Genomic DNA, 55,537 nt, shown 5'->3' with positions numbered 1-55,537 from the left:
CGTGCAGTGCTTCTCCGGCTGCCCGCCGAGGGGGTGGCCGTCCGGCTCAGTTCCGCGAGAGCCGCAGCAGCTCGCCCAAGCCGCGCAGCAGGTCGTCCGGCCGCGGCGAGCGGGCCGGGTCGATGAGCCACTGGAGGGCCAGGCCGTCGCAGGCGGCCAGGACGAAGCTGGCGACCGCCGTGCAGCGGGGGTCCTCCGGGCCGGGGTCGCCGCCGTAGGACGCCGAGACCAGATGGGCGATGCCGGTGCGCAGCTGGTGCTGGAGCTGGGCCAGCTGTTCGCGCAGGGCCGGGTCGCGGTCGGCCTGGGCCAGGGCTTCGACGAAGCTCAGGATCAGGGCGCGCTTGTCGTCCAGGTGGTGCAGGAGGGTGGCCCAGGTCAGGTGCGCGCGCTCGACCGGGGAGGCGTTCGGGTCGGCCATGGCGACCGAGCCGAGCTGGGTCATCCACTCGGCGAAGACCTCGCCGAGGGCGGCGTTCAGCAGCCCGGCCTTGGAGCCGAAGTGGTAGCCGATCGACGCCAGGTTCGTGCCCGACTCGGCGACCAGGTCGCGCGCGGTGATGTGCGCGTAGCCCTTGTCCTGGAGCAGGCGCGTCGCCGCGGTGAGGAGCTGGTCTCGGTGGCCCACCCGGCGGATGGTAGTTGACCCAGCGATCTATACGCTTGTATAAACAACGGGCATGAGCACGCTGCTGAGCGACCTCCCCGAGGGACCCAGGCTGCCGAGAGCGGTCCAGACGGCGCTGTTCATGCGGGCCAGGCACCGCTTCGCCCCGCGCTGGCGGGCCAAGTACGGCCCGGTCTTCACCATGCGGCTGGCGCTCGGGCGCACGGTCGTCGTGGTGACGCGGCCCGAGGACATCCGCGCCGTCTTCGCGGGCCCGCCGGAGGTGTTCCACGCGGGCGAGGGCAACAGCATCCTGGCCCCCGTCATGGGCCGGGATTCGGTGCTGATCCTGGACGAGGACGCCCACCTGCGCTCCCGCAAGCGGCTCATGCCCGCCTTCAACGGCGCCGCGCTGCGCGGCTACGCCGACATGATGCGCGAGCTCGCCGCCAAGGCCGCCGACAGCCTGCCGACCGGCACGCCCTTGCCCATCCACGCCCCGATGAACGCGGTCACCCTGGAGATCATCCTGCGCGTCGTCTTCGGCATGGCCGACGGCGAGCGCCTCACCGCGCTGCGCCCGCGCATCAACAAGGTGGTCGACGTCGGCCCCGTCCAGATCTTCGGCTGGACCTACCCCCAGCTCCAGCGCTTCCCGCCGTGGAAGACCATGCGCAGGCACCTCGCCGCCGCCGACGACCTGCTCAACGCCGAGATCGCCGAGCGCCGCGGCCAGGACCTCACCGGCCGCGACGACGTCCTCTCCCGCCTGCTCGCCGCCGACCCCGACACCCCGGCGAGCCAGCTGCGCGACGACATGATGACCCTGCTCCTGGCAGGCCACGAGACCACCGCGACCGCCCTGGCCTGGTCCTTCCACGAACTCGCCCGCGACCCCGACGCGCAGGCCAGGGCCCGCCAAGCCGCCGACAGCGGCGACGACGAGTACCTGCAGGCCGTCGCCAAGGAGGCCATGCGCCTGCGCCCGGTGATCTACAGCGTCGCCCGCAGGCTGACCGAGCCCACCGAGGTGGCGGGCCGCCTGCTGCCCGCGGGCACGATCGTCACCCCGAGCATCGGGCTGTCCCACGCCGACCCGGACAACTTCGCCGGACCCGCCGAGTTCCGCCCCGAGCGCTTCCTCGGCGCGAGCCCGGAAGCGGGCACCTGGATTCCCTTCGGCGGCGGTGTGCGGCGCTGCATCGGCGCGGGCTTCGCACTGCAGGAATCCGCCGCCGTGCTCCGCGAAGTCCTCACCCGGCACACCATCGCCCCCGGCGGCCCGCGCGAGGACGCCCGCTCCCGCAACATCACCCTCGTGCCCGAGCGCGGCGCGCGGGTCGTGCTGACCCCGCGCTAGGCCGTGTTTCCGATGTGGGGCGCGGCTATCGCGTGCCCCACATCGGAAACACGGCCTAGGTCCGGTCCTGGAGCCGCCGGTTCGCCAGCACCGGGATCGCCTTGCGGACGGCGTCCACCGCGGCCGGGTCGATGTCGGCGATGAGCAGCTGCGGGTCCGGGCCCGCCTGGGCCGTCAGCCGCCCCAGCGGGTCGGCGACCGTGCTGTAGCCGATGCCGGTGGGCGCCGGGCCCTCCAGGCCCGCGTACGCCTGACCGCAGGCCAGCACCCACGACGTGCTGTCCAGCGCCCTGGCCCTGGCCAGCAGCTCCCACTGCTCCCGCTTGCCCTCGCCCGCCCCCCACGACGCCGCCACCAGCACCGCGACCGCGCCCTTGTCGGCCAGCGCCCGGAAAAGCTCGGGGAAGCGGATGTCGTAGCAGGTGGCCACGCCGAAGACGACCCCGTCGACGGTGAAGGTCACCAGCTCATCGCCGGGGGCGACGGTCGAGGATTCGGTGAAGCCGAAGGCGTCGAAGAGGTGGATCTTGTCGTAGCCGACGTGCGTGCCGCCGCCGGTCACCAGCAGCGTGTTGCGCACCCGCCCCGACGGGTCCGGGGTGAACATGCCCGCCACCACCACGACGCCGCACTCCTCGGCGATGGCGCGCACCGCGCTCGCCCACGGTCCCCCGACCGGCTCGGCGACCGGGCCCAGCGGCAGCCCGAAGCGGCGCTGGGCGGCCTCGGGGAACACCACGACCCGCGCGCCCGCCGCCGCCGCGTCGGCCGTCCAGCGGCGCAGCAGCTCCAGGTTCTCGGCCGGGTTCTCGCCGCTGGTGATCTGGCACAGCGCAACGCGCACATCGGCTCCCTATAGTGTCGGTCCCGTGCTTCCCAGGTTGTCCAGGCTGTCAACCCCGCTCGCCGCCATTGTCCTCCTCTCGGCGTGCACGGGGGACCCGCCGCCGCCCGCCTCCGGCGACCCGGAGGGCCGCGCGCTGGTCATCGCCGTCGGCGCCGCGCCGAGGAGCCTGGACCCGCAGACCGGGTACGCCCCGTTCGGGGCCGCCCAGATCTATGACGGCCTCACCGAGCTGAGCCCCACCGGGCCGGTGCCGGTGCTGGCCGCCGCCGTGCCCGAGCCGTCGGCCGACGGGCTCACCTGGACCGTCGAGCTGCGCACCGACGTCTCCTTCCACGACGGGACCGGGTTCGACGCCACCGACGTCGTCGCCGGCTACAAGCCGCTGCTCGGCAAGGGCCGCTACGCCGCGATCGCGAGCGTTGTCCCGGTCGACGCCGCCACCGTCCACTTCGTTCTCTCCCGGCCGGTCCCCGACCTGCCCGAGCTGCTCACCCTCGGCATCGAGCCCAGCACCGCGGCGGGCCCCATCGGCACCGGCCCGTACCGGGTGGCCTCCTTCGAGCCCGGCAAGCGCCTGGTGCTCACCGCCAACACCGGCTACTTCCGCGAGCGGCCCGCCATCGCCGAGGTCACCGTCGAGTTCGTGCCCGACCCGGCCGAGCGCGCCACCCTGCTGCGCGCGGGCGACATCGACGGCGCGCCGCTGCCCGCCGAGCTGGCCGCCGAGTTCGACGGCGCCGACGGCATGACCACGCTCGTGCACCGCGCCGCCGACCTGCGCGCCATCACCCTGCCCGCCGACCACCCCGTCACCGGCGACCCGGCCGTGCGCCTGGCCCTCAACCTGGCCGTCGACCGGCAGGCCATCGTCGAGACCGCGCTCGGCGGCGTCGGCTCGCCGACCTCGCTGCCGGTGCCCGACGTGCAGGCCGAGTTCGTCGAGCCCGCCGCCGCCTTCGCCCACGAGCCGGAGACCGCCGCGTCCGGGCTCACCTCGGCGGGCTGGGTCGCCGGGGCCGACGGCGTGCGCAGCCGCGACGGCGTGCGCGCCGCCTTCACCGTCGGCTACCCGGCGGGCGACCCGGAAGCCGAGGCGCTGGTCACCGCGTTCACCAAGGCCGCTGCCGCCATCGGCGTGGAGGTCACGCCGTCGGCCGACGCCGAGGACGGCCCCCGCTACCGCGCCGTCGGCGACCCCACCGACCCCTCGGCCGCCCTGCGCGCCCTCTTCGGCGACCAGGGCGGGGCCACCGCCGCCGCCCTCAAGGAGGCCGCCGAGGCCACCGACCCGGTCGACCTCGCCGTCGCCCTGCACGCCGCCCAGCGCGCCAACCGCACCAGCCCGGCCGCGGTCGTCCTCGCCCAGGCCGACCACACCTACGTCCACCGCGACTCCTGGACCGGCCACCGCCCCGTCTTCGACGCCCCCGCCCCGGACCACACCTGGGGCGCCTGGTGGAACCTCTCCGCCTGGACGCCCCGATGATCTGGACCCCCGATGATCTGGGCCGCCCGGTGATCTGAGCCCGGGATGAGTGCTCAATCCGGCCGTGAGGTGCTTCAGTAGAGGCATGGGCTTCGATCTCGCTTCGGCGCGCGCCGACACCCCTGCTTGCCTCGACCAGATCTTCCTCGACAGCGCGGGCTCCTCCCTGCCGCCGCAGCCGGTGCTCGACACCGTCATCGCACACCTGCGCCGCGAAGCCGAGATCGGCGGCTACCGCGCGGCCAACGAAGCCGACGTCGACCAGGGCTACCCGCTCTTCGCCGAGCTGCTGGGCTGCGAGCCCGACGAGGTCGCCTTCTCCGACAGCGCCGCCCGCGCCTGGCTCAGTGCCTACGACGCGGTCCCGCTGGGCCCCGGCGACCGGGTCCTGGTCACCGAGGTCGAGTACGCGGGCCAGGCCGCCCCGATGCTGCACACCGCCGCCCGCGTCGGCGCGAGCGTCGAGCTGGTGCCCTCGACCCCGAGCGGCGAGGTCGACGTCGAGGCGCTGCGCGGCATGCTCGACGAGCGCGTCAAGCTGGTCTCACTGGTGCACGTGCCCACCAACGGCGGCCTGGTCAACCCGGTCCGCGAGGTCGCCGACGCCGCGCACGAGGTCGGCGCACTGCTGTTCCTCGACGCCTGCCAGTCCACCGGGCAGGTGCCGGTCTCGGCGCGGGAGACCGGGGCCGACGTCATCTCCGGCACCGGCCGCAAGTGGCTGCGCGGGCCGCGCGGCACCGGCTTCCTCGTCGTCAGGGCCGCGGCGCGGGCGAAGCTGGAGCCCCGGCTGATCGACCTGCACAGCGCCGAGTGGAGCGACCTCGATCAGGTGAAGCTGCGCGACGACGCCCGCGTCTTCGAGCTGTGGGAGTGCTCCGTCGCCGCCCGCCTCGGCCTCTTCGCCGCTGCGCGCTACCTGCTGGACATCGGCGTGGAGACCGTCGCCGCCGAGGTCGCCGCGCGCGCCGAGCGGCTGCGCGCCGGGCTCGCCGAGATCCCCGGCGTGACCGTGCGCGACCTGGGCGGCACCCGCTGCGGCATCGTCACCTTCACCAAGGAAGGCGTGTCCGCCCACCAGCTGCGCGACACGCTGCGCGCCGAGGGCGTCACGGTGACCGTCAGCGACCGCTCGTCCACCCGCTACGACATGACCCGGCGCGGCCTGCACGAGATGGTCCGCGCCTCGCCGCACTACTTCGTCAGCGACGAGCAGATCGACGGCGCGGTCGCGCGGGTCGCGGCCGGGTGACCAGCGACCACCGGCGGCTCGACCGGGGCAGCCGCGCACTACGCTGAACAGGCCAGGAGGAAGGAAGCCATGCTCACTCGGACCGATCTGCGCTCCGCCGTCCCCTCGCCCGTCGAGCTGCGCACCGCGCTGCCCAGGGCCCAGGTCGACGTGGACGCGGTGCTGCATCAGGTGCGGCCGATCGTGGACGCGGTGCGCGAGCGCGGCGCCGAGGCGGCGCTGGAGTTCGGCGAGCGGTTCGACCACGTCCGCCCGGCCACCGTCCGGGTGCCCGCCGACGAACTGCCCAAGGCCCTCGCCGGGCTCGACCCTGCCGTGCGGGCGGGGCTGGAGGAGTCCATCGAGCGGGCCCGCCGCGTGCACGCCGACCAGCGGCGCGTCGACACGACCACCAAGGTCGTGCCCGGCGGCACCGTGACCGAGCGGTGGGTGCCGGTGGGCCGCGTCGGGCTGTACGTGCCCGGCGGGCTGGCCGTGTACCCCTCCAGCGTGGTGATGAACGTCGTCCCGGCGCAGACCGCGGGCGTGGAGTCGCTGGTGGTGTGCTCCCCGGCGCAGGCCGAGTTCGGCGGGCTGCCGCACCCGGCCATCCTCGCCGCCGCCGAGCTGCTCGGCGTCGAGGAGGTGTGGGCCGTCGGCGGCGCGCACGGCGTGGCGCTCATGACCTACGGCGGCCTCGACACCGACGGCGGCGAGCTGGCCCCCGTCGACCTCGTGACCGGGCCGGGCAACATCTACGTCACCGCGGCCAAGCGGCTGCTGCGCGGACTCGTCGGCATCGACTCCGAGGCCGGGCCGACCGAGATCGCCGTGCTGGCCGACGCCACCGCCGACCCGGTGCACGTGGCCACCGACCTGATCAGCCAGGCCGAGCACGACCCGCTGGCCGCCAGCGTCCTGGTCACCGACTCCGTGGAGCTGGCCGACGCCGTCGACGCCGAGCTGGCCGTGCGGGTCAAGGCGACCAAGCACAGCGAGCGGGTCGCGACCGCGCTGTCGGGGACGCAGTCCGGCTGCGTTTTGGTGTCCTCTGTGGAGGATGGCCTGCGCGTGGTCGACGCCTACGCCGCCGAGCACCTGGAGATCCAGACCGCCGACGCCTCCGCCGTCGCGGCGCGCGTGCGCAACGCGGGCGCGGTGTTCGTCGGGGCGTGGTCGCCGGTCTCCCTCGGCGACTACTGCGCGGGCTCCAACCACGTGCTGCCCACCGGCGGCTGCGCGCGGCACTCCTCGGGGCTGTCGGTGCAGACGTTCCTGCGCGGCATCCACGTCGTGGAGTACACCGAGGACGCCCTGCGGGCCGTCGCCGGGCATGTGGTCGCGCTGGCCAACGCCGAGGACCTGCCCGCGCACGGGGAGGCCGTCGCGGCGCGTTTCGAGGGGCGGTCATGACCGTTCCCGGTGCGTCGGTCGGGCTGGGCGAGCTGCCGCTGCGCGAGGACCTGCGCGGGCGCTCCCCGTACGGGGCGCCGCAGCTGGACGTGCCGGTTCGGCTCAACACCAACGAGAACCCGGTGCCCCCGCCGCCCGGCCTGGTCGCCGACATCGTGGCGGCGGTCGCCGAGATCGCCGCGACGCTGAACCGCTACCCCGACCGCGACGCGGTCGCGCTGCGGACGGAGCTGGCCCGCTACCTCGCCTCGGCGACCGGGGTCGGGCTCGCGGTGGAGAACCTGTGGGCGGCCAACGGGTCCAACGAGGTCCTCCAGCAGATCCTCCAGGCGTTCGGCGGCCCGGGGCGCACGGCGCTCGGGTTCGAGCCGTCGTACTCGATGCACCCGATCATCGCCTCCGGCACGCGCACCGAGTGGCTGCCCGCGCCGCGGCGGGCGGACTTCTCCCTGGACGTCGAGGCCGCGGTGGACCTGCTGGGGTCGCGTCGGCCGGATGTGGTCTTCGTGACCAGCCCGAACAACCCGACGGGGCAGTCGATCCCGCTGTCGGACCTGCGGGCGCTGGTGTCGGCCGCGCCCGGGGTCGTCGTGGTGGACGAGGCGTACGCGGAGTTCTCCTCGCGGGAGAGCGCTGTGCACCTGATCGAGGAGTTCCCGACCCGGGTGATCGTCAGCCGGACGATGAGCAAGGCGTTCGCGTTCGCGGGCGGGCGGCTCGGATACCTGGCCGCTGCGCCCGCCGTCGTCGAAGCGCTGCTGCTGGTGCGCCTGCCCTACCACCTGTCGTCGCTGACCCAGGCCGCCGCGCTGGCGGCCCTGCGCCACGCGACGGGGACGCTGGCGTCGGTGCGCATGCTGGCCGAGGAGCGCGACCGCGTCGTGGCGTCGCTGACCGGCCTCGGCGCCGCCGTCGTCCCCAGCGACGCCAACTTCGTCCTGTTCGGACCGTTCGCGGACCGCGCCGCCGCCTGGCAGTCCTACTTGGACCACGGCGTGCTGGTCCGCGACGTCGGCATCGACGGCCACCTCCGCGTCACCATCGGCACCCCGGCCGAGAACGACGCGTTCCTGGCCGCCAGTAAGGAGATCGTCCCGTGACGAACCGCACCGCCCGCACCGAGCGGGTGACCAAGGAGTCCTCCGTCGTGGTCGAGCTCGACCTCGACGGCACCGGCAAGGTCGACGTCGACACGGGCGTGCCGTTCTACGACCACATGCTGCACGCCTTCGGCTCCCACGGCGCCCTTGACCTCAAGGTCGCCGCCACCGGCGACACCCACATCGACGCCCACCACACGGTGGAGGACGTCGCCATCGTCCTGGGTCAGACCCTGCGCGCCGCCCTCGGCGACAAGTCCGGCATCCGCCGCTTCGGCGACGCCTGGATCCCGATGGACGAAACCCTGGCCCACGCCGCCGTGGACGTCTCCGGCCGCCCGTACTGCGTCCACACGGGAGAGCCGGAGGTGATGGTGGGCTTCACCGTCGGCGGCAACTACCCGACGGTCCTGAACCGCCACGTCTTCGAGTCCATCGCCTTCCACGCCCAGATCGCCCTGCACCTGCGCGTCATCCACGGCCGCGACCCGCACCACATCACCGAGGCCGAGTACAAGGCCTTCGCCCGCGCCCTGCGCGCCGCCGCCGAACCCGACCCTCGGATCGGCGGGATTCCGTCGACCAAGGGCGTCCTCTAGGAGTTCCGTCTTGCAGGCTTTGGTCTCGATCGGTCTGGTGGCGCTCGCGGGAATCCTCGTGGGCGGCGCGCACACCACGTGGAAGACGAACCGGGTGGCGGCGGTGGTGCTGGGGGTGCTGGCCGCGCTGGCCCTCGGCGGCGGCGTGGCCTGGTATCTGTCGTAGCGCTGAGGATCAGCCGATCCCGCCCTCCGTCGACGCCTTCAGCCGCGGCGCCCCCGGGCCGAAGTTCGCCAGGTGGTCGTTCGTGTTGATCAGGGTGCAGGATTTCAGCGACAGGCACCCGCACCCGATGCAGCCCGTCAGGTTGTCGCGGAGCCTCTGCAGGGAATCGATCCGCGCCTCTATTTCGTCATGCCACGATTTGGACAAACGCGCCCAATCGGACTTCGTCGGCGTGCGCCCGTCCGGCAGGGTCGCCAACGCGTCGCGGATTTCCTCAAGGGACAGCCCGACCCGCTGGGCCGTTCTGATGAACGCCAGCCTGCGCAGGGTCGCGCGCGGGTAGCGGCGCTGGTTGCCCGCTGTGCGGTGGGCGGTGATCAGGCCGCGGTCCTCGTAGAAGCGCAGGGCGGTGTGGGGGATGCCGCTGCGGTCGGCGACCTCGCCGATGGTGAGGTGGTCCGGCAGTGTGGGTGACACCCCGCCCACGATAGGTGAGGCGTCGACCATGGTCGAAGTTTCCCCGCGCGTGTCGATTTCGCGTAATCGATGTGGGCCCGGGGGCGATTGTGTCACCATCGGCACGTTTCGGTCGGGGACGACACCGTGGTGGGACACTGAGGAGAAGGCGATGACGCAGCCGTACGGCCAGCAGCCCGGCGACCAGGGCCAGCAGGGGTACCCGCAGACCCCCTCCTCGGGCTACCCGCAGTCCCCGCCCTCCGGTTATCCGCAGCAGAACTACCCGCAGCAGGGCTACCCGCAGCAGGGATATCCCCAGCAGGGCTACGCCTACGGCGGCATGCCGCCCGCCCCGCCCGAGCACGCGCCGCTGACCCGGCCCGGCACCATCACCGCGGCGGCCGTCCTCGGCTACGTCCAGGCGGGCATCACCCTCATCCCGACCATCCTGCTCATCGCCGGCCTCGGCGCGGCCTCGGATGTGGGGGACACGGGCGAGGTCGTCCTCGGCTGGCTGATCGTGCTCGCGCAGCTCGCGGGCTCCGCGCTGCTGATCTTCGGCGGCGTGAAGCTGAGCGGCGGGGCGACCCGCACGCCGTACCTCGCCGGGGCGGCGCTGGAGCTGGCGATCTGCCTGTACTACCTGATCCGCATCATCGCCGCGGACGATGCCGGGCTGGAGTTCGCCGAGGACATGAAGGCGATGGCGACGATCTTCCCGCTGTTCTTCGCGATCATGCCCGCGATCGGCCTGGCGATGGCGCTGGGCGGCTCGGGCGCGCAGTGGCTGGCCGCCAAGGCCGCCGGGCATCGCTAGTCAGGCGCTCGGCTCGTCAGGTACTCGGCCGGGACCTGGTCGCAGAGCCAGACGCCGTTGGCGCTGAGGTAGAACTGGTGGCCGTCGCCGTGCATTCGGGTGGCGGCCACCGCCAGCACCACGGGGCGGCCGTGCCGGGAGCCGACCTTCGTCGCCGTCTCCACGTCCGCCGAGAGGTGCACGTGGTTGCGCAGCATCGGGCGCAGCCCCTCGGCGAGCACCACGTCGACGGTCGGCTCGGCGGTGCCGTGGTAGAGCACCTCGGGCGGCTCGACGGGCTCCAAGCCCAGGTCGACGGGCAGCGTGTGGCCCTGGCTGGCGCGGATCAGCGTCCCGGTGCCGTCGTAGGCGTAGCGCGACTTGTTGTTGCCCGCCACGACCTCGTCCAGCTGCGCGCGGGTGATGCCGAGCAGGGCCAGCAGCTCCTCGACCGGTACCCACCCCGCCGGGTCCATGGACAGCGCGCCGGGGTCGTGCCGGAGCAGTTTCGCGAGCCGCTTGGAGTGGCGGATCAGGGTCTTCTCTTCCATAACCCGATCAGTAGAGCACGGCGGGCAACCGGATTGATCAGACCTCGGCGTGCGCGCGGGCGGGAGCCCGCCGAACCGCGCGACGCGGTTCGGCGGACTTCGGGGCCTCGACCGACAGGAGACCTGCGGCCAGCCCCACCCACAGCAGTGCGAGCGCGAGCGGCCAGAGAACGGACTCGCTCGCCGCGAGGTACCCGTTCACCAACGCAGCGGAAATGAGCACCGCTGCCAAAGACCACCGCGTGATCCGATCGCGCATCGTCACCACCACCCGCGAGTTAGGTACCCGACCGAGGGTCACCTGAATCAGGGATCTTGGTAACAGATTTATAACGCGGGGTGGGGGACTATTCTGGGCCCGTGACTCGCGTCGTCGTGCTCGACTATGGCTCCGGCAACCTCCGCTCCGTCGAGCGCGCCCTGCACCGCGTCGGCGCCGATGTCGAGGTCACCGCCGACTTCCAGGCCGCGCTGGAGTGCGACGGGCTCGTCGTCCCCGGGGTCGGCGCGTACGCCGCGTGCATGGCCGGGCTCAAGGGCGTGCGCGGTGACCGGATCATCGGGCGCAGGCTGGCGGGCGGACGGCCGGTGCTGGGCATCTGCGTCGGCATGCAGATCCTCTTCGACCGCGGCATCGAGCACGGAGTCGAGACCGAGGGCTGCGCGCAGTGGCCCGGTGTGGTCGACCGCCTCGACGCCGACATCGTCCCCCACATGGGGTGGAACACCGTCCGCGCGCCGGACAAGTCGGTGCTGTTCGACGGCCTCGCCGGCGCCCGCTTCTACTTCGTGCACTCCTACGCCGCGCGCACCTGGGAGCTCAACCCCGAACCGCCCATGATCGCCCCGCTGGTCACCTGGGCCGAGCACGGCGGCCCGTTCGTCGCCGCCGCCGAGAACGGCCCGCTCTCGGCCACCCAGTTCCACCCGGAGAAGTCCGCCGACGCCGGAGCCCAGCTGCTGAGGAACTGGCTGATCACCGTAAGGTGAGCGGGTGAGCTTCCAGCTGCTGCCCGCCGTCGATGTCGTCGACGGCAAGGCCGTCCGCCTCACCCAGGGCGAGGCGGGCACCGAGACTGAGTACGGCACCCCCGGTGACGCCGCCGCCGCGTGGCAGGCCGACGGCGCGCAGTGGCTGCACCTGGTCGACCTCGACGCCGCCTTCGGCCGCGGCGACAACCGCGCGCTGATCGCCGAGGTCGTCGGCACGCTCGACATCAAGGTCGAGCTGTCCGGCGGCCTGCGCGACGACGCCAGCCTGGACGCCGCCCTGGCCACCGGCTGCACCCGCGTCAACCTCGGCACCGCCGCGATCGAGAACCCCGAGTGGTGCGCGGCGGCGATCGCCAAGCACGGCGACAAGATCGCCGTCGGCCTCGACGTGCGCATCGGCGCCGACGGCCAGATCCGCGTCGCGGGCCGCGGCTGGACCACCGACGGCGGCGACCTGTGGGAGATCCTCGCCCGCCTCGACGCCGACGGCTGCGCCCGCTACGTCGTCACCGACGTCAGCCGCGACGGCACCCTCACCGGCCCGAACATCGACCTGCTGCGCCAGGTCTGCGCCCGCACCGACGCCCCGGTGATCGCCTCCGGCGGCATCGCGACCCTGGACGACCTGCGCGCCCTGGCCGCCCTGGAGGGCGAGGGCGTCGAGGGCGCGATCATCGGCAAGGCCCTCTACAACGGCAACTTCACCCTGCCCGAGGCCCTGGCCGCGGTCTAGTCCACCCTCAGCGAGATCCCGACGGTGCCCTTCGCGCCGCGGCGCAGCTTGCTGCCCAGGACCGTCAGCTTGCCCATGACCCCGTACTTGCGGCTGATCAGCTTGCGCGCCCGCTCGGCTCCGGCGGCGTCGAGGATGCGGGCGGTCGCCGGGACCGACGGGCCGGACGGGTTTCCCCTGAAGTCGCACTCGGCCAGCTCGACGTCGGGGAAGTTGCGGATCCGCTTGACCTTGCCGGAGTCCTTGGGCGTCCAGATCAGCAGCTCCTCGCCGTCGCGGACGGCCCAGACCGGGGTCGGCACGGTGCGGCCGTCGCGGCGGCGGGTGGTCACGAGGACGTACTTGCCCGCCCCGAGGCGGTCGAGATCGCTCATGCGACCACGGTACGGAGTTCGGCGAAGGTTCACCCGGGCAGCCGGTGTGACAGACACCTTCGAGGTGTACCACTAAGAAGCGTGACCCCCACCACACCGAACCGCCGCACGTTCCTGCGCTCCTCCGCCGTCGCGGGCGGGGCGCTGCTCGTCCCCGCCGGCCTGGCCGCCACCGCGAGCGCCGCCGTCCCGCAGTTCGCCCACGGCGTGGCCTCCGGCGACCCGCTGCCCGACCGGGTCCTGCTGTGGACCCGGGTGACGCCCGCGCCCGAGGCCACCCCCGGCTCCGGGCTCGGCCCGACCGTCGAGGTGCGCTGGGAGGTGGCGCGCGACCCCGCCTTCGCCGACGTCGTCGCCGCGGGCTCGGTCACCACCGGTCCCCAGCGCGACCACACCGTCAAGGTCGACGCCGCGGGCCTGGCCCCGGGAACCGCCTACCACTACCGCTTCCTGCTCGACGGCGTCGCCTCGGCCTCCGGCCGCACCCGCACCGCGCCCGCCACCGGCGCCGACGTCGCCGGTCTCAAGCTCGGCCTGGTCTCCTGCTCCAACTGGCAGGCGGGCTACTTCTCCAGCTACCGCCACCTCGCCGCCCGCCCCGACCTCGACGGCGTCCTGCACGTCGGCGACTACCTCTACGAGTACCCCGTCGGCGGCTACGGCGCGCGCGGGGTCACCATCCGCCCGCACGTGCCCGCCCACGAGATGCTGACCCTCGCCGACTACCGCCAGCGCCACGCCCTCTACAAGACCGACCCCGACCTCAGCGCCCTGCACGCGGCCGTGCCCTGGTTCATCACCTGGGATGATCATGAATATGCCAATGACACCTGGTCGGACGGCGCGGAGAACCACCAGCCGAACGAAGGCCCTTGGGCGGCGAGGAAAGCGGCGGCCCGGCAGGCCTACTTCGAGTGGATGCCTGTGCGCCAGGGCCCGAACGGTGAGATCTACCGGCGCTTCCGCTGGGGCAGGCTGGCCGAGCTGTCGCTGCTGGACCTGCGCAGCTACCGCTCCAAGCAGACCACCCCGTCGCAGGGCGACCCCAACGACCCGGCCCGCACGATCACCGGCGACCCGCAGATGGCGTGGCTCAAGTCCGGCCTGTCCACCGACGCCCAGTGGAAGCTGGTCGGCAACTCGGTCATGGTCACGCCGATCTCGCTGAGCAACATCGAGTCGCGCTTCCTGGAGGCCCTCGGCGAACTGCTCGGCCTGCCGGTCGGCAGCGTGGCCGCCAACGCCGACGCGTGGGACGGCTACACCGCCGACCGCCAGGAGCTGCTCGGGCACCTCAAGGACAACCGGATCGCCAACACCGTGTTCCTCACCGGCGACATCCACACCTCGTGGGGCGCGGACGTGCCGCTCGAGCGGTCGAGCTACTGGTGGAACGGCAACAGCGCCGCCGTCGAGTTCGTCACGCCGTCGGTCACCAGCGACAACATCGACGACATCCTCGGCGTGGCCCCGCGCACGGTGTCGCCGGTCGCCGAGGCGGCGCTGGCCGCGCGCAACTGGCACCTCAAGTACGTGGAGCTGGACTCGCACGGCTACGCCGTCGTGGACGTCAACCCCTCCCGGGTGCAGGTCGACTGGTTCTTCCTGGCCGACCGCCTCAGCCCCACCTCGGGCGTGCGGCACGCCAAGTCCCTGGCGACGCTGAGCGGGACCCAGAAGATCCGCTAGCCAGATCCGCTAGCCGGTGTGCAGCGTCACTCCCCACGCGGCGAGCGCCGGGACGACCGGGGCGAAGAAGGTCGTCCCGCCGCTCGTGCACGACCCCGACCCGCCGACGACGACCCCCTGCGCCTGGTCGCGCCACATGACGGGCGTGCCTGCCTCGCGCGGCGACGGGCAGATCGACGTGCGGGTCAGCCCGGTGATCGTGCCGCCGGGGAAGTTCACGGTGACGTTCTTGGCCTGCACGGTGCCGCACCGGTAGCCCGACGTCGGGCCCGCGATGCACACCTGCGCCCCGATCGGCGCCGACGACGCCCCCCGCACGGTGATCGGCGTCGAGCCGGGCACGCGCACGTACGGCGTGGACGAGGTGCCCGCGGGCGGCGTCGCCGCGGCGATCGTCTGCGTCGAGCCGACGCACGCGCCGAGTACCAGCACGCGGTGCGCGCCGGAGGCCGTCGTGGCGTTGAAGCCGACCACGCAGGGGTTTCCGTTGATGGTGACCGTGTCGCCGCCCATGATGGGCGTGGCGAGCAGGGCGGCGGTGAGCAGTGCGCTGATCATGGGACCTCCTGGGACGGGAGGTCTCCGACCGTAGGCAGACGGGCGGGCCGGGCTGAAGCCGCCGATCGGCTGTCCCTGTTGCCATCTAGGCGGTCACGGCACCGGCGGCTCAGCGCACCCGCCGCCGGGACAGCAGCGTGACCGGGGAATCCCGGCCCGGCAGCGGGCGGGCGGACGCCGCGCGGGTGCCGAACTCGGGGGTGACGACCTCGGCGAGGACCGCCGCGCCGGGCGTCGACCAGTCCGTCCAGCGGTCCAGGTGCGCGCGGTCGAGCCCGACTGCGCGGGCGGCGGCGGCGACGGCGTCCGGGGCGTCGCGGTGGGCGGCTTCGACCGCACGGGTGAGCCAGATGGCCCGTTCGGTCCCGACGGACACCGGCTCGCCCTTGTTCCAGCCGCGCGCCGAGATCTGCTTGAAGAGGCTGCGCGCGTGCTCGGCGTCGATCACGCCCATGGACCGGAACCGGGTCACCAGCGCCTTGATCGAGACGCCCCACTGCTCCTTGATCCGGGCGAGGGTCCGCAGCGTCACCCGCCCGCCGAGCCGGTCCAGTTCATCGAGCATCGCGTCGCCGGGGGCGAGGAACGCGCCCGCGAAAGCGTTGGCCTGCTTCTCGTACCGGCCCGCTTCCTCCGCGGTGGTCGGCGTCCCCAGGGCGGAGTGCAGGGCGAGGTGCCCGATCTCGTGGGCGACGGTCCAGCGCTGCCGGTCGCCGGGGACCGGCGTCCCCTCGGCTGTCCACCGGCCGATGCTGATCATGCCTGTCTGGTTGGCGCGCAACGAGAGCCCGAGGTGGCGGCCGAGTTCGTCGGCCATCGGCAGGACGACGCAGCCGAGCCGCTCGGCCGCCCGGACCGAGTTGCCGACGACGTCGCCCTCGGCGAACCCGGCCGCCACTCGGACATCCACCGCGAACTCCTCGATGGCGGCGGTGTCGTCGAGGTCGCCGGTGTAGAGCGGCAGCGTGTCCGGCAGGAGCTTCAGCCCCAGCCCGACGATCGCCTCCATCGCGGTGGTGCACTCGTCCACGACCTGGTCCACCGCCCGCTTGGGCGCGTCGGCGTAGGCCCGCAGCCAGGGGCGGGTGGTGGGGGCGAGGTCCGCGGTCGATTCCAGGAACCGGGGAGTGCACCCCAGCACGTCCGCGATCGCCGCGACGAGGTCCTCGGTCGGGTGCATCCGGCCGTTCTCCAGCTTGGAGACCGATCCGGCGGCGATGCCGACCTTCGTGGCGAAGTCCTCCTGGCCCAGGCCGAGGACGCGCCGCAGCCTGCGGACGCGCTGCCCCACGAGTGCCTGCGACACCACGGTGAACTCCACCCTCCAAGAACGGTCGTGCGTCGGCAGTCTGTCAGGCGCCGATGTCGTCCGCCGTGCCGACCTCGGGCTCGTCGTCGAAGTCCAAGCCCTCGTCGGTGGGGGTGAACCCGCCGCTGATCGGGTCGCGGGTGCCGAGCGCGATGGCTGATCCGAGGACGAGGCGTCCCGGCCTGCCTTCCTCGATGCCGAGCACCGCAGCGGTGAAGACCTCGGCGACCGAGCCCAGGTCGTCGGGCACCCAGCCCAGCACCCACTTCTCCATGGGGAAGAGGCTCGGCTCCTCCTCCGAGACAAGACCGGACTCGTTCGACGCCGTGATCACGAAGCCGGTGGCGTCGTGCCTCGCCTTGCGCAGCCGGTAGGTGTGCTGCCGGCCCAGGAGTTCGTGACCGCCGCCCAGCACTTGGCGGAAGGGCAGCCCGTTGCGGCTCGCCGAGAGGGTCACGGCGTCGATCGCCAGATCGCGCATCAGCGCGCTGCGGGAGTTGCCGCTCGTGAACGCGTCGTCAGCCGCCATGGCGAGCGCGACGCGGTGGCCGCGCTCCTCGAACGTCTCTTTGAGGTCGACGGCGATCGCGTCGAGCTGCTGAAGCTCGGCGTCACTCGGACGTGACATGCTTCGTGAGACTATTCTTGCGAATGTCACATGTCAACGCGCTCAGCTCGCGGCGCGGACGGCCAGGTCGGTGTCCTCGGTGATCAGGTCCATGTTGAGCATGTGGGCGGCCAAGGAGCCCTCCGCGGCGGCGGCGATGACGTTGGCCATCGGGTTGGCGAGGTTGCCCGCCGCCCAGATGCCCGGCACCGCCGTACGGCCCATCGCGTCGACCGGCACGTGGGTGCCCATGCCGCTCATGTGGTCCACCGGGGCCAGCCCGTCGATGCGGGGGAGAACGGGGTGGAAGCGGGCGCCGACGGTCACCGCGTCGAAGGGCAGGGTCGCGCCGTTGTGCAGGTGCAGCCCGGTCAGGCGGTCGCCGCGGACGTCCAGGCCCGCCACCTGGGCGTGGACCACCGAGATGCCGCGGGCGGCCAGCTGGGCGGACTGCTCGGCGTCGGGCGTGGCCGAGTGGGCGATGAAGGTCAGGTTCGGGGTCCACTGCCGCCACAGCAGGGCGTGGTGGGCGGCCATGTGGCTGGTGCCGATGACGGCGATGCGCTCATCGCGCACCTCCCAGCCGTGGCAGTACGGGCAGTGCAGCGCGTCCTTGCCCCAGCGCTCGGCCAGGCCGGGGATGTCCGGCAGATCGTCGCGCAGGCCGGTGGCCAGCAGGACGCGCCGGGCGCGCACCGGGGGCCGCTCGGCCAGCTCGACGGTGAAACCGGTGCATCCGGGGGAGCCGGGGGAGACCGACAGGGCGTGCCCGCGGTGGACTTCCACCCCGTAGCCCTCGGCCTCCAGCCTGCCCACGCGCAGCAGCTCCGCCGGGTTCATGCCGTCGCGGGAGAGGAAGCCGTGCATGTGCGAGGCCGGGGCGTTGCGGGGCTCGCCCGCGTCCACGACCAGGACCGAGCGCCGGGCCCGGCCCAGGGCGACCGCGGCGCTCAGGCCCGCCGCGCCGCCACCGATGATCACTGCGTTGTACTGCTGTCGCGTCATGCCGACACTGTGCGCGCAGTCGTGCCGCCTTGACAAACTTCGTTGCCGAAACTGCAATAGACGGCATGGACGACCTTGACACGGTCCTTGACGCCGTCGGCCCCCGCCTGCGCGACCTGCGGCGCAGCACCGGCATGAGCCTGGCCGCGCTCGCCGAGACCACCGGCATCTCCGTCAGCACGCTGTCCAGGTTGGAGTCCGGCCTGCGCAAACCCAGCCTGGAGCTGCTGCTCCCGCTCGCCAAGGCCTACCAGGTCCCCCTCGACGAGCTGGTCGACGCCCCGCAGACCGGCGACCCGCGGATCTTCCTGCGGCCGCAGCGGCGCTGGGGCGGCACCGTCGTCCCGCTGACCCGGCGCCCCGGCGGCCTGCAGGCGTTCAAGTTCGTCCTCGACGGCCAGCGCGGCACCGAGCCCGACCCGAAGTCCCACGAGGGCTACCACTGGCTCTACGTCCTCAATGGCCGGCTGCGCCTGGTGCTCGGCGACCAGGACTTCGTCATGGGCGCGGGCGAGGTCGCCGAGTTCGACACCCACCTGCCGCACTGGTTCGGCAACGCCGACGAGCACCCGGTGGAGTTCATCAGCCTGCTCGGGCCGCAGGGCGAGCGGTTCCACGTCCGCGCCAAGGGCGGACGGCCAGGATAGTTCGTCCGAGAAGAGGTATGCGGGCAACCGGTTGATCGCTAGTTTGGGCCGCGCCTGACCGAGAGAGGGTCTGATGTCGGCTTCTTCCGCGCTGTCCGCCCTGCTGGACGACTTCGAGGACTCCCGCAGGATCTTCCGGGGCGACCCCGCCATCGCCGGGTTCATCGCCGCGGTCGACGCGGGAATCGCGGAATGGGAGAACACTGTTGCCGCGATCGACGCCGGTGGTGACGCCGCCGTCCGCCTCGACGCGGTGAGCGCGCTGTTCGCCCTTGACGACGCCGTGGTGGCCGAGCTGCGCACCGCCGAGGACATGGTGCGGCTGCGCGTCGGCACGGCGAGCCACCGGCTGCTCGTCGGGCTGGTCGGGGTGCGCAAGGAGCTGGCCAAGGAGAACGCGCCCGTGGTCGCGATGCTGCGCAGGGCCGTCGTGCTCGGCAGGCGCTCGGAGAGCAGGTGGCGCGGCAGCTTCGGCCGCCAGTCCGCCCAGGTCGACCGCGACCTGACGCTGGAGGAGCTGCGCGTCGCCGTCCGCGCCTTCGTCCGCGACCTGCGCGGCCTGCTCGACCTCCTCCGCGAACAGACCCGCCTCGCCTGACTCGTAGGCTGTGGCCATGGCTGTCGCTGTGCGGGTGATCCCCTGTCTTGACGTCGACGCGGGACGAGTGGTGAAGGGGGTCAACTTCACCGACCTCGTGGACGCGGGCGACCCCGTCGAACTGGCCGCCGCCTACGACGCCGAGGGCGCCGACGAGCTGACCTTCCTCGACGTCACCGCCTCCTCCGGCGAGCGCGAGACGACCTACGACGTCGTGCGGCGCACCGCCGAGCAGGTGTTCATCCCGCTGACCGTCGGCGGCGGCGTCCGCGCGGTCGAGGACGTCGACAAGCTGCTGCGCGCGGGTGCGGACAAGGTCAGCATCAACACCGCCGCCGTCGCCCGCCCGGAGTTCCTGCGCGAGGCCTCGCACCGCTACGGCGCCCAGTGCATCGTGCTGTCGGTCGACGCGCGCCGCACCGAGGGCACTCCGTCGGGCTTCGAGGTCACCACCCACGGCGGCCGCAAGGGCACCGGCATCGACGCCGTCGAGTGGGCCGCCCGCGGCCAGGCGCTCGGCGTCGGCGAGATCCTGCTGAACTCGATGGACGCCGACGGCACCAAGGCGGGCTTCGACCTGGAGCTGATCCGCCTGGTGCGGGCCGAGGTCGACGTGCCGCTGATCGCCAGCGGCGGCGCGGGCGCGCTGGAGCACTTCCCGCCCGCGGTCGCCGAGGGCGCCGACGCGGTGCTGGCGGCGAGCGTCTTCCACTTCGGCGAGCTGCGCATCGGCGAGGTCAAGGACACCCTGCGCGGCGCCGGGGTGGAGGTCCGGTGAGGCCGCTGGAGATCCGTGTCGCGCTGGGGATCTACCTCGTCGGCGCGGTCGTGTTCATCGCCGTGGGCGCCGCGCGCGGCGACGGCGCGCTCGCCTTCCCGATCATCGCCGGGGTGTTCGGCGTGCTCGCCGCGGCCGGGCTGTGGGTGCGCTGGCACTGGGCAGGCCAGGCGGCGTTCCTGGTCTCCGCCGTGGTCGCCCTCGGCCACCTGCTGATCGTCCTGGACCCCGCCCCCTGGGGCCTGCGCGTGCTGTCCGGGGTCTTGGCCGCCGCGCACCTCTACGCGGGCGTCCTCGTCATGACCAAACCCGCCCGCGAGTACCTGGGGACCGCCACATGACCGAACTGGACCAGACCATCGCCGCCCGCCTCAAGCGCAACGCCGAGGGCCTGGTCTGCGCCGTCGCCCAGCAGCGCGGCACCGGCGAGGTGCTGATGGTCGCGTGGATGAACGACGAGGCCCTGCGCCTGACCCTCACCACCGGCCGCGCGACCTACTTCTCCCGCAGCCGCGGCGAGCTGTGGGTCAAGGGCGAGACCTCCGGCCACACCCAGCGCGTCCACGAGGTCCGCCTGGACTGCGACGGCGACGCGCTCCTGGTCGTGGTCGACCAGGAGGGGCCGGCCTGCCACACCGGCACCCGCACCTGCTTCGACACCGACGTCCTGCTGGGGCCAGGGGCTGCAGGACCAGGCCTGAACGCGCCCTAGTCGATCGGGCCGGTCAGGTAGCGCTGGACGGTGGGGCCGACGGCGGCGACCAGGGTCTCCACCTCGGACTTGTGGATCGGCTCGAAGTGGGCGACGTAGCGGACCAGGCCGAGGCCGATGATCTGGCTCGCCACCAGGTTGGCGCGCAGCATGGCCGTGTCGTCGGCGACCAGGACCGAGGTGATCTGGCCGAAGACGTGGTGGATGAAGAACTGGCGCATCGCCGCGGCCACCTGGTCGTGGGAGGCGACGCTGCGGATCAGGGCGGTGAAGACGCCGCCCTCCTGGGCGTCCCAGTTGGTCAGGAACGTGCGGATGATCCGCTCGCCGAGCGTGTCGCGGTCGCCTGCGAGGATGCCCGCGATCAGCTCCCGGGGGTTGAACGGGACCTTGAGCACGACCTCGGCGAACAGGCCCTCCTTGCCGCCGAACCAGTGGTTGACCATCGCCGGGTCGACCCCCGCGCGCCGGGCGATCGCGCGCACCGTGGCCCCGTCGTAGCCGTTCACGCTGAACTCGGCGCGGGCGGCGGCCATCAGCGCGGCCTTGGTGTCGCCGCCGCCCGGCCTGCGGCCCCTGCGGCGTTCTGGTTCGGACGTCACCGCACCATGATGACCCATACCCCTCGTCGTCCGTTGAATTCGGCCCAGAGCCGCCGCCGCTGCCTGGCACGGCAGAATGGCGCGCATGGTCAGTGCAATCGGTGTGCAGCCGCGCTACCCGGCGTCGACGGGCATGGGCGAGGTGAGCCCGTCCCGGGAGGAGTTCCACGCCCTGGCCGCGGATCGTCGGGTGATCCCGGTGGTGCGGCGGGTGCTGGCGGACGCGGAGACCCCGGTCGGGGTGTACCGCAAGCTGGCGGGCGATCGCCCGGGGACGTTCCTGTTCGAGTCCGCCGAGAACGGCCGCTCGTGGTCGCGGTGGTCCTTCGTCGGCGTGCGCAGCCCCGCCGCCCTGACCGCCACCGGGGGCGAGGCGCACTGGACGGGCACGCCGCCGGTCGGCCTGCCCCAGGGCGGCGACCCCCTTGACGCGCTGCGCGAGACCGTCCGCCTGCTGCACACCGACCCGCTGCCGGGCCTGCCGCCGCTGACCGGCGGCATGGTGGGCTTCATCGGCTACGACGCCGTGCGCCGCCTGGAGCGCCTGCCCGAGCGCACCGAGGACGACCTCAAGCTGCCCGAGCTGGTCATGCTCCTGGCCACCGACCTCGCCGCCCTGGACCACCACGAGGGCACCATCAGCCTGATCGCCAACGCGGTGAACTGGGACAACAGCCCCGCCAACGTCGACGCCGCCTACGACGACGCCGTCGCGCGCCTCGACGCCATGACCGTCGCCCTGCAGACCCCGTCCCCGCCGTCGGCAACGGTGTTCACTCGACCCAAACCCGACTACGAGCGCAAGCGCACCCCCGAGGACTTCCAGTCCGCCGTGCGCACCGCCAAGGAGGCCATCCGCGCGGGCGAGGTGTTCCAGGTGGTGCTCTCGCAGCGCTTCCAGGTCGAGACCGACGCCGACCCGCTGGACGTCTACCGAGTCCTGCGCACCACCAACCCCAGCCCCTACATGTACCTGCTGCGCCTGGACGGCTTCGACATCGTCGGCTCCAGCCCCGAGGCCCTGGTCACCGTGCGCGACGGCCGCGCCACCACCCACCCCATCGCGGGCACCCGCTGGCGCGGGGTGGACCCGGAGGAGGACCAGGTCCTGGAGAAGGACCTGCTCGCCGACGAGAAGGAGCGCGCCGAGCACGTCATGCTGGTCGACCTCGGCCGCAACGACCTCGGCCGCGTCTGCGCGCCGGGCACGGTGCAGGTCGTGGACTTCTTCCGCGTCGAGCGCTACAGCCACGTCATGCACATCGTCTCCACCGTGACCGGCGAGCTGGCCCCCGGCAAGACCGCCTTCGACGCCGTCGCGGCCTGCTTCCCCGCGGGCACCCTCTCCGGCGCCCCGAAACCGCGCGCGATGGAGCTGATCGAGGAGCTGGAGCCCACCCGCCGCGGCCTCTACGGCGGCGTCGTCGGCTACCTGGACTTCGCGGGCGACGGCGACACCGCCATCGCCATCCGCACCGCCCTCATCCGCGACGGTGTCGCCTACGTGCAGGCCGGGGCGGGCATCGTCGCCGACTCCGACCCCGCGGCCGAGGACACCGAGTGCGTCAACAAGGCGGGCGCGGTCCTGGCCGCGATCGCCACCGCCGACACCATGCGCCCCGCCGTGCCGACGCATGGCTGAGCAGCCGCCCGCCAAGCGTCCACTGTGGATCACGGTGGCGCTGCTCCCGCTCGCCGCCTGCGCGCTCTGGGGTTCCTCGGCCCTGGCCTGGGGCGGGCGGGAGAAAGCCAGGCCCGGCACCGACGTGCCCATCGCCGTCGACGTGCCCGGCTCCGAGGTCGCGCCCGCGCTGGTGCCCGTCGCGCTGCTGGCGCTGGCGGCCGTGGCCGGGGTGCTGGCCGTCTCGGGGACGCCGCGCCGGGCGCTCGGCGTGGTTCTGGCCGCTGCGGCCGTGTACCCGGTGTGGGCCGGGGTCGGGGCGGACGCGCTGACCTGGGGATCGGCCACCGCCGTCGCCGGTGGCGCGCTGCTGGCGCTGGCGGGCGTGGTCGTCGCGCTGACCGGACACCGGATGCCGCGCATGGGATCGCGCTACTCCGCGCCCGCGAACAGCAGGACAGCCGGGGAATCCGGGAAACCCGGCAAGGCGCGGCCGGACTTGTGGCAGTCTCTCAGCGACGGAGATGATCCCACCGACGCGCGGAGCTGAAAGCGCCTACCCGGTTCGGGGGGCCCGGACGGGCCGGAGTTAGCATCGGACCGGCGGGAAGGGGCAGTGCTTGTGAGGGATTACACGAGCGGGTCAACGGTCGAGGGTGCCGCATGAGCATCCTGGAGTCCATCGTCACCGGCGTTCGGGAGGACCTCGCCGCGCGCGAGGCGCTCATCCCGTTCGACAGGATCAAGGAGTTGGCCGCGAAGGCGCCGCCCGCGCGGGACGCGTTCACCGCGCTGCGCGGCAGCGACGTCGGCGTCATCGCCGAGGTGAAGCGGCGCAGCCCCTCCAAGGGCGACCTCGCCTCGATCGCCGACCCGGCCGCGCTGGCCAAGGACTACGAGGCGGCGGGCGCGCGGGTCATCAGCGTGCTCACCGAGCAGCGCCGCTTCGGCGGCTCGCTCGCCGACTTCGACTCCGTCCGCGCGACCGTCGGCATCCCCCTGCTCCGCAAGGATTTCGTCGTCTCGCCCTACCAGGTGCACGAGGCGCGGGCGCACGGCGCGGACATGGTCCTGCTCATCGTCGCCGCGCTGGAGCAGCCGGTGCTGGCCTCCCTGCTCGACCGGGTCGAGTCGCTGGGCATGGCCGCGCTGGTCGAGGTGCACACGGCCGAGGAGGCCGACCGGGCGCTGGAGGCGGGCGCGTCGATCATCGGCGTCAACGCCCGCAACCTGCACACCCTGGAGGTCGACCGCGACGTGTTCGGCCGGTTGGCCCCCGGACTGCCGTTCGAGACGGTGAAGATCGCCGAGTCGGGTGTGCGCGGACCCAGCGACCTGATGACCTACGCGGGCGCCGGTGCCGACGCGGTGCTCGTCGGTGAGGGCCTGGTCACCTCCGGTGACCCGAAGGCGGCCGTGCAGCAGCTGGTCACCGCCGGTTCGCACCCGGCGTGCCCGAGGCCGAGCCGGTGAACGGGGCGGACAAGGCCGACACCCGGCCGGACGGCGGGCTGGACACCGACGGCGCCGAGTTCGACCCGCACGCCGACAGCGAGCACGACCCGGACCAGCAAGGCCACTTCGGGATCTTCGGCGGCCGATACATGCCGGAAGCGCTGATCGGCGCGCTGGACGAGCTGGCCGCCGAGTACGACAAAGCGCGCGTGGACCCGGAGTTCGTCGCCGAGTTCACCCGTCTGCTGCGCGACTACGCCGGTCGGCCCTCGCTGCTGACCGAGGTGCCGCGCTTCGCCGAGCACGCGGGCGGCGCGCGGGTCTTCCTCAAGCGCGAGGACCTCAACCACACCGGCTCGCACAAGATCAACAACGTGCTGGGGCAGGCGCTGCTCACCAAGCGGATGGGCAAGCGGCGGGTCATCGCCGAGACCGGGGCGGGCCAGCACGGCGTGGCCACGGCGACGGCGTGCGCGCTGCTGGGCCTGGACTGCGTCGTGTACATGGGCGAGGTCGACACCCAGCGCCAGGCGCTCAACGTCGCGCGGATGCGGCTGCTGGGCGCGGAGGTCATCCCGGTGTCCTCGGGGTCGCGGACGCTCAAGGACGCGATCAACGAGGCGCTGCGCGACTGGGTGACCAATGTGGACGACACCCACTACCTGCTGGGCACCGCGGCGGGCGCGCACCCGTTCCCGCTGATGGTCCGCAACTTCCACCGCGTCATCGGCGCCGAGGCCCGCGCCCAGATCCTCGACCAGGCGGGCAGGCTGCCGGACGCGGTCGTGGCCTGCGTCGGCGGCGGGTCCAACGCGATCGGGATCTTCCACGGCTTCGTCGACGACGCCTCCGTGCGCCTGGTCGGCATCGAGCCGGGCGGGCACGGCCTGGATTCCGGCGAGCACGGCGCGACCCTGTCGCAGGGCACGCCCGGCGTGCTGCACGGCGCGATGTCCTACCTGCTGCAGGACGAGGACGGCCAGACCATCGAGGCCTACTCCATCTCGGCGGGCCTGGACTACCCCGGCGTGGGCCCGGAGCACTCGCACCTGAAGGACACCGGCCGCGCCGAGTACCGCGCGGCCACCGACGCCGAGGCCATGGACGCCTTCCGGCTGCTGGCGCGCACCGAGGGGATCATCCCCGCCATCGAGTCCGCGCACGCGCTGGCCGGGGCGCTGGTGCTGGGCCGCGAACTCGGTCCGGAAGGGCTGCTGGTGGTCAACCTGTCCGGGCGCGGCGACAAGGACATGGACACCGCCGCCACGTACTTCGGCTTCGCCGAGGAGTCCGCGGCGGATTCGTCGTCGCAGGGGGAGTCCCGATGAGCCTGGATGCGGTGTTCGCACAGGTCAAAGCCGAGAACCGGGCGGCGCTCGTCGGCTACCTGCCCGCCGGGTTCCCCACGGTGGACGGCTCGGTCGACCTGCTCAACGCCATGGTCGACGCCGGCTGCGACCTGGTCGAGGTCGGCGTCCCGTACTCCGACCCGGTCATGGACGGCCCGACCATCCAGGCCGCCGCCGAGACGGCGCTGAGCGCGGGCTTCCGGCTCAAGTCGCTGTTCGGCGTGGTCGAGCGGGTCGCGGCGGCCGGGGGCAAGGCCGTCGTGATGACCTACTGGAACCCGGTCCTGCGCTACGGCGTCGACGCCTTCTCCCGCGACCTGGCGGCGGCGGGCGGCCTCGGCATCATCACCCCCGACCTCGTCCCCGACGAGGCCGACGACTGGATGGCCGCCTCCGCCGCCCACGGCCTGGACCGCATCTTCCTGGTCGCCCCGTCGTCGTCCCCCGAGCGCATCGCCAGGACCGTCGAGGCGTCCTCCGGCTTCGTCTACGCCACCGCCGTCATGGGCGTCACCGGTGCCCGCGACACCGTCGGCACCCACGCCGAGAGCCTGGTCGCCCGCACCCGCGAGCACACGGCGCTGCCGATCGGCGTCGGCCTCGGCGTCCGCTCGGGAGCCCAGGCCGCCGAGGTCGCGGCCTTCGCCGACGCCGTCATCGTCGGCTCCGCCTACGTCACCCGCGCCGCCGAGGGCACCGCGGGCGTCCGGACCCTCACCGAGGAACTCGCCGCGGGCGTCCGCCGCTCAGTGACCCCGATCGGCTGACCACGGGTTTCCGCCACGGAAAGCCCGCACGCGGCGTGGGCCCGCATGGCATGCTCAATTGCCCGTCCCGCCTCCTGATCCCCGACATCGCGGTCGTGACCGGGCTCGACGTCGACAGCCTCTCCACCGACCTGCCGCTCCGCTCAGGCGACCTGCTCACGGGGATTCGACGCGCGGTCACTACTGTGAGCGCGTGATGAGCGCTTCCAGCCTGGTCCTGGCGTCCATTCCCAGCCCCGACCGCGGGGTGTGGGAACTCGACCTGGGGTTCATCAGCCTCCCCCTGCGCGCCTACGCGCTGTGCATCATCGCAGGCATCGTGATCGCGATCTGGTGGGGTGAGAAGCGGTTCGTCGCGCGTGGTGGGGCGCAGGGGACCGTGCTGGACGTAGCGGTGTTCGCGGTTCCGTTCGGCTTGGTGGGCGGCAGGCTCTACCACGTCGCCACCGACTATCACCGGTACTTCGGTGAGGGCAAGAACCCGCTGGACGCGCTGCGCATCTGGGAGGGCGGCCTCGGGATCTGGGGGGCGATCGCGCTCGGCGCGGTCGGGGCCTGGATCGGGTGCAAGCGGCGCGGGGTGCCGCTGCCCGCCTTCGCCGACGCCATCGCGCCGGGCATCGTGGTCGCGCAGGCGATCGGGCGGCTCGGGAACTGGTTCAACCAGGAGCTCTACGGCGGGCCGACCGACCTCCCGTGGGGTCTGGAGCTCTACCGGCGGGTCAACGAGCAGGGCATCGAGGACCCGCTCAACGGCGTCGCCATCGACCACACGCTCATCGACGGCAGCCCGGTGCACCCGACGTTCCTCTACGAGCTGCTCTGGAACCTCCTCGTCGCCGTCCTGGTCGTCTGGGCCGACCGCCGCTACCGCCTCGGCCACGGCCGCGCGTTCGCCCTCTACGTCGCCGGCTACACCCTCGGCCGCACCTGGATCGAGCTGATGCGCACCGACGAGGCGACCCTCGTGCTGGGCGTGCGCGTCAACGTGTGGACCTCGGGGCTGCTCTTCCTCGGCGCGATCGCCTACTACGTCCTCGCCCGCAAGAAGGGCGAGCGGGAAGACCTCGCCGCCCTCAGGGCCGCGCACGAGGGCACCCCGGACACCACCGAGAAGCCCGACGCCGACGAGGCCGACAAGGCCGACGACAACAAGACCGACAACAAGACCGACAACAAGGCCGACGACCAGCCTGCCGACAAGCCCGAGGCCGAGCCGGTCGACAAGGCCGAGGCGAGCACCGGCGAAGGCACCGCCGAAAAGCGTGACTGACGCCGGTTCCGGATGCGGCCGGGTACCCCACCCGGCAGGCTGCGGGACATGATCGATCTCGACTCCCTGCGCCTCCCCACGCACCCCCGCTCGGCACGGTACGACCCCGCCTGGATGGTCGCGGGCTGCATGGGCCCGAATCCGCTGTGGCTGCTGGAGGACCTGCTCGCCGACCTGCCCCTGCGCACCGGCGACCGGGTGCTCGACCTCGGCTGCGGCCAGGGCCTGACCTCGGTGTTCCTGGCCCGCGAGTACGGGGTGCAGGTCTTCGCCTGCGACCTGTGGGTCAAGCCGTCGGAGAACCTGCGCCGCTTCACCGAGGCCGGGGTGGACGACCGGGTGTTCCCCCTGCACGCCGAGGCCCACGACCTCAAGTTCGCCAAGGGCTTCTTCGACGCCGCGATCAGCGTCGACTCCTACCAGTACTACGGCACCGACGCCCTCTACCTGTCCTACCTGGCCCCGTTCGTGCGCAAGGGCGGCTACGTCGGCATCGCCGTGCCCGGCCTGCAGCAGGAGATCGACGCCCCGCCGGAGTGGCTGCTGCCCTACTGGGAGTCCGACTTCGCCGTCTTCCACAGCGCCGACTGGTGGCGGTCGCACTGGACGCGCCCCGGCCAGGTCGAGGTCGTCTCGGTCACGGAGGCCAAGGGCGCCGTGGAGAACTGGCGCACCTGGTCTCTGGCCTGCGCTGAGCACTCCGCCAGCGAGTTCGTGCGCAAGATGTCGGTCGAGACCGTCGGGATGCTCGACGCCGACGCCGGGCGCACGTTCGCCTTCCCGCTGCTCGTGGCCCGCGTCTAGTGGGTGTCCGGGGGCAGACAGCCCCACTCCGCGACCGGCCCGCCGACGACCGCCTGCACCGAGTCGGCCCACACCCCGCCGCTGACGCAGCCGCCCTCGGCGGAGACGCCGTACACGACGCGCTCGCGCCCGGAGACGGTGTCCGGCCGCGCGACGACGTCGGCCCGGTCGGGGCCGTAGCCGAGCCCGGCCAGCGCGGCCCGCACGGCGTCGGGGGAGACCCGGGACGCCGCGGGCAGGGCGCGCAGCGCTCCCTCGACGTCCTTCGCGACGACTCCCAGCGCCTTCTCCTGCTCGGGCGTGATGTCCCTGGGCTGGAGGTGGCCGCGGTTGTCCGCGTGGTTGGGCGGCCCGTCGCCGGGGACGCGGGCCTCGGGCGGACCGGGGAGCGGGGTGCTCGACGTGGGGGTACTCGACGTGGGAGTGCTCGACGCGGGTGTGCTCGGCGGCCCGTCGCCCGCCCGGACGTCTTCCTGGCCGCCGAAGAGCCAGACCGCCCCCACGATGGCCAGTGCCCCGATCAGCGCCGCTGTCGCGACCCCCAGTCGCTGCTTCAGCATGCCCCCAGTGTGCTGCACCGGACGCCCGCGCGGGAGGCGAACGCCGGTGATCACCGGTTATGCTGGGCCGCACGGGGCGAGACCGTCACCCAGAACCCCGTTCCGCTGGTATCCAGTGAGTTTCCGTGCTGTTAGGCTCAGACGACACGCGGGCCGTCGCCGTCCCGTGCCCAGCCGTGACAGCCAGCCATCACGTTCCTGAGCGCGAGACGCCAAGGGGGTCAACGCGATGATCTTCTCCGCCCTACCGCGCCCGCAGGGCCTCTACGACCCGTCGGCCGAGCGCGACGCCTGCGGCGTCGCCATGGTGGCGGACGTGCGCGGCAGACGCTCGCACGGCATCGTGGCCGACGCGCTCACCGCTCTGGCCAACCTGGAGCACCGCGGGGCCGCGGGCGCCGAGCCGACCAGCGGCGACGGCGCGGGCATCCTGGCCCAGCTGCCCGACGCGCTGCTGCGCGCCGAGGTGGACTTCGCCCTGCCCGAGCCCGGCCACTACGCGGCGGGCATCGCGTTCCTGCCCGCCGACGACCAGGCCAAGGCCAAGGACCTCGTCCACCGCATCGCCGACGAGGAGGGCCTGACCGTGCTGGGCTGGCGGGACGTCCCCGTCGACCCCGACGGCGCCGAGGTCGGCCCGACGGCGCGCGCGGTCATGCCGCACTTCGCGATGCTGTTCGTCAGCGGCGACGGCCACGGTCTCGACCTCGACCGGCAGGTCTACGCGCTGCGCAAGCGCGCCGAGCGGGAGAGCCGCACCGCGGGCTGCGGCACGTACTTCCCGTCGCTGTCGAGCCGCACCGTCGTCTACAAGGGAATGCTGACCACCGCGCAGGTGCCCGCGTTCTTCCCCGACCTGCGCGACGAGCGCTTCGTCAGCGCGATCGCCCTGGTCCACTCGCGCTTCTCCACCAACACGTTCCCGTCGTGGCCGCTGGCGCACCCGTTCCGCTACGTCGCCCACAACGGCGAGATCAACACCGTCCGCGGCAACCGCAACCGCATGCGCGCCCGCGAGGCGCTGCTGGCCACCGACCTCGTCGCGGGCGACCTGACCCGGCTGTTCCCGGTGGTCGATCCGGACGGCTCGGACTCGGCGTCTTTCGACGAGGTGCTGGAGCTGCTGCACCTGGGCGGCCGGTCGCTGCCGCACGCGGTGCTGATGATGATCCCGGAGGCGTGGGAGAACCACGCCGCGATGGACCCGGCGCGGCGCGCCTTCTACCAGTTCCACGCGAGCCTGATGGAGCCGTGGGACGGCCCGGCCTGCGTCACCTTCACCGACGGCACCCTGGTCGGCGCGGTGCTCGACCGCAACGGCCTGCGCCCGGCGCGCTGGTGGCACCTGGCCGACGACCGCGTGGTGCTGGCCAGCGAGTCCGGCGTGCTGGACGTGCCGCCCGACCGGGTGCTCGCCAAGGGCAGGCTCCAGCCGGGCCGGATGTTCCTGGTCGACACCGCCGCGGGCGTGATCGTGGACGACGACGAGGTCAAGGCCGGGCTCGCCGCCGAGCTGCCCTACGAGGAGTGGCTGCACGCGGGTCTGCTGACGATCGCCGACCTGCCCGACCGCGAGCACGTCGTGCAGTCCCACGACTCGGTGGTGCGCCGCCAGCAGACCTTCGGCTACACCGAGGAGGAGCTGAAGATCCTGCTGACGCCGATGGCCGTCGGCGGGGCCGAGCCGATCGGCTCGATGGGCACCGACACCCCGCCCGCGGCGCTCTCGCAGCGCTCGCGGCTGCTCTACGACTACTTCAAGCAGAACTTCGCCCAGGTGACGAACCCGCCGCTGGACGCGATCCGCGAGGAGATCGTCACCAGCGTGCAGCGCATCATGGGCCCCGAGCAGAACCTGCTGGACCCCGGCCCGGCCTCGTGCAGGCACATCCAGCTGCCGTACCCGGTCATCGACAACGACGAGCTGGCCAAGCTCATCCACGTCAACGACGACGGCGACCTCCCCGGCTACGCCTGCACCGTCCTCTCCGGACTGTACGAGGTGGACGGCGGCGGGCAGGCGCTCGCCGACGCGGTCGCCCGGGTGCGCAGGGAGGCCTCGGAGGCCATCGAGGCGGGTGCGCGGACGCTGGTGCTCTCCGACCGCGACTCCGACCACCGGATGGCGCCGATCCCGTCGCTGCTGCTCGTCTCAGCGGTGCACCACCACCTGGTGCGCACCAAGGAGCGGCTGCGGGTGGCGCTGGTGGTGGAGAGCGGCGACGCCCGCGAGGTGCACCACATCGCGCTGCTGCTGGGCTACGGCGCCGCGGCGGTCAACCCGTACCTGGCGTTCGAGACGATCGAGGACCTGATCACCCAGGGCGCGATCACCGGCGTCGAGCCGCGCGCGGCGGTGCGCAACTACGTCTCCGCCCTGGTCAAGGGCGTGCTCAAGATCATGAGCAAGATGGGCATCTCGACCGTCGGCGCCTACACCGCCGCGCAGGTGTTCGAGGCGTTCGGCCTGGCGCAGTCGGTGCTGGACGAGTACTTCACCGGCACGGTGTCCAAGCTGGACGGAGTCGGACTGGACGTCGTCGCCGCCGAGGCCCGCGCCCGGCACCGCCGCGCCCACCCGGACAACCCCACCGACCGCGAGCACCGCAGGCTGGAGATCGGCGGCGAGTACGCCTACCGCCGCGAGGGCGAGCTGCACCTGTTCACCCCGGAGACGGTGTTCCTGCTCCAGCACGCCACCAAGACCGGCCGCGAGGACGTCTACCGCCGCTACACCGAGGAGGTCGAGCGGCTCAACCGCGAGGGCGGCGCGCTGCGCGGGCTGTTCGCGCTCACCGGCGACCGCGAGCCCATCCCGGTCGAGGAGGTCGAGCCGGTCGAGGCGATCCTCACCCGGTTCACCACCGGCGCGATGTCCTACGGCTCCATCTCCGCCGAGGCGCACGAGACGCTGGCCATCGCGATGAACCGCATCGGCGGCCGGTCCAACACCGGCGAGGGCGGCGAGGACCCCGAACGCCTCTACGACCCCGAGCGGCGCTCGGCGATCAAGCAGGTCGCGTCCGGGCGCTTCGGCGTCACCAGCGAGTACCTGGTCAACGCCGACGACATCCAGATCAAGATGGCCCAGGGCGCCAAGCCCGGCGAGGGCGGGCAGCTGCCGCCGAACAAGGTCTACCCGTGGATCGCGCGCACCCGGCACTCCACGCCCGGCGTCGGGCTGATCTCCCCGCCGCCGCACCACGACATCTACTCCATCGAGGACCTCGCCCAGCTCATCCACGACCTGAAGAACGCCAACGAGCACGCCCGCGTGCACGTCAAGCTGGTCTCCGAACTGGGCGTCGGCACGGTCGCGGCCGGGGTGTCCAAGGCGCACGCCGACGTCGTGCTGATCTCCGGGCACGACGGCGGCACGGGCGCCTCGCCGCTGAACTCGCTCAAGCACGCGGGCACGCCGTGGGAGATCGGACTCGCCGAGGCGCAGCAGACGCTGGTCCTCAACGGCCTGCGCGACCGCATCACCGTGCAGGTCGACGGCGCGCTGAAGACCGGGCGCGACGTCGTGGTCGCGGCGCTGCTGGGCGCGGAGGAGTACGGGTTCGCGACCGCGCCGCTGATCGTCGCCGGGTGCGTGATGATGCGCGTCTGCCACCTCGACACCTGCCCGGTCGGCGTCGCCACCCAGTCGCCGGACCTGCGCAAGCGCTACACCGGGCAGGCCGACCACGTGGTCAACTACTTCCGGTTCGTCGCCCAGGAGGTGCGCGAGATCCTGGCCTCGCTCGGCCTGCGCACCCTGGACGAGGCGATCGGCCGCGCCGAGCTGCTCGACACCGACCGCGCCGTCGGGCACTGGAAGGCCTCCGGCCTGGACCTCACCCCGGTCTTCGCGGTGCCCGAAGCGCCCTACGGGTCGTGCAGGCGACGCGTCCGCGCCCAGGACCACGGCCTCGCCGAAGCCCTGGACCGCACCATCGTGCAGCTGGCCGAGGCCGCGCTGGAGGACGCCCACCCGGTGCGCCTGGACCTGCCGGTGCGCAACGTCAACCGCACCGTCGGCACCCTGCTGGGGGCCGAGGTCACCCGCCGCTTCGGCGGCGACGGCCTGCCCGAGGGCACAATCCACCTCACGCTGACCGGCTCGGCGGGGCAGTCCCTCGGCGCGTTCCTGCCGCGCGGGATCACCATCGACCTGGTGGGCGACGCGAACGACTACGTCGGCAAGGGGCTCTCCGGCGGGCGCGTCGTGGTGCGGCCGCACCCGAGCGCGACCTTCGCCGCTGAGCGGCAGGTCATCGCGGGCAACGTCATCGCCTACGGGGCGACCTCCGGCCAGGTGTTCCTGCGCGGCCGGGTGGGGGAGCGCTTCGGGGTGCGCAACTCCGGGGCGACGATCGTGGCCGAGGGCGTGGGCGACCACGCTTTCGAGTACATGACCGGCGGCGTGGCCGTCGTCCTCGGGCCGACCGGCCGCAACCTGGCGGCGGGCATGTCCGGCGGGGTGGCCTACGTCCTGGACCTCGACCCGCTGGACGTCAACCAGGACATGGTCGACCTCCAGCGCCCCACCGGCGACGACCTGCGCGCGCTGCGCGAGGTCGTGGCCCGCCACGGCGAGCTGACCGGCTCGCCCGTCGCCGCGTCCCTGCTGGGCGACTGGACCCGCCGCTCGGCGGGCTTCACCAAGGTCATGCCGCGGGACTACCAGCGCGTCCTGGCCGCCATGCGGCTGGCCAGGGCCGAGGGCCGCGACATCGACACCGCGATCATGGAGGCGTCCCGTGGCTGACCCCGACGGCTTCCTGCGGTTCACCAGGGCCGACATCCCCAAGCGCCCGGCCGCCGAGCGCGCCGCCGACTGGCGCGAGGTCTACGGCCCGGACACCGCGGGCGAGGTCCGCGCGCAGGCGACCCGCTGCATGGACTGCGGCATCCCGTTCTGCCACTCGGGGACGGCGGGCTGCCCGCTGGGCAACCTCATCCCCGAGTGGAACGACCTCGTCCGCCGCGGCGACTGGCACGCCGCCAGCCACCGCCTGCACGCGACGAACAACTTCCCCGAGTTCACCGGCAGACTGTGCCCGGCCCCGTGCGAAGCGGCCTGCGTGCTGTCCATCTCGCCGGAGTCCGGCGGCCCGGTCGCGATCAAGCGGGTGGAGAACGCGATCGCGGACTTCTCCTGGGAGAAGGGCATCACCGTGCCCCGGGTGTCCACTGTGGCCTCCGGCCGGCGGGTCGCGGTGGTCGGCTCCGGCCCGGCGGGCCTGGCCGCCGCCCAACAGCTGACCCGCGCCGGCCACGACGTCACCGTCTACGAACGCGACGACCGCCTCGGCGGCCTGCTCCGCTACGGCATCCCGTCGTTCAAGCTGGAGAAGCGCTCCCTGGACCGGCGGCTGGCCCAACTGCGCGCCGAGGGCACCCGCTTCGTCACCGGCTGCGAAGTCGGCGGCCCGTCCCTGCCGGTCTCGACCCTGCGCGCCGACCACGACGCCGTCGTCCTGGCCGTCGGCGCCCTACAGGCCCGCGACGTCACCGACGTCCCCGGCCGCGACCTGCCCGGCATCCACCTGGCCATGGACCACCTCATCGCCGCCAACCGCGCCGACGAGGGCGACGGCCCCCCGGCCATCGACGCCCACGGCAAGCACGTGGTCATCATCGGCGGCGGCGACACCGGAGCCGACTGCTACGGCACGGCCGTCCGCCAGGGCGCGGCGTCGGTCACCCAGCTCGACCAGTACCCCCGTCCCCCCGAGGTCCGCGACGACACCCGATCCCCGTGGCCCACCTGGCCCGTCGTCCTGCGCACCTACCCCGCCCACGAGGAAGCGGGCGAACGCCGCTTCGCCGTGGCGGTCGAGGAATTCGAGGGCACCACGGCGGTTTCCTCGGTCCGCCTGCGCGAGGTGAGCGTCCGCAAGGACCCGGTCACCGGCCTGCGCTCGGTCGTCCCGATGACCGACGAGACCCACACCCTGCCCGCCGATCTCATCCTCTTGGCCGTCGGCTTCACCGGCGTGGAAGCCATGCCCCTGCTCGACGACCTGTCCCTGACCCACACCCCCCGCGGCACCCTCTCCTGCGGCCCGGACTGGCAGACGACGTCCCCCGGGGTGTTCGTCTGCGGCGACGCCCACCGCGGCTCCTCCCTGGTGGTGTGGGCCATCGCCGAAGGCCGCTCAGCCGCCCACGCCGTCGACGCCTACCTGACCGGCTCCTCCGACCTGCCCGCCCCGGTCCACCCGACGGCACTGCCGCTGTCGGTGGTGTGACACCACCGTTCCACGCTGGTGGTCCGTTTCCCCTGCGCGCCAACGAGATCATGGCGAGCCATGCTCATCTTCGAGGTGCGTCGGGGTTTTCTGTTGGGCCGAACGGGCGGCACGCGGGCTCCATCGGGGTAACACTGCGCGGCGCGGGTTGGATACCCCGAATGGCCGTGCGACGATTTCGGCCCACTTGTCGGCGGCGCTGGTGTTCTCGGCGCTGAGGTCGACCACGGGCAGAGCAGTGGGGAGTGCGCCTTGAGCGACGGGATGTCCTTCACCGCGGATCGGGTCGAGCAGGCGATCCAGCGGATCTCCCGGATCGGGGCGGACCTGTCGGACCTGACCGAAGAGGCGGGCCGCGGGCTGGACGCCCTCCGCGGCGCGCGGGTGCGCGACCCGGCCAGCGTCGCGTACAACAACGCCGTCCACGCGGGCGCCTACAGCAACGGCGCGAACCACGTCGCGCTCGAACGCGGGCAGGCCGAGGTGTTCGGCGCCAATCTGGCGGCCAGCGCGCGGCACGTGCGGCGCACCGAGGACCACAACACCGGTCTGGTGGCCCGCCCGGGCCGGAACGTGGCGGAGTAGGCGCGTGGGAATCCTGGCACTGCCCGTGGCGGCGGTCATCATCCCGCTCGCCATCAGAGCGGGCGCCGACCCGAACGGCGTCATCGCGCGCCTGTCCCGGGGGGAGTACGGCGAGCAGGCCATGCCCATCCCCGACGTCATCCAGGCCGTGCGGGAGGGGAGTTCCGAGGGGTGGCACATCGCCGCGTCCGCCTCGAACGTCCTCGCAGCCGGGCATGTGGACGCGGTTGGCCAAGCCACCCAACTGTTGGAGGACGTCGGTGCCGGGTGGCAGGGCGACGCGGCGGCGCTCGCGCTGCGGCGCATCATGCGGATGATCAAGGTCTCCGAGCAGGCGTCGGAGTCCTATGAGGAGAACGCGAAGAACCTCACGGGCGTCGCCGGGGAGTTCGACGCCCTGAAACGGTCCGTGGAGGACATGCCCCCTCATCCGCCGGACAAGTCGCTGTGGGACATCGTCACGCCGTGGCAGACCGACACCGAGGCGGCGATCTCCGAGTACAACGCGAAAGCCACTGAGAACCTGGAGAAGTACAACAGCTACGCGAGCTCGGTCGAAAGCGCGACGCAGCGGCTCAAGCTGCACTACGGGCATGTCGAGCAGTTCGACGCCGATTCACCGCCGCCGCCACCTGAGCGCGACGACCGGGGATACAGCCCCGATCCAGGGCACACGGTGGTGGCCGCGTACGGCGGCGGTGGTGGGTCGGGACCGGTGACGCCCGCCTGGACGCCGCAGGGGCAAGCTTCCGCGCACCCGCCCTCGCAGGGCGGGATCGGTGTCGTGCCGCCAGTCCCGGCCGGGACAACGCCCTCCGCGGTCGCCAGTCGGGCACCCGGTCACGCGGCTGCCGCGACACCGCGGGTCGGTGGTGGCGGCTCCGGTCCAGCAGGAGGAAGTCCCGTCGTCAGCGGTCCGTACGCCGGAGGTCCGCATGCGAGAGGTGGCGCCGGCGGTACGGGTGGTCCGCCCGCGTCCGGTCAGCGGCCGGGGGTGGAGTCCCGGTCCGGGTCAGGCGCGCCGACGAGCGCGGCCCCGGCAGGCCAAGGCAGGGCAGTCGGCGCGGTCCCGCCTGCGGGGTCGTCGCGGTCGCGGTCGGAGGGGGACGACGACGGAGAGCACCTCGACGAGCTGACCAGAGCTGATGACGCCCTGTTCCAACTCGACCGCAAGGCGGTCGACCCGTCGACCGGCATGCGGGTCATGGACTCCGGTTCGCTCGGGGGCTGAGGGTGCCCATCACGACCCCGGTCCAGCTGCCCAAGGTCGCTTTCCACGCCGCGTGGGCGCTCGCGGGCGGCGGCGAACCGCACCCCGTGATCGGCGCGGACCAGCACTACCTCGCCGACGGCGTGCGCCGCGACCTGCTCGCCGAGACCCGGGACCTGCTGCGGGACCTCGGCTGGCTGCGCGGCGACCGGCCCGACGCCCGGTTCCTCGACCTGCTCACGCTCCTCACCTGGGCCGACCGCCAGTGCTACGCGTGGACGAGCACCGTCTCGGGTGGGGACGCCGCGATCCTGGTCGCCGCGCTCGGCCGCGACGCCGTGCGCGTGCTGGTCGACCAGCAGCAGGTCCTGCTCGCCCCCGGCCGCACCCGGGGACTCGCCGCACAGCTGGTCGAGATGCTGCCGCGCGCCGCACCCGCCCGCGTCCCGGTGCTCACCCCGACCACCGCCCGTCCCGAACCCGACGACGAGGACGACCCGCTCGGCGGGGTGAGCGCGCCGCCGCCGGACCGCTTCCAGCAGCTGGCTTCCGCACCCCGCGACGGCGTCTGCCAGCTCTACACCGCCGCCCGCGAGCGGCGCGGCCCGCTGGTGCGCAGCGGGCCGCATTCGGTCATCGACGTCACCGGGGTCGGCCGCGTGCTCGTGACCGCGGCAGGCGGTCGGACCACTCTCCGCTCTGGCACCGACCAGGCCATCGTCGAGCTCCTGGACGGGGAGCAACGGCGCGTCGCGGGTCGGTGAACGACGGTCGCCACGGGCCCGCCGCGGACAGACACCCGCCGTGACAGCGCTTCCGTCCCGGCGTGCGAGACTCCCGCGAGTGAGCGGAGCACCGATCAACTACGGCCACTTCACCTCCATGCTGGTCGAGCGCGGGCGGGTGCGGGGGTTGGCCAGGCACCTGGAGCGGCTGGAGCGCGACGCCTGGGTGGTGTTCGGGCGGGGGGTCGCCGAGGGGGATGTGCGGGCGGCGATCCGGGAGGCCGTCGCCGGGGATGAGGTGGTGGCGGTCAAGGTGACCGTCGTGGCGCCGGAGTACGACCCGCGCGACCAGGTCGTCGCCGAGGACCTGGAAGTCGTCGTGCAGGCGTTCCCGCCGCGGGGCGACGCCGGGCCGCTCAAGGTGCGCACCTGCGGGTACCGGCGGGATCTGCCGCAGGTCAAGCACGTCGGCACGTTCGGGCTGTTCTACCAGCGCCGTCTCGCCCGCATGGCCGGGTTCGACGACGCGCTCTTCGCCCCGGACGACGAGGTCGCCGAGGGGTCGACCTGGAACATCTGCTTCCGCGACGCCGCCGGGACGATCGTGTGGCCGAGCGCGCCGGCGCTGCCGGGGGTGTCGACCGCGCTGATCCAGAACGGGTTGAGCAGGCTCGGGCACAAGCACGAGATCCGCCAGATCACCCTGGACGACCTCGCCGGGTTCGAGGCCGCCTTCGCCTCCAACGCCCTGGCCCCGGTCCGCTCCATCTCCGGCATCGATGAGCACGACTACGCCGAGGACGCCGAGACCGCCGCCCTGCTGCGCCGCGCCCACGACCTCGTGCCCGAGGAGCGCGTGTGAGCTTCCAGGGGTTCGGCGAGTACGCGATCGACTTCTACGACGGTCTGGTGGTCGACAACTCCAAGTCGTACTGGGACGCCAACAAGGCCACCTACGAGTCCGACGTCAAGGCGCCGATGAAGGCCCTGCTGAGCGAGCTGGAGCCGGAGTTCGCCGAGGGCCTCGGGCCCGGCAAGGTCTTCCGGCCCTTCCGCGACGTGCGCTTCGCCAAGGACAAGTCGCCCTACAAGACGCACTGCGGCGGGGTCATCGAGGCCGGTCGGGGCGGCGGGGCGTACTACGTCGAGGTCGGGCCGGACGGGCTGCGGGTCGGCGGCGGCTGCTTCCACCTGGCTCCCGACCAGCTCGCCCGGTACCGGCAGGCGGTCGACACCGGCGGCGCCGAGCTGCGCGCGATCCTCGGCACGCTGCGCAAGCAGGGCTTCGCCGTCGAGGGCGACCAGATGCGCACCGCGCCGCGCGGCTTCGCCAAGGACCACGAGCAGATCGACCTGCTGCGCCACCGCTCGGTCTACGCGGTCAAGGTCTGGGAGCCCGACGACGCCCTGCACGGCCGTGAGACGTTCGCCAGGGTGCGCAAGGCCTGGCAGCAGCTGCGCCCGTTCAACGACTGGGCCCGTCACCGTGTGGGAGCCCATACAGACAGCGCGTGACGGCCAGGGGAACTTTCTGAATCGAAACCGAACTTACCGGCCGGTACATCGGGATCGTTTAAGCATGACGTATTAGGCTCTCCGAACGTGAGCCGACGCGCGAAGATCGTTTGCACGATGGGTCCTGCCACCGGAACCCCCGAGAGGGTGGCCGAGCTCGTCGCCGCAGGCATGGACGTGGCACGCATGAACTTCAGCCACGGCAGCCACAGCGACCACAAGCAGATCTACGACATGGTCCGCCACGCCGCGGACGCGGCGGGCCGCGCCGTGGGCGTGCTCGCCGACCTGCAAGGACCGAAAATCCGCCTCGGCACGTTCGCCAACGGGCCCGTCGAGTGGCGCACCGGCGACGTCGTGCGCATCACCGTCGAGGACGTCGCGGGCACGCACGACCGCGTCTCGACCACCTACAAGGGCCTGGCCAACGACGCCAAGGCGGGCGACCGGCTGCTGGTGGACGACGGCAAGGTCGGCCTGACCGTCCGCGCCGTCGAGGGCTCCGACGTCGTCTGCGAGGTCACCGAGGGCGGGACGGTCTCCAACAACAAGGGCCTCTCGCTGCCGGGCATGGACGTCTCCGTGCCCGCTCTGTCGGAGAAGGACATCGAGGACCTGGAGTTCGCCCTCAGCCTGGGCGTCGACTTCATCGCCCTGTCCTTCGTCCGCTCGCCCGCCGACATCGACCTCGTCCACCAGGTGATGGACCGCGCGGGCCGCGGCAGGCTGCCGGTCATCGCCAAGCTGGAGAAGCCCGAGGCGGTCGCCAACCTGGAGGCCATCGTCCTGGCCTTCGACGGCGTCATGGTCGCCCGCGGCGACCTGGGCGTCGAACTGCCGCTGGAGCAGGTGCCGCTGGTGCAGAAGCGGGCCATCCAGATCGCCCGCGAGAACGCCAAGCCGGTCATCGTCGCCACCCAGATGCTCGACTCGATGATCAGCAACTCGCGCCCGACCCGGGCCGAGGCCTCCGACGTCGCCAACGCCGTCCTCGACGGCGCCGACGCGGTGATGCTCTCCGGCGAGACCAGCGTCGGCCGCTACCCGATCGAGACCGTGCGCACGATGAGCCGCATCGTCGAGGCGGTCGAGTCCGAGACCCTGGTGGTCCCGCCGCTGAGCCACGTCCCGCGGACCAAGCGCGGCGTCATCTCCTACGCGGCGCGCGACATCGGTGAGCGGCTCAACGCCAAGGCGCTGGTCGCCTTCACCCAGTCCGGCGACACCGTGCGGCGGCTGGCCCGCCTGCACACGCACCTGCCGCTGCTGGCGTTCACGCCGGAGCCGTCGGTGCGCAGCCAGCTGGCGCTGACCTGGGGGACGGAGACCTTCCTGGTGCCCGAGGTGGACTCCACCGACGCCATGGTGCGCCAGGTGGACATCTCGATGCTGTCCATCGGGCGGTACAGCGCGGGCGACGTCGTTGTCGTCGTCGCGGGCTCGCCGCCGGGAACCGTCGGCTCCACCAACCTGATCCGCGTCCACCGACTGGGCGAGGAAGACCACGCGTAGCAGTCCCTCCGCTGCGGAAGGCCGCCCCGGGCGATCCCCGGGGCGGCCTTCGTCGTGACTACGCTCATCACGAGTGACCGCGACCGCTGGAGGGCCGATGACCGACGTGGCCGAGACGCAGACCGTGCTGGACCGCCTCGTCAGGTTGCTGGATCTGGAGAAGGTCGAAGAGGACATCTTCCGGGGGGTGAGTCCGAAGCACTCGCCGGTGCGGGTGTTCGGCGGGCAGGTGGCCGGGCAGGCGCTGGTCGCCGCCGGGCGGACGGTTCCCGCTGATCGGCCCGTGCACTCGCTGCACGCCTACTTCATCCGCGGTGGCGACCCGGCCGTGCCGATCGTCTACCAGGTCGACCGGATCAGGGACGGGCGCTCGTTCACCACCCGGCGGGTGGTGGCCATCCAGCACGGGAAGCCGATCTTCGCGCTGTCGGCGTCCTTCCAGAAGGTCGAGCCGGGGATCGAGCACGCGGACACGATGCCCGAGGCGCCCGACCCCGAGTCGCTGCCCACCTACGGCGAGCTGATGAGCCCGGAGCTGCGCGAGAAGTTCGGCCCGTGGGCGCAGCGGCCCCGGCCCATCGACGTCCGCTATGTCTCCGAGCCCGCCTGGCGGTCCCGGGAGTCAGGGCCGAGGGACGCGTGCAACCAGGTCTGGATGCGGGCGGATGGCGTGCTGCCCGACGATCCGCTGACGCACGTCTGCGTCCTCGCCTACGCCTCCGACATGACCCTGCTCGACGCCGTCCTCGCCAAGCACGGCGTCTACTGGGGGATTGACGATGTGATCGGCGCCAGCCTGGACCACGCGATGTGGTTCCACCGGCCGTTCCGGGCCGACGAGTGGGTGCTCTACGACTGCGAGTCGCCCAGCGCTTCCGGGGGGCGGGGACTGGCGACCGGGCGGTTCTTCACCAGGGACGGGCAGCTGATCGCCACGGTCGTCCAAGAGGGAATGCTCCGCATCCGCACATAGCGATGTCCTCATGTGACGGACGGTGTGGACGGCAGGGCCGGAACCGTCGGGGTGGTTCCGACCCTGCCGCCGGTGTCGGGCGCGGACCAGGGTGTGGCCCGTTCGTCCGACGCGGGGCGCGGGCGGGAGGGGTGGGAGAAGCCCGCGCTACCCGGGTCTAGTGGAGGGCGGCCTCCTCGGTGTCCTCGGTGACCAGGAGGCAGAGATGCGCTGTCAGGTAGGCCCGGCAGGGTGCCGGGGCCCGGGTGAACAGCCGGGTGCGGCAGGTGGGGCAGCGGCCGTCGGGGTCGGGGCGGTGGTCGTCGAGCAGGGCCCGGAGGGCGGCGACGACGCGGGGCAGTTCCACGGTGGCGAGGTCGGGGGCGCCGCTGGGGGCCCGGCGGGTCAGTTCTCCCAGGTAGCCGTGCAGCGACGCTTCCAGGTGACCGAACAGCGACTCACGCACCGCGCCTCCTGTGCCCGTGTGGACTCCGGACCGGCAAGGGCTCAAGTGGACGCCCGCGATCGCCGATGCAACTGGCAGATCCGGGTGTCCGTCGCCGGGTTGAGCGTTTCGATCCGGGGAACTAAGAGCAGCCTGCGCCTTGGTGGTCGCACTATGCAAGTTGCACCACTCGATCGGGTGACGTCAGGGGGCGGGTTGGTGAACTTCTCACCGAATATGCGCACCACTGGTCGGCTGTCCCTTGTGCGCCACCGGACGAGTGCGCAGACTTGCGGCCAGCGAAGGGCGCGCACCCTAGTGGTGCGCAGGGTCGTTAGGCGGGGAGAAGCGAGGTGACGAACGTGGCACGTGGTCACAGCCCCACGGTGCGCAGGCGCAGGCTGGCCAGCGAACTGCGCCGGTTCCGTGAGGCGGCGAACCTGACGATCGATGAGGTCGGCGAGAAGCTGGAGTGCTCGGCGTCCAAGATCAGTCGCATCGAGACCGGACATGTCGGCGTCACCCCGCGCGACGTCCGCGACATGTCCGAGCTGTACGGCATCGATGAGGACCGCCGCGAAGCCCTCGTGCAGCTGGCCCGCGAGGCCAGGCAGAAGGGCTGGTGGCACACCTACACCGAGGTGTTCACCGGCTCCTTCGTCGGGCTGGAGGCCGAGGCCGCGTCCCTGCGCGCCCACCAGGCCCTGCTGGTCCCCGGTCTCCTGCAGACCGAGCAGTACACCCGCGCCGTGATCAGGGCCATCCGCCCCGACGCGAGCGACGCGGAGATCGACAAGCGGGTGCGCGGGCGGCTGGTCCGCCAGCGCCTGCTGACCGACCCGCACCCGCCCGAGTACTGGGCGGTCGTTGACGAGGCCGTCCTGCACCGGACGGTCGGCGGTCCCCAGGTGATGCGCGAGCAGCTGCTGCACCTGGCGCAGGCCGCCGCCCTGCCGCACGTGACGCTCCAGGTGGTGCCGTTCAGCACCGGGGCGCACGCGGGCATGGAGGCCCCGTTCCTGATCCTGGGCTTTCCCGAGCCCGCCGACCCGGATGTGGTCTACGTGGAGAGCACCAGCTCCGGCACCTACCTGGAGCAGTCCGACGACGTGCGCCGCTACACCCTCATGTTCGACCACCTGAGGGCCGCCGCGCTGCGGCCGGAGGACACCGTCGACCTCATCCGGCGGGCCGCCGACCGGCTGGCCCAGCTGTCCAACACCGAAAGGAGTGGGGCGTGACCGCACACCTGGCACGTGCCCAATGGCGCAAGAGCAGCCGCAGCGGAGCGGGCAACGACTGTGTGGAGCTGCTGGTCCACACCGCAGGCACCGCGATCCGCGACTCCAAGAACGCCGACCACGGCCACCTGGCGCTCGCCGCGGGCCCGTGGACCGGCTTCCTCGACGCCGTGAAGGCGGACCGGCTCGCGCATTAGTCCTGGACGACCCCTTACCCGGGTGCCTGCCGCCCTCAGCCGGCTGGGGGTAAGGGGTCGTCCGGCGTCCGCGACGTGATCGCCCGATGCCGGGGGCGCGTCCTCAGCGGCACTCTCATCGACGTAAGCAAGCCGATGAGGGAGCAGAAGATGAACTGGGCGACCGAAGACATCAAGGCCGAGGTCGACTACCGCCGCTACGGCACCGTCGACAAGGCCGCGCGCAAGCACCTGGAGCAGCTGCGGGGCACATCCGCGCGGTGGCGCAGGGCGCGAAGGCGCGGCGGGAGGCACGCGGACTGATCCGGGGTGCCCGCCGACGGGTGTGCGACGATTCCGCACGTGCCGCGCCTCGGATCAGGAGTACCGCTGGTGGCCCGCGGACGCGAACTGCGCGCCCTGCGGGCCGCCCTCACCTCGGCGGCCGGGGGGACGGCGGCGGCGGTCCTGCTCTCCGGCGACGCCGGGGTCGGCAAGACCAGAATGGCCGAGGAACTGGCCGAGGCCGCCCGCGCCGACGGCGCGCTGGTGCTGACGGGGCGCTGCCTGGACTCCGGGGAGACCGGCCTGCCCTACCTTCCGGTCGTGGAGGCGCTCGGCCCGGTGCGGGAGCGGGCCGGGAGCCGCCCGGCGCTGGCCCGGCTGTTCGGCGACCGGGTGGAGCTGGGCCTGCCCGACGCCGGTCTGTCGGCGGCGGCGACCGGCGCGCCGCGCGTCGAGCAGGACATCAACCAGCTTCAGCTCTTCGACGCCGTGCACGCGCTGCTGGCCGAGCTGACCGCGGAGCGGCCCGTCCTGCTGGTGCTGGAGGACCTGCACTGGGCCGACGCGTCCACGCGCAGGCTGGTGTCGTTCCTACTGAGCCGCCTGCGCGCGCAGCGGCTGCTGGTCCTGGCCACCTACCGCGGCGAGGACCTGCACCGCCGCCATCCCCTGCGCCCGCTGCTGGCCGAGCTGCTGCGCCTGCCCGCTGTCGAGCGGCTCGACCTGACGCCGTTCAACCGCGCCGACGCCCGCTCGTTCGTCAGCGCGCTGTCGGAGGGCGGCCTCGGCGACGCGGCCGTGCGCGACCTGGCCGAGCGCTCCGACGGCAACGCCTTCTTCGCCGAGGAGCTCTTCGCCGCCTACTCCGACTGCGGCGACCGGGGCGACGCGCTGCCCGCGACCCTGGTCGACGTCCTGCTCGCGCGCATCGAGCGGCTGGGGCCCGCCGCGCAGAACGCGGTGCGGCTGGCCTCGGTCGGCGGACGGCGGGTGCCGGACGCGCGGTTGCGCGCCGTCGCCGGGATCGATGGGGCCGACCTGGACACCGCGCTGCGAGAAGCCGTGCAGCACAACGTGCTCGTCACCGAGCACACCGACGTCTACACCTTCCGCCACGCCCTGCTGCGCGAGGCGGTCTACCACGATCTGCTGCCCGGCGAACGCGTCCGCCTGCACGCCGCGTACGCCGAGGAGCTGGGCGCGCGCATCGGCGAGCCGGGTGTGGCGGCGGCTCTGGCCCACCACAGCATGGAGAGCCACGCCCTTCCGGTCGCACTGCGCGCGTCGCTGGAGGCGGCCTCGGAGGCCGAGCGGCTGGGCGCGCCCGCGGAGTCGCTGGAGCACCTGGAGCGGGCGCTGAAGATCTGGGACGCGGTGCCGGTCGAGCAGCGCCCGGACCGCTCCAACGCCCGGCTGCTGGAGCGGGCGTCGTTCGTGGCGGGGACCTCGGGGGAACCGGAGCGGGCCATCGCCTACGCCAAGGCGGCCGTGGCCTGTGTGGACGCCGCCGCCCAGCCCGAGCAGGCCGCGCACGTGCGGCGCAGGCTCGCCCAGGCGCTCTACGCCACCGACGGCCGCGAGGAGGAGGCCGGCCAGGTGATCGAGGCGGCTCTGGAGCTGGTCGCCGACCGCCCCGGCGCCATCGCGGCCTGGGTGCACGCCGCCAACGCGACGATCCTGCGCGGCCTCGGCCGACCGGTCGAATCGGCCCGCCACGCCCGCGCCGCCCTCGCCCAGGCGAAGGCCGCCGACGCGGGCGGCGCCGAGGCCGACGCGCTGATCACTCTCGCCATGCTCGACGAGACGGCGGGCCAGGTCGCCGCCGCGCGCGAGGGCCTGCGCGCCGCCATGGACCTGGCCACCCGCGTCGGCGCGCCCACGGTGGAGATCCGGGCCCGCTTCACGCTGGCGCTCAACCAGTACGAGCACGGCGACCTCGCCGAGGCGGTGCACACCCTCGCCGACGGCGTGGCCAGGGCGGCCGAGCACGGCCTGACCTGGAGCACCTACGGCCTGGAGCTGCGCGCGCTGTCGCTGGTGTGCCAGTACGCCAGCGGCGACTGGGACGCCGCCGACGCGGCCGCCGAGCCCGGCCACCGCGTCTCCCACGTCGTCTGGGGCAGGCTGACGATGCTCGGCGCCCTCATCAGCGTCGGCCGGGGCCGCTTCCCCGAAGCCGACCGGGTGCTGGCCGAGTTCCGCACCGAGGACCACCGCACCACCCCGACCCCGCTGGTCGCCGCCGTCGTCGCCGCCGAACTGGCGCTGTGGCGCGGCAGACCCGACCGCGCCCTGGACCAGCTGCGCTCCTGCCTGGCCGACACCGGTTCCGGCTGGGAGATGATGGCCATCCGCCTGGCCGCCCTGGCCCTGGCCGCCGCCGCCGAGGTGGCCCACACCGCCACCTCCCGCCGCGACGAGGACGCCGTCACGTCGGTGGCGGCCGAAGCCGACACCCTCATCGCCCTGGCCCGCGACACCGCCACCAAGGGCGCTCCCCGCACCGGCGACCTCGGCCCGGAGGGCCGGGCCTGGCTGGCCCGAGCCGAAGCCGAACACGCCCGCGTCCACGGCGCCCCGGACCCCGCCCTGTGGCACCGGGCGGTCGAGGCCTTCGCCTACGGCGCGGTCTACGAGCAAGCGGTCTGCCGCTGGCGCTTGGCCGAAGCCCTCCTGCACGCCGACGACCGCCCCGCCGCCGCCGACCACCTGCGGCAGGCGGCCACCACCGCCACCGCCCTGGGCGCCAAGCCCCTGCATGACGCCGCGACCCGAACGGCCCGCCGGGCCCGCATCTCCCTGGACTCCGACGCCACCCCGCGCGAGCGCGTCGACCTCTTCACCCCGCGCGAACGGGCGGTCCTGGCCCTGGTGGCCAAGGGCCGCACGAACCGCCAGGTGGGCGAGGACCTCTTCATCTCGGAGAAGACGGTGAGCGTCCACTTGAGCCGGATCATGGCCAAGCTGGGCGCCACCCGCAGAGCCGAAGCCGTGGCCATGGCCTACGACCGGGGCCTGCTGGAGAAGCCGATCGAGGGCTGACCCGGGTCAGGACGGTCGGTAGTAGTCCCAGACCTCGGGAAGCCGCTCGAACCCGCCGGACTGGTAGGTGGCCACCGCCCCGGTGTTGGAACTCGGCGTGTAGACCAGCGCGCTGGACGCGCCCAGCTCCCGCAGGGCCGCCGCCGCGGCGACGGTGATCGCCCTGCCGTGGCCGCGCCCGCGGTGGTCGTGGTGCACACCCATCGGCTCGATCACACCGGGCCTGCCCGGACCGGCCGACCACACCGTCACCGCCGCCACGGCGCTGCCGTCGCCGTCGTAGGCGAGCAGGCACCGGGCCGCGGAGTACGGCACCCCGGCCGCCATCGCGCCCCAGCGCTCGTCGGTGAAGCCCGGCAGGCCGAACGCCGATCGGTGCACGGAGGTCCGCGCGGACACCAGCTCCGGCCCGACGACCTCGATCCTCAGGCCGGGGTCCTCCACCGGCTCGGTGAGATCGCGGCGCAGCGGCGACCAGGGTGCGTCGGTCCGCCACCCGGCCTCGGCGAGAAGTCCCTGGACCAGCGCGCCCTTGGGCGCTTCCACCGCGACCCGGCCCGGCGGCAGCACGCCGTTGCCGGGCGTGGTCGCGTCGGTGGCCAGCTTGCGCGCAAGCTCCTCGTCCTGGTGCGCGTGCATGGCGATGGTCACGCGCAGCAGGTCGGCGCCGTCCAGGAGGCCGACGGCGAGGATGCGCCGGTCCCGCCGCCAGATCCGAACCGCCGCCGCCGTGGCGGCGGCGCCGAAGCGCCAGAACCAGCCGATGTCGCCCGGGTGCAGCTGGAACGGCGCTCCGTCGCGCTGCCACTCCCGCAGGACAGCCACCGCCTCGGCCAGCCCGGCGGTGTCCGGTGTGCTCAGTGTGATCGGCATGGCCCCGATCACACCCCACCGGGCCGCCGCGCGCACCTGGGTTTCCGGCGGCTACCGGGGGAGCCGCTTCAGCACCTTCAGCCCCGCTGTCAGAGCTTTCGTCCACAGCCGGGACGGCACCATCCGCCCGGGCCGCAGCGGAACCACCCGCTGGGCGGCGATCGTCTGCACCTCTGTGTACTTCAGCAACCCCTCGATCCCGTTGCGCCGCCCCACCCCCGACTCGCCCATCCCGCCCATCGGCGCGTCCAGGCTCCCGAACGCGGCCCCGTACCCGTCGTTGACGTTCACCGTCCCGGCATGGATGCGCGCCGCCACCCGCTCACCCGCCCGACGGTCCCGGGTCCACACGCTCGCGTTCAGCCCATAGCGGGTGTCGTTGGCCCGCGCCACGGCGTCATCGAGGTCCTGGTACCCGTAGACGGACACGACCGGCCCGAACGTCTCCTCCTTGAACAGCGTCATCCCCTCCCGCACCCCGGTGAGGATCGTCGGCTCGTAGAACAGCGGCCCCAGGTCCGGCCGGGCCTTGCCGCCCACCACCACGGACGCGCCCTTGGCCCGGGCGTCCTCCACGTGCGCCGTGATCGTCGCCAGCTGGTCCGCGGACGTCAGCGACCCCATGTCCGAGCCGTAGTCGAGCGAGGACCCCAGCTTCATCGCCGAGGTCCGCTCCGCGAACGCCTGCACGAACGACGCCAGCACGCTCTCGTGCACGTAGATCCGCTCCACGGACACGCACAACTGCCCCGCCGAGGAGAAACACGCCGTGACCGCCCCGGCCGCGGTCCGGTCGACGTCGGCGTCCGGCAGCACGATCATCGGGTTCTTGCCGCCCAGCTCCATCGAGTAGCTGGTCAGCAGGGCGGCGGCCTGGGCGGCCAGCCCCTTCCCGGTCTCGGTCGACCCGGTGAACCCCAGGTAGTCCGCCTCCTCGATCAGCGCCGTCCCGATCGTGGAGCCCCGACCCAGCACGATCTGCCACACGTCGTCGGGCAACCCGGCCGCGGACGCCAGTTCGTGCAGCCACAGCGCCGACAGCGCGGTCTGGTTGTCCGGCTTCTGCACCAGCGCGTTGCCCGCCACCAGCGCCGGGATGGCGTCCATCCCGGTCAGCGCCAGCGGGTAGTTCCACGGCGAGATCATCGCGACCACACCCTTGGGGTGGCGCACCTCGGTGGTCCTGGTGAACACCGGCAGCGCCCCGGCCTTGCGCCGAGGCGCGAGCACCTTGGCGGCCTTGCGCGCGTAGTAGGCGGCCGTCATCGCCGTGACGGCGACCTCGTCGTAGGCGTCCAGCCGCGACTTGCCCGTCTCCACCTGCATCAGGTCCAGGACCTCGTCCTGGCGCTCCAGCACGAGGTCGTGCAGCCGCGACAGCACCTTCGCCCGTTCGGCGACCGGTCGGGCCGCCCACCCCCGCTGGGCCTCCCGAGCCCTGGCGAACGCCGCCCGCACGTCCTTGTCGTCGATCTGCGGCAGCGTGGCGATCGGCTGACCGGTGAACGGGGCCGTCATCGCCACCGACGCCGGAGCCGTCCCGCCGACCGCCCTGGCGACCAGCTCGGCGGCCCGCTCCGCCGGGGGAGCACCCGCGACAGCACCGGTAGTGGTCATCGGCGACTCCTTCGCTCAGGGAGCCACCATCGTACGTCGGGGGTTACCGTCGAGTAATAGTCAATGCGCCGTGGCGGGCGTCACGCACGGACAGCTCGACCCGGGTCATCCCGTCCTCGCGCCGCACCGCCACCGGCAGCCCCGATGCCGCCGCGGCCCGCTCGAAGCCCGTCTCCGCGGGCAGGCACCACGCCACCAGCCGCGCGTGCCCGGCCGCCCGCGCCAGCCCGCCGAGCCTGCCGACCAGCGCCGTCCCGACCCCCTGGCGCTGCCAGGAGTCCTCCACCAGCACCGAGATCTCCGCCTCCGCCGGATCGCCGGTCCTGATGACCTGCGCCATGCCGATCACCGACGTCCCCGCGACGGCCAGCAGCGTCCGCCCGCGCGGCGGCTGGAGCAGCCGGTGCAGCCAGCGCCTCGGCAGTGTCCGCACGCCCGCGTGGTAGCGGGCGAACAGGGTCTGGGCCGAGCACCGCGAGTGCAGGTCGGACACCGCGTCGGCGTCGGCGGGCGCGCCCTCGCGCAGCACCACCCCGGCCCCCGACGCGGTGACCAGCGCCGACGGACCCGCCGCCGCCGTCTCCGCCGCCGCCAGCACGTCCACCAGCGCTGCCGCCCTGGCCAGCTCGACCTCGGTGAACGGCGCCCACCCGCGCCGCGGCACGAGCCGGGCGTCGCCGGGCAGCACGACCCCGCTCTCCCCGGCCGCGCCCCCGTCCTCCCCGGTTGCGACCGAGTCGGCCCCGAGCACCGCGCGCACCGCCTCGGCTGTCGTGCTCGGGTCGCGCAGCGCGGCCGCGGCGGCCCGCAGCGCCGCCGTGGTCCCGTCGACCAGGTCGTGCACGTCGGCGTGGGTGATCCCGACGCCCTTGCCGCCCTCGGCGCGCAGGTCGTCCACCAGCGCGGCGGGCGGCACACCCGGCGGGGTGCTCACCACGATCTCGTCGACGACACCGCCGGGCACCGGCAGCACGGACAGGCCGAGCACGTTGCAGTCGCGCGCGGCGAGGCGGGTGGTGACGCGGGCGAGCGCGCCGGGCCGGTCGTCCAGCCGGACCCGGATGCGCCAGGTGGTCGGAGTCTGCATGCCGCCCACGATCGCCCACGGGTGTTGCCGACCGGCGGCGTCCAGGTTTCCGGTTCGTGATGTGCACCTAGTGCTGCCCGTTGGGACCTCCCGCGCCGCCGCGCCCGCTTCCTACCGTCGGGGGATGGTCGGGTTCCGGTATCGGCTGCCGCGGGTTCCGGTGGCGCGCTCGTCTGTCGACATCGGACAGATCGAGGTGCGGGTGGTGCTGTCCCTCGACGGCGAGGTCGACGTCCGCGGCGCGACCCGGGACCAGTGCCTGGCCGCGGTGCGCGAGCTGGGCGCCGGGGTGATGGTCGGCGGGGTGGGCGGCCCCCGGCCGCGGATCACCGCGGGCGCCGGGCACCGCTTCACGCAGCGAACCCGGTCCTTCCGGGTGCCGGACACCGCCGTGTGCGCGGGGGAGTGCGCGGTCGACTTCGCGGTCGGGCTCGCCCCCGCGTCGGTCTCGGTGTCGGGTGAGCCCCACTACCGCCTGGCGGTCTCGGCTCGGCCCAGGATGGACGCGGGCATCCCGGCCTGGGACGGCGCGCGGGCCTGGCTGCTGCGCCACGACCACGAACTCTCGGCCATCGGCATGATCGTCCTGGCCGCCGTCCCGGTAGTCCCGGACCGCCTGGTCGCCTGCTGACCCGTCACCCGCCGATCAGCACCGTCCCCGCGGCGATGATGGTGCCCACCGGCGCGGGCGCGGGGTCGTTGCAGGTGGTGACCTTGTCGCCGTTGCGGGCGGCGGGCCTGCTGTTGATCAGGACGGTGGCGCTGCCCTTGACCACCGTGCCCTGGTTCGTCGGCGGGGTCTGGAAGGTCGACGGCGGCGGCACGATGTGCGGCGGGGCGTTGGTGGCCGTGCTGCCGACGACGGCGGCGGGCCGGCCGCCGATCAGCACGTCGGTGCTGCACCCGCCGGTGATGGTGCCCGCGAACGGCAGCGGCGTCGGGGTGGGGACCGGGCCGCCGGGGGATGGGACCAGGACGACGTGGGTGTCGGTGCCGACGACCTTGTCGCCCATCTTCGCCGCGAAGCTCACGTGCGCACCCACTTCCTCGGCGCCGAGGGCGCCAGCGGGCCGGGGACGCCCTGGCCGGAGGCCAGCGACAGCTTCTCCGCGGGCGGGGCGACCTCGGTGTCCGGCTCGGCGGTGAAGGCGGCCGACGCGGTGAGGACGAAGGCGGCGCGGGCGGGCATGCCCAGGCTGCTCCACAGGTCGCCGGGCCCCTCGGTCGACACCGACAGGGCGACGGGCTCGCCGTCGGCCAGCTCGCCGTGCAGGCAGTCGCGGGGGATGGCGTCGGCGAACAGCAGCGCGCGCAGGGCGAGGCCGAGCAGTGCATGCTCCTCGCCCACCTTTGGGGCGCGCGCGGTCACCAGGTAGGACAGCAGGCACCGGCGGCTGGGGGCGCGCCGGGAGCGGACGGCGCCGCGCTCGTCGCGGATGTCGTCCCAGCCGGACTCGCGCCCGCTCGGGTCGTCGCGCAGGCCGAAGAGGAACAGGTCGATGGCCGCCGACGGGCGCTCGGTCTGCCAGGTCGGCTTCGGCGGGTCCAGGCGCACCGCGGCCCCCTCGGGCAGCGCCCGGCCGATGAGCACGCACAGGGCGTCGTCCACCTCGGTGATCACGCGGAAAGTCTTCGGCACCCGCCCGTCCGCGGGTAACGGTCCGCCGCCCGTCCTATCGGCGCGGCGGGGGTGCCCGAAAGGGCGGACCCGGCCGCCCCGGCACGCGCCCGTCGGCGACTGCGCGTGACCGGCCGGTCCCCGCAAGCTCGGAAGCCGGGAACAGCACCGCCAGTGAGGGAGAACAGTCGACATGGCCAGCAGCTACCTCGCGCCCGGCGTCTACATGGAGGAGGTGTCCTCCGGCTCGCGGCCGATCGAGGCCGTGGGCACCGCCGTGGCCGCGTTCGTCGGGTTCGCCGAGCGCGGCCCGCTGCACGAACCGGTGCTCGTGACCAACTGGACGCAGTTCAAGGGCGCCTTCGGCGACTTCGTGCCGGGCTGCTACCTGGCCCACGCGGTCTACGGGTACTTCCAGAACGGCGGCGGCGTCGCCTACGTCGTGCGCGTCGGCGCTTCCGCCGGCGGCGCGCAGAGCAACGGCCACCACCCGTCCGCGCGGGCCGAGCTGCCCGGCACCGAGGGCAAGCCGGGCCTGACCATCGCCGCCCGCTCGCCCGAGGACGCCGACCTCGCCGTCGAGGTCGCCCAGGAGGGCGATGACACGTTCAAGCTCGTGGTGAAGAAGGGCGGGCAGCCGGTCGAGACGTTCGAGGGCGTCACCGCCAAGCGCGGCCCCAACTACGTGGCCTCCGTGGTGCAGCAGAAGTCCAAGCTCATCACCGTCGAGGAGACCAAGGGCAAGGCGCTGGCCGTCCCGACTCCGGGCGAGACCGCGCTGGCCCCGCCCGAGGACGCCAACCTGCCCGCCACCATCGACTCCAACGAGTACGTCGGCAACTCCGCCGACCGCACCGGCTTCGCCGGCCTGGAGGCGATCGACGAGATCACCATGCTCAGCGTTCCCGACCTGATGGCCGCCCACCAGGCGGGCGTGCTCTCGGCCGAGGACGTCAAGGCCGTGCAGCTGGCGATGATCGCCCACTGCGAGCTGATGGCCGACCGCGTCGCCATCCTCGACGCCCCGCCCGGCCTCAAGGCCCAGCAGGTCAAGGAGTGGCGCCAGGACTTCGCGGGCTACGACTCCAAGTACGCTGCCCTCTACTGGCCGTGGATCAAGGTCGCCGATCCGGTCGCGGGCAAGCAGGTGTTCGTGCCGCCCTCAGGGCACATGGCGGGCATCTGGGCCCGCAACGACTCCACCCGCGGTGTCCACAAAGCACCGGCGAACGAGGTCATCCGCGGCGCGGTGTCGCTGGAACTCAACATCACCAAGGGTGAGCACGACCAGCTCAACCCGGTCGCGGTGAACTGCATCCGCTCCTTCCGCGGCCAGGGCATCCGCGTCTGGGGCGCGCGCACCCTCTCCAGCGACCCGGAGTGGCGCTACCTGAACGTGCGCAGGCTGTTCAACTACGTCGAGAAGTCCATCCTGCAGGGGACCAACTGGGTCGTGTTCGAGCCCAACGACCCCAAGCTGTGGGACTCGGTCCGCCGCACGGTGACGATGTTCCTGCGCCGGGTCTGGCGTGACGGAGCGCTGTTCGGCAAGTCGCCGGGCGAGGCGTTCTTCGTCAAGTGCGACGAGGAGAACAACCCGCCGGAGAACCGCGACGCGGGAATCCTCACGGTCGAGATCGGCATCGCGCCGGTCAAGCCCGCGGAGTTCGTGGTGTTCCGCATCTCCCAGTTCGCCGAGGGCGCGGGCCTCGAAGAGTAGCGGTCCTGTTCAGCGTTGGAAGGAGTTAGGTCATGGCGGGTGGACTCGGCAGCAGCCAACCGAACGACGCGCTCACCGCGGCCCGGTTCTCGATCACCATCGACGGTTACGAGATCGCGTCGTTCTCCGAGCTGCAGGGCATCACCACCGAGGTGGAGCCGGTCGAGCTGATGGAGTCGACGGACAAGGAGGTCGTGCTCAAGAAGCTGCCCGGCAAGACCAAGCCCGCGACGCTGGTCCTCAAGCGCGGCAAGAACTCCAGCATGGAGCTGTGGGCCTGGCACGAGGCCGTGCTGGCCGGTGACATCGTCGCGGCGCGCAAGTCGTGCTCGCTGGTGATGTACGGGACGGACGGCAAACCGGTCGCGCGGTACCACCTTGAGCACGCGTGGCCGTCCAAACTGGAGATCGGCTCGCTGAAGGCGGGGTCAAGCGAAGTGCTGATGGAGACGGTCACCATCGTGTCCGAGCGCATCCAGCGCGTGTCGGTGTGACGGCGGCGGTCACCTCGGCGGGCCTGCGCACGGAATACCCGTTCACCCTGCCGCGCGGCTACGTCGACGAACACGGCACCGTCCACCGCACGGGCGTCATGCGCCTGGCGACCGCGCGGGACGAGATCACCACCCAGTCCGACCAGCGCGCGCGGGCGAACCCCGCGTACCTGACCGTCCTGCTGCTGGAGCGGACCGTCACATCGCTGGGCGAGCTGCCCGCCGTGGACACCTTCGTCGTGGAGAACCTGTTCGCCTCGGACATGGCCTTCCTGCAGGACCTGTACCGCCGCGTGAACGCCGACGGGCACACCGAGGTGGCGGTGGACTGCCCGCACTGCGGCAAGGGCTTCGCGGTGGACCTCGCCGGTGATGCCCCGGGGGGATCGTGACGTACGCGACCGACCGACTCTGGGAGGAGGTCGCGTACGTCGCCTACTACCTGCACTGGCCGTTCGACTCGATCCTCGACCTCGAACACCCGGTGCGCACCCGGCTGATCGAGGAGATCGGCCGCATCCACAGCCGCGTCGAGTGACCGGGGAGGGCTCATGCGCTGGAAGTTCTGGGCCCCGCCCGCCCCCGCCCACTCCGGTGGCCCGGCGGCCCCCGGCGCTGCCACCCCCGGGGACGCCGCCACCCCCAGCCCTGACGGCCGTGCGGCCTCCCCGAGGAGCTGGACCCACCTGCCCGCCCTGAACCCCACCCTGACCGCTCCCGCCCCCCTCATCACCGGCGCCGCCCCGATCCGCCCCCCGCTGACATCGACGCGCCTGGAGAGCACCTCCAGGCCCGACTGCGCAGGCAAGGTCGAGGGCCTGGCCTCAGTCCTCCCTCTCCCCGACCCCCCACCGCTTTCCAGCACACCGCCCACTTCACAGCCCCCCACATCGCCGCTTCCTGCCTCGCTCCCACCGCCCCCCACCGCGCGCAAGCTCCCGACAACCGCGCCGACCGACCCCCCGCAACTCACCCGCGCCACCGACGAGTACGTCGGCGAAGCCCGCGAACCCGCCCAGCCCCACCGAGCCCCCGGCTGGCTCCGCCACATCCCCGACTGGCTGAAGCCGGAGTCGGGCACCCCCTGCTCGTCCATCAGCACCGCGAACCGCCGCGCCGTCCCCGCCCCGCGCAGCCCCACCCACGCGATCG

General features: G+C 73.0%; 59 protein-coding genes and 1 pseudogene. 42 read left to right on the top strand and 18 right to left on the bottom strand.

Features of this window, described 5'->3' with window-relative positions:
• Window positions 1-46 precede the first annotated feature (46 nt).
• Window positions 47-628, bottom strand: a complete 582-nt coding sequence (locus ACFPM7_RS19170; protein WP_378249023.1) for a TetR/AcrR family transcriptional regulator — start codon at window positions 626-628, stop codon at window positions 47-49.
• 52 nt (window positions 629-680) lie between these two features.
• On the opposite strand from ACFPM7_RS19170, the gene ACFPM7_RS19165 reads away from it, so the two are divergent.
• Complete coding sequence (locus ACFPM7_RS19165; RefSeq protein ID WP_378249022.1) at window positions 681-1,967, top strand: cytochrome P450; 1,287 nt, start codon at window positions 681-683, stop codon at window positions 1,965-1,967.
• A 55-nt stretch (window positions 1,968-2,022) separates the two neighbouring features.
• Here ACFPM7_RS19165 and ACFPM7_RS19160 read toward each other — a convergent pair whose 3' ends face one another.
• On the bottom strand, window positions 2,023-2,811 hold the full coding sequence (locus ACFPM7_RS19160) for a carbon-nitrogen hydrolase family protein (protein ID WP_378249021.1): 789 nt from the start codon (window positions 2,809-2,811) through the stop codon (window positions 2,023-2,025).
• A gap of 37 nt (window positions 2,812-2,848) precedes the next feature.
• Between ACFPM7_RS19160 and ACFPM7_RS19155 the strand changes: the two genes are divergently transcribed.
• From ACFPM7_RS19155 to ACFPM7_RS19130, 6 genes are all read left to right on the top strand, one after another.
• Window positions 2,849-4,300, top strand: coding sequence for an ABC transporter substrate-binding protein (locus tag ACFPM7_RS19155; protein ID WP_378249020.1), 1,452 nt, complete (start codon window positions 2,849-2,851; stop codon window positions 4,298-4,300).
• An 85-nt stretch (window positions 4,301-4,385) separates the two neighbouring features.
• Complete coding sequence (locus ACFPM7_RS19150; protein WP_378249019.1) at window positions 4,386-5,552, top strand: aminotransferase class V-fold PLP-dependent enzyme; 1,167 nt, start codon at window positions 4,386-4,388, stop codon at window positions 5,550-5,552.
• Between the two features lie 69 nt (window positions 5,553-5,621).
• Window positions 5,622-6,944, top strand: coding sequence for a histidinol dehydrogenase (hisD, locus tag ACFPM7_RS19145; protein WP_378249018.1), 1,323 nt, complete (start codon window positions 5,622-5,624; stop codon window positions 6,942-6,944).
• Window positions 6,941-8,044 carry a histidinol-phosphate transaminase gene (locus ACFPM7_RS19140; protein WP_378249017.1) on the top strand — a complete coding sequence of 368 codons (1,104 nt, stop codon included), beginning with the start codon at window positions 6,941-6,943 and terminating at the stop codon, window positions 8,042-8,044. The genes hisD and ACFPM7_RS19140 overlap by 4 nt, the downstream gene beginning before the upstream one ends.
• Window positions 8,041-8,643, top strand: coding sequence for an imidazoleglycerol-phosphate dehydratase HisB (gene hisB, locus ACFPM7_RS19135; RefSeq protein ID WP_378249016.1), 603 nt, complete (start codon window positions 8,041-8,043; stop codon window positions 8,641-8,643). The genes ACFPM7_RS19140 and hisB overlap by 4 nt, the downstream gene beginning before the upstream one ends.
• A 10-nt stretch (window positions 8,644-8,653) precedes the next feature.
• Window positions 8,654-8,809 (top strand): hypothetical protein, encoded by a 156-nt coding sequence (locus tag ACFPM7_RS19130; protein ID WP_378249015.1) that lies wholly within the window; start codon window positions 8,654-8,656, stop codon window positions 8,807-8,809.
• 9 nt (window positions 8,810-8,818) lie between these two features.
• Here ACFPM7_RS19130 and soxR read toward each other — a convergent pair whose 3' ends face one another.
• Complete coding sequence (soxR, locus tag ACFPM7_RS19125; RefSeq protein ID WP_378249014.1) at window positions 8,819-9,286, bottom strand: redox-sensitive transcriptional activator SoxR; 468 nt, start codon at window positions 9,284-9,286, stop codon at window positions 8,819-8,821.
• A gap of 151 nt (window positions 9,287-9,437) precedes the next feature.
• Here soxR and ACFPM7_RS19120 point away from each other — a divergent pair, with 151 nt between their 5' ends.
• The gene (locus ACFPM7_RS19120) at window positions 9,438-10,085 is read left to right on the top strand and encodes a hypothetical protein (RefSeq protein WP_378249013.1); all 648 of its coding nucleotides are present in this window, start codon (window positions 9,438-9,440) and stop codon (window positions 10,083-10,085) included.
• On the opposite strand, the gene ACFPM7_RS19115 is transcribed toward ACFPM7_RS19120, so the two are convergent.
• Together ACFPM7_RS19115 and ACFPM7_RS19110 are read right to left on the bottom strand one after the other, a co-directional pair.
• The gene (locus tag ACFPM7_RS19115; RefSeq protein ID WP_378249012.1) at window positions 10,082-10,615 is read right to left on the bottom strand and encodes an RNA 2'-phosphotransferase; all 534 of its coding nucleotides are present in this window, start codon (window positions 10,613-10,615) and stop codon (window positions 10,082-10,084) included. The genes ACFPM7_RS19120 and ACFPM7_RS19115 overlap by 4 nt on opposite strands.
• Before the next feature lie 37 nt (window positions 10,616-10,652).
• Complete coding sequence (locus ACFPM7_RS19110) at window positions 10,653-10,817, bottom strand: hypothetical protein (protein WP_378249011.1); 165 nt, start codon at window positions 10,815-10,817, stop codon at window positions 10,653-10,655.
• 158 nt (window positions 10,818-10,975) lie between these two features.
• Between ACFPM7_RS19110 and hisH the strand changes: the two genes are divergently transcribed.
• Window positions 10,976-11,605 carry an imidazole glycerol phosphate synthase subunit HisH gene (gene hisH / locus ACFPM7_RS19105; protein WP_378249010.1) on the top strand — a complete coding sequence of 210 codons (630 nt, stop codon included), beginning with the start codon at window positions 10,976-10,978 and terminating at the stop codon, window positions 11,603-11,605.
• 4 nt (window positions 11,606-11,609) lie between these two features.
• Window positions 11,610-12,341 carry a bifunctional 1-(5-phosphoribosyl)-5-((5-phosphoribosylamino)methylideneamino)imidazole-4-carboxamide isomerase/phosphoribosylanthranilate isomerase PriA gene (gene priA / locus ACFPM7_RS19100; protein ID WP_378249009.1) on the top strand — a complete coding sequence of 244 codons (732 nt, stop codon included), beginning with the start codon at window positions 11,610-11,612 and terminating at the stop codon, window positions 12,339-12,341.
• Here priA and ACFPM7_RS19095 read toward each other — a convergent pair.
• Window positions 12,338-12,715 (bottom strand): PPOX class F420-dependent oxidoreductase, encoded by a 378-nt coding sequence (locus ACFPM7_RS19095; RefSeq protein WP_378249008.1) that lies wholly within the window; start codon window positions 12,713-12,715, stop codon window positions 12,338-12,340. The genes priA and ACFPM7_RS19095 overlap by 4 nt on opposite strands.
• An 81-nt stretch (window positions 12,716-12,796) precedes the next feature.
• Here ACFPM7_RS19095 and ACFPM7_RS19090 point away from each other — a divergent pair, with 81 nt between their 5' ends.
• Window positions 12,797-14,404 carry an alkaline phosphatase D family protein gene (locus tag ACFPM7_RS19090; RefSeq protein ID WP_378249007.1) on the top strand — a complete coding sequence of 536 codons (1,608 nt, stop codon included), beginning with the start codon at window positions 12,797-12,799 and terminating at the stop codon, window positions 14,402-14,404.
• A 9-nt stretch (window positions 14,405-14,413) separates the two neighbouring features.
• On the opposite strand, the gene ACFPM7_RS19085 is transcribed toward ACFPM7_RS19090, so the two are convergent.
• From ACFPM7_RS19085 to ACFPM7_RS19070, 4 genes are all read right to left on the bottom strand, one after another.
• Entirely contained in the window at window positions 14,414-14,962 is a 549-nt protein-coding gene (locus tag ACFPM7_RS19085; protein WP_378249006.1) for a S1 family peptidase, read from the bottom strand.
• Between the two features lie 109 nt (window positions 14,963-15,071).
• Window positions 15,072-16,271, bottom strand: coding sequence for an ImmA/IrrE family metallo-endopeptidase (locus tag ACFPM7_RS19080; protein WP_378249005.1), 1,200 nt, complete (start codon window positions 16,269-16,271; stop codon window positions 15,072-15,074).
• Window positions 16,272-16,314: 43 nt separating this feature from the next.
• Complete coding sequence (locus ACFPM7_RS19075; protein WP_378249004.1) at window positions 16,315-16,899, bottom strand: hypothetical protein; 585 nt, start codon at window positions 16,897-16,899, stop codon at window positions 16,315-16,317.
• Window positions 16,900-16,941: 42 nt separating this feature from the next.
• Window positions 16,942-17,883, bottom strand: coding sequence for an NAD(P)/FAD-dependent oxidoreductase (locus tag ACFPM7_RS19070; protein WP_378249003.1), 942 nt, complete (start codon window positions 17,881-17,883; stop codon window positions 16,942-16,944).
• A 65-nt stretch (window positions 17,884-17,948) separates the two neighbouring features.
• Between ACFPM7_RS19070 and ACFPM7_RS19065 the strand changes: the two genes are divergently transcribed.
• The 5 genes from ACFPM7_RS19065 (at window position 17,949) to hisI (ending at window position 20,618) form a co-directional block, all read left to right on the top strand.
• Window positions 17,949-18,530 carry a helix-turn-helix domain-containing protein gene (locus tag ACFPM7_RS19065; RefSeq protein WP_378249002.1) on the top strand — a complete coding sequence of 194 codons (582 nt, stop codon included), beginning with the start codon at window positions 17,949-17,951 and terminating at the stop codon, window positions 18,528-18,530.
• A 73-nt stretch (window positions 18,531-18,603) separates the two neighbouring features.
• Complete coding sequence (locus tag ACFPM7_RS19060; protein ID WP_378249001.1) at window positions 18,604-19,128, top strand: hypothetical protein; 525 nt, start codon at window positions 18,604-18,606, stop codon at window positions 19,126-19,128.
• 16 nt (window positions 19,129-19,144) lie between these two features.
• Complete coding sequence (gene hisF, locus ACFPM7_RS19055; protein WP_378249000.1) at window positions 19,145-19,906, top strand: imidazole glycerol phosphate synthase subunit HisF; 762 nt, start codon at window positions 19,145-19,147, stop codon at window positions 19,904-19,906.
• Complete coding sequence (locus ACFPM7_RS19050; RefSeq protein ID WP_378248999.1) at window positions 19,903-20,247, top strand: hypothetical protein; 345 nt, start codon at window positions 19,903-19,905, stop codon at window positions 20,245-20,247. The genes hisF and ACFPM7_RS19050 overlap by 4 nt, the downstream gene beginning before the upstream one ends.
• Window positions 20,244-20,618 carry a phosphoribosyl-AMP cyclohydrolase gene (hisI, locus tag ACFPM7_RS19045; RefSeq protein WP_378248998.1) on the top strand — a complete coding sequence of 125 codons (375 nt, stop codon included), beginning with the start codon at window positions 20,244-20,246 and terminating at the stop codon, window positions 20,616-20,618. Before ACFPM7_RS19050 ends, hisI begins: the two co-directional genes overlap by 4 nt.
• Here hisI and ACFPM7_RS19040 read toward each other — a convergent pair.
• Window positions 20,615-21,154: a TetR/AcrR family transcriptional regulator gene (locus ACFPM7_RS19040; protein ID WP_378249220.1), complete on the bottom strand. Its 540-nt coding sequence runs from the start codon at window positions 21,152-21,154 to the stop codon at window positions 20,615-20,617. The two genes, hisI and ACFPM7_RS19040, sit on opposite strands and share 4 nt — an antisense overlap.
• 151 nt (window positions 21,155-21,305) lie before the next feature.
• Here ACFPM7_RS19040 and ACFPM7_RS19035 point away from each other — a divergent pair, with 151 nt between their 5' ends.
• The 7 genes from ACFPM7_RS19035 to ACFPM7_RS19005 all read left to right on the top strand — a co-directional run bounded on the left by ACFPM7_RS19035 (window position 21,306) and on the right by ACFPM7_RS19005 (window position 28,489).
• Window positions 21,306-22,862 carry an anthranilate synthase component I gene (locus tag ACFPM7_RS19035; protein ID WP_378248997.1) on the top strand — a complete coding sequence of 519 codons (1,557 nt, stop codon included), beginning with the start codon at window positions 21,306-21,308 and terminating at the stop codon, window positions 22,860-22,862.
• Complete coding sequence (locus ACFPM7_RS19030) at window positions 22,855-23,391, top strand: Trp biosynthesis-associated membrane protein (protein ID WP_378248996.1); 537 nt, start codon at window positions 22,855-22,857, stop codon at window positions 23,389-23,391. The genes ACFPM7_RS19035 and ACFPM7_RS19030 overlap by 8 nt, the downstream gene beginning before the upstream one ends.
• A 113-nt stretch (window positions 23,392-23,504) precedes the next feature.
• Complete coding sequence (trpC, locus tag ACFPM7_RS19025) at window positions 23,505-24,314, top strand: indole-3-glycerol phosphate synthase TrpC (protein ID WP_378248995.1); 810 nt, start codon at window positions 23,505-23,507, stop codon at window positions 24,312-24,314.
• Between the two features lie 38 nt (window positions 24,315-24,352).
• Window positions 24,353-25,624: a tryptophan synthase subunit beta gene (trpB, locus tag ACFPM7_RS19020; protein WP_378249219.1), complete on the top strand. Its 1,272-nt coding sequence runs from the start codon at window positions 24,353-24,355 to the stop codon at window positions 25,622-25,624.
• Window positions 25,621-26,412, top strand: a complete 792-nt coding sequence (gene trpA / locus ACFPM7_RS19015) for a tryptophan synthase subunit alpha (RefSeq protein ID WP_378248994.1) — start codon at window positions 25,621-25,623, stop codon at window positions 26,410-26,412. Before trpB ends, trpA begins: the two co-directional genes overlap by 4 nt.
• 196 nt (window positions 26,413-26,608) lie before the next feature.
• Entirely contained in the window at window positions 26,609-27,685 is a 1,077-nt protein-coding gene (lgt, locus tag ACFPM7_RS19010) for a prolipoprotein diacylglyceryl transferase (protein ID WP_378248993.1), read from the top strand.
• A 48-nt stretch (window positions 27,686-27,733) separates the two neighbouring features.
• On the top strand, window positions 27,734-28,489 hold the full coding sequence (locus ACFPM7_RS19005; RefSeq protein ID WP_378248992.1) for an SAM-dependent methyltransferase: 756 nt from the start codon (window positions 27,734-27,736) through the stop codon (window positions 28,487-28,489).
• Here ACFPM7_RS19005 and ACFPM7_RS19000 read toward each other — a convergent pair.
• Entirely contained in the window at window positions 28,486-29,049 is a 564-nt protein-coding gene (locus ACFPM7_RS19000) for a hypothetical protein (protein WP_378248991.1), read from the bottom strand. The genes ACFPM7_RS19005 and ACFPM7_RS19000 overlap by 4 nt on opposite strands.
• Window positions 29,050-29,278: 229 nt before the next feature.
• Between ACFPM7_RS19000 and gltB the strand changes: the two genes are divergently transcribed.
• The 9 genes from gltB to tesB all read left to right on the top strand — a co-directional run bounded on the left by gltB (window position 29,279) and on the right by tesB (window position 41,808).
• Window positions 29,279-33,802 (top strand): glutamate synthase large subunit, encoded by a 4,524-nt coding sequence (gene gltB / locus ACFPM7_RS18995; protein ID WP_378248990.1) that lies wholly within the window; start codon window positions 29,279-29,281, stop codon window positions 33,800-33,802.
• On the top strand, window positions 33,795-35,288 hold the full coding sequence (locus tag ACFPM7_RS18990; RefSeq protein ID WP_378248989.1) for a glutamate synthase subunit beta: 1,494 nt from the start codon (window positions 33,795-33,797) through the stop codon (window positions 35,286-35,288). Before gltB ends, ACFPM7_RS18990 begins: the two co-directional genes overlap by 8 nt.
• 252 nt (window positions 35,289-35,540) lie before the next feature.
• Complete coding sequence (locus ACFPM7_RS18985; protein ID WP_378248988.1) at window positions 35,541-35,873, top strand: hypothetical protein; 333 nt, start codon at window positions 35,541-35,543, stop codon at window positions 35,871-35,873.
• A gap of 4 nt (window positions 35,874-35,877) precedes the next feature.
• Entirely contained in the window at window positions 35,878-37,104 is a 1,227-nt protein-coding gene (locus ACFPM7_RS18980) for a PPE domain-containing protein (protein ID WP_378248987.1), read from the top strand.
• A 2-nt stretch (window positions 37,105-37,106) separates the two neighbouring features.
• Entirely contained in the window at window positions 37,107-37,847 is a 741-nt protein-coding gene (locus tag ACFPM7_RS18975) for an ESX secretion-associated protein EspG (protein ID WP_378248986.1), read from the top strand.
• Window positions 37,848-37,926: 79 nt separating this feature from the next.
• Window positions 37,927-38,670, top strand: coding sequence for an aminotransferase class IV (locus ACFPM7_RS18970; protein ID WP_378248985.1), 744 nt, complete (start codon window positions 37,927-37,929; stop codon window positions 38,668-38,670).
• On the top strand, window positions 38,667-39,323 hold the full coding sequence (locus ACFPM7_RS18965) for a DUF2461 domain-containing protein (RefSeq protein ID WP_378248984.1): 657 nt from the start codon (window positions 38,667-38,669) through the stop codon (window positions 39,321-39,323). Before ACFPM7_RS18970 ends, ACFPM7_RS18965 begins: the two co-directional genes overlap by 4 nt.
• Window positions 39,324-39,410: 87 nt before the next feature.
• On the top strand, window positions 39,411-40,835 hold the full coding sequence (pyk, locus tag ACFPM7_RS18960; protein ID WP_378248983.1) for a pyruvate kinase: 1,425 nt from the start codon (window positions 39,411-39,413) through the stop codon (window positions 40,833-40,835).
• 97 nt (window positions 40,836-40,932) lie between these two features.
• Window positions 40,933-41,808 (top strand): acyl-CoA thioesterase II, encoded by an 876-nt coding sequence (gene tesB / locus ACFPM7_RS18955; RefSeq protein ID WP_378249218.1) that lies wholly within the window; start codon window positions 40,933-40,935, stop codon window positions 41,806-41,808.
• A gap of 157 nt (window positions 41,809-41,965) precedes the next feature.
• Here the strand turns inward: tesB and ACFPM7_RS18950 are convergent, their stop codons facing one another.
• Window positions 41,966-42,253: a hypothetical protein gene (locus ACFPM7_RS18950; RefSeq protein ID WP_378248982.1), complete on the bottom strand. Its 288-nt coding sequence runs from the start codon at window positions 42,251-42,253 to the stop codon at window positions 41,966-41,968.
• A gap of 341 nt (window positions 42,254-42,594) precedes the next feature.
• On the opposite strand from ACFPM7_RS18950, the gene ACFPM7_RS18945 reads away from it, so the two are divergent.
• From ACFPM7_RS18945 to ACFPM7_RS18930, 4 genes are all read left to right on the top strand, one after another.
• The gene (locus tag ACFPM7_RS18945) at window positions 42,595-43,473 is read left to right on the top strand and encodes a helix-turn-helix domain-containing protein (RefSeq protein ID WP_378248981.1); all 879 of its coding nucleotides are present in this window, start codon (window positions 42,595-42,597) and stop codon (window positions 43,471-43,473) included.
• The gene (locus ACFPM7_RS18940; protein WP_378248980.1) at window positions 43,470-43,670 is read left to right on the top strand and encodes a DUF397 domain-containing protein; all 201 of its coding nucleotides are present in this window, start codon (window positions 43,470-43,472) and stop codon (window positions 43,668-43,670) included. The genes ACFPM7_RS18945 and ACFPM7_RS18940 overlap by 4 nt, the downstream gene beginning before the upstream one ends.
• Before the next feature lie 150 nt (window positions 43,671-43,820).
• On the top strand, window positions 43,821-43,973 hold the full coding sequence (locus ACFPM7_RS18935; protein WP_378248979.1) for a hypothetical protein: 153 nt from the start codon (window positions 43,821-43,823) through the stop codon (window positions 43,971-43,973).
• A 69-nt stretch (window positions 43,974-44,042) separates the two neighbouring features.
• A complete protein-coding gene (locus ACFPM7_RS18930) occupies window positions 44,043-46,976 on the top strand; it encodes a helix-turn-helix transcriptional regulator (protein WP_378248978.1) in 2,934 nt (977 codons plus the stop codon).
• A 6-nt stretch (window positions 46,977-46,982) separates the two neighbouring features.
• On the opposite strand, the gene ACFPM7_RS18925 is transcribed toward ACFPM7_RS18930, so the two are convergent.
• Genes ACFPM7_RS18925 through ACFPM7_RS18915 form a run of 3 tightly spaced genes read right to left on the bottom strand, consistent with a single transcriptional unit; the run spans window position 46,983 to window position 50,553 of the window.
• Window positions 46,983-47,849, bottom strand: coding sequence for a GNAT family N-acetyltransferase (locus ACFPM7_RS18925; RefSeq protein WP_378248977.1), 867 nt, complete (start codon window positions 47,847-47,849; stop codon window positions 46,983-46,985).
• Between the two features lie 51 nt (window positions 47,850-47,900).
• Window positions 47,901-49,466 carry a succinic semialdehyde dehydrogenase gene (locus ACFPM7_RS18920; protein ID WP_378248976.1) on the bottom strand — a complete coding sequence of 522 codons (1,566 nt, stop codon included), beginning with the start codon at window positions 49,464-49,466 and terminating at the stop codon, window positions 47,901-47,903.
• Between the two features lie 43 nt (window positions 49,467-49,509).
• The gene (locus ACFPM7_RS18915; RefSeq protein WP_378248975.1) at window positions 49,510-50,553 is read right to left on the bottom strand and encodes a GNAT family N-acetyltransferase; all 1,044 of its coding nucleotides are present in this window, start codon (window positions 50,551-50,553) and stop codon (window positions 49,510-49,512) included.
• A 124-nt stretch (window positions 50,554-50,677) separates the two neighbouring features.
• On the opposite strand from ACFPM7_RS18915, the gene ACFPM7_RS18910 reads away from it, so the two are divergent.
• Complete coding sequence (locus ACFPM7_RS18910) at window positions 50,678-51,184, top strand: hypothetical protein (RefSeq protein WP_378248974.1); 507 nt, start codon at window positions 50,678-50,680, stop codon at window positions 51,182-51,184.
• A gap of 4 nt (window positions 51,185-51,188) precedes the next feature.
• On the opposite strand, the gene ACFPM7_RS18905 is transcribed toward ACFPM7_RS18910, so the two are convergent.
• Window positions 51,189-51,584 (bottom strand): PAAR domain-containing protein, encoded by a 396-nt coding sequence (locus tag ACFPM7_RS18905; RefSeq protein WP_378248973.1) that lies wholly within the window; start codon window positions 51,582-51,584, stop codon window positions 51,189-51,191.
• Window positions 51,581-52,192, bottom strand: a complete 612-nt coding sequence (locus ACFPM7_RS18900) for a Pvc16 family protein (protein WP_378248972.1) — start codon at window positions 52,190-52,192, stop codon at window positions 51,581-51,583. The genes ACFPM7_RS18905 and ACFPM7_RS18900 overlap by 4 nt, the downstream gene beginning before the upstream one ends.
• A gap of 172 nt (window positions 52,193-52,364) precedes the next feature.
• On the opposite strand from ACFPM7_RS18900, the gene ACFPM7_RS18895 reads away from it, so the two are divergent.
• From ACFPM7_RS18895 to ACFPM7_RS18875, 5 genes and pseudogenes are all read left to right on the top strand, one after another.
• Window positions 52,365-53,891 (top strand): phage tail sheath family protein, encoded by a 1,527-nt coding sequence (locus ACFPM7_RS18895; RefSeq protein WP_378248971.1) that lies wholly within the window; start codon window positions 52,365-52,367, stop codon window positions 53,889-53,891.
• A gap of 32 nt (window positions 53,892-53,923) precedes the next feature.
• On the top strand, window positions 53,924-54,385 hold the full coding sequence (locus ACFPM7_RS18890; RefSeq protein ID WP_378248970.1) for a phage tail protein: 462 nt from the start codon (window positions 53,924-53,926) through the stop codon (window positions 54,383-54,385).
• Entirely contained in the window at window positions 54,382-54,777 is a 396-nt protein-coding gene (locus ACFPM7_RS18885) for a phage tail assembly protein (RefSeq protein ID WP_378248969.1), read from the top strand. The genes ACFPM7_RS18890 and ACFPM7_RS18885 overlap by 4 nt, the downstream gene beginning before the upstream one ends.
• Window positions 54,774-54,923 (top strand): DUF6760 family protein, encoded by a 150-nt coding sequence (locus ACFPM7_RS18880; protein WP_378248968.1) that lies wholly within the window; start codon window positions 54,774-54,776, stop codon window positions 54,921-54,923. Before ACFPM7_RS18885 ends, ACFPM7_RS18880 begins: the two co-directional genes overlap by 4 nt.
• 13 nt (window positions 54,924-54,936) lie before the next feature.
• Window positions 54,937-55,537: pseudogene (locus ACFPM7_RS18875) on the top strand (hypothetical protein); the annotation flags it as partial.

Origin of the sequence: Actinokineospora guangxiensis, assembly GCF_042657845.1 — a bacterium.
Classification (GTDB): Bacteria; Actinomycetota; Actinomycetes; order Mycobacteriales; family Pseudonocardiaceae; genus Actinokineospora; species Actinokineospora guangxiensis.
This window is presented reverse-complemented; position numbering and strand designations above follow the sequence as displayed.

Bases quoted from the DNA above. Each gene is read 5' to 3' on its own strand.
- tesB (WP_378249218.1), top strand. From the start codon at position 40,933: ATGACCGACGTGGCCGAGACGCAGACCGTGCTGGACCGCCTCGTCAGG.
- ACFPM7_RS19005 (WP_378248992.1), top strand. From the start codon at position 27,734: ATGATCGATCTCGACTCCCTGCGCCTCCCCACGCACCCCCGCTCGGCA.
- ACFPM7_RS19040 (WP_378249220.1), bottom strand. From the start codon at position 21,154: ATGGCCGCCGCCCGCGCCGAGTTCAGCGTGAACGGCTACGACGGGGCC.
- ACFPM7_RS18920 (WP_378248976.1), bottom strand. From the start codon at position 49,466: ATGACCACTACCGGTGCTGTCGCGGGTGCTCCCCCGGCGGAGCGGGCC.
- ACFPM7_RS18910 (WP_378248974.1), top strand. From the start codon at position 50,678: ATGGTCGGGTTCCGGTATCGGCTGCCGCGGGTTCCGGTGGCGCGCTCG.
- ACFPM7_RS19165 (WP_378249022.1), top strand. From the start codon at position 681: ATGAGCACGCTGCTGAGCGACCTCCCCGAGGGACCCAGGCTGCCGAGA.
- ACFPM7_RS18890 (WP_378248970.1), top strand. From the start codon at position 53,924: ATGGCGGGTGGACTCGGCAGCAGCCAACCGAACGACGCGCTCACCGCG.
- ACFPM7_RS19065 (WP_378249002.1), top strand. From the start codon at position 17,949: ATGGACGACCTTGACACGGTCCTTGACGCCGTCGGCCCCCGCCTGCGC.
- ACFPM7_RS19120 (WP_378249013.1), top strand. From the start codon at position 9,438: ATGACGCAGCCGTACGGCCAGCAGCCCGGCGACCAGGGCCAGCAGGGG.
- ACFPM7_RS18935 (WP_378248979.1), top strand. From the start codon at position 43,821: ATGAACTGGGCGACCGAAGACATCAAGGCCGAGGTCGACTACCGCCGC.
- ACFPM7_RS19140 (WP_378249017.1), top strand. From the start codon at position 6,941: ATGACCGTTCCCGGTGCGTCGGTCGGGCTGGGCGAGCTGCCGCTGCGC.
- trpA (WP_378248994.1), top strand. From the start codon at position 25,621: ATGAGCCTGGATGCGGTGTTCGCACAGGTCAAAGCCGAGAACCGGGCG.
- ACFPM7_RS19115 (WP_378249012.1), bottom strand. From the start codon at position 10,615: ATGGAAGAGAAGACCCTGATCCGCCACTCCAAGCGGCTCGCGAAACTG.
- ACFPM7_RS19000 (WP_378248991.1), bottom strand. From the start codon at position 29,049: ATGCTGAAGCAGCGACTGGGGGTCGCGACAGCGGCGCTGATCGGGGCA.
- ACFPM7_RS19060 (WP_378249001.1), top strand. From the start codon at position 18,604: ATGTCGGCTTCTTCCGCGCTGTCCGCCCTGCTGGACGACTTCGAGGAC.
- hisI (WP_378248998.1), top strand. From the start codon at position 20,244: ATGACCGAACTGGACCAGACCATCGCCGCCCGCCTCAAGCGCAACGCC.
- lgt (WP_378248993.1), top strand. From the start codon at position 26,609: ATGAGCGCTTCCAGCCTGGTCCTGGCGTCCATTCCCAGCCCCGACCGC.
- gltB (WP_378248990.1), top strand. From the start codon at position 29,279: ATGATCTTCTCCGCCCTACCGCGCCCGCAGGGCCTCTACGACCCGTCG.
- hisF (WP_378249000.1), top strand. From the start codon at position 19,145: ATGGCTGTCGCTGTGCGGGTGATCCCCTGTCTTGACGTCGACGCGGGA.
- ACFPM7_RS19030 (WP_378248996.1), top strand. From the start codon at position 22,855: ATGGCTGAGCAGCCGCCCGCCAAGCGTCCACTGTGGATCACGGTGGCG.
- ACFPM7_RS18895 (WP_378248971.1), top strand. From the start codon at position 52,365: ATGGCCAGCAGCTACCTCGCGCCCGGCGTCTACATGGAGGAGGTGTCC.
- ACFPM7_RS19035 (WP_378248997.1), top strand. From the start codon at position 21,306: ATGGTCAGTGCAATCGGTGTGCAGCCGCGCTACCCGGCGTCGACGGGC.
- trpC (WP_378248995.1), top strand. From the start codon at position 23,505: ATGAGCATCCTGGAGTCCATCGTCACCGGCGTTCGGGAGGACCTCGCC.
- ACFPM7_RS19075 (WP_378249004.1), bottom strand. From the start codon at position 16,899: ATGTCACGTCCGAGTGACGCCGAGCTTCAGCAGCTCGACGCGATCGCC.
- ACFPM7_RS19085 (WP_378249006.1), bottom strand. From the start codon at position 14,962: ATGATCAGCGCACTGCTCACCGCCGCCCTGCTCGCCACGCCCATCATG.
- ACFPM7_RS19095 (WP_378249008.1), bottom strand. From the start codon at position 12,715: ATGAGCGATCTCGACCGCCTCGGGGCGGGCAAGTACGTCCTCGTGACC.
- ACFPM7_RS18915 (WP_378248975.1), bottom strand. From the start codon at position 50,553: ATGCAGACTCCGACCACCTGGCGCATCCGGGTCCGGCTGGACGACCGG.
- ACFPM7_RS19070 (WP_378249003.1), bottom strand. From the start codon at position 17,883: ATGACGCGACAGCAGTACAACGCAGTGATCATCGGTGGCGGCGCGGCG.
- ACFPM7_RS18925 (WP_378248977.1), bottom strand. From the start codon at position 47,849: ATGCCGATCACACTGAGCACACCGGACACCGCCGGGCTGGCCGAGGCG.
- ACFPM7_RS19150 (WP_378249019.1), top strand. From the start codon at position 4,386: ATGGGCTTCGATCTCGCTTCGGCGCGCGCCGACACCCCTGCTTGCCTC.
- hisD (WP_378249018.1), top strand. From the start codon at position 5,622: ATGCTCACTCGGACCGATCTGCGCTCCGCCGTCCCCTCGCCCGTCGAG.